The sequence below is a fragment of the Sphingomonas jatrophae genome (assembly GCF_900113315.1).
Classification (GTDB): domain Bacteria; phylum Pseudomonadota; class Alphaproteobacteria; order Sphingomonadales; family Sphingomonadaceae; genus Sphingomonas_P; species Sphingomonas_P jatrophae.
On record NZ_FOZG01000001.1, the window covers coordinates 1,638,588 to 1,696,258 of the forward strand.

Annotated in this window: 49 protein-coding genes and 1 tRNA gene (2 of these 50 cut by a window edge); 33 read left to right on the plus strand and 17 right to left on the minus strand. The window is 68.2% G+C overall.

Annotated features, from left to right (window positions below):
* Both BM360_RS07695 and BM360_RS07700 read left to right on the plus strand, forming a co-directional pair.
* Positions 1-263 carry the end of a thiolase family protein gene (locus tag BM360_RS07695; protein ID WP_242653356.1) on the plus strand. 886 nt of this gene lie to the left of the window's left edge, so 263 of the gene's 1,149 nt are visible here — the last part of the coding sequence; its start codon lies beyond the left edge, outside the window; it ends in the stop codon at positions 261-263.
* A gap of 2 nt (positions 264-265) precedes the next feature.
* Positions 266-679: a Zn-ribbon domain-containing OB-fold protein gene (locus BM360_RS07700; RefSeq protein WP_093313029.1), complete on the plus strand. Its 414-nt coding sequence runs from the start codon at positions 266-268 to the stop codon at positions 677-679.
* 41 nt (positions 680-720) lie between these two features.
* On the opposite strand, the gene BM360_RS07705 is transcribed toward BM360_RS07700, so the two are convergent.
* From BM360_RS07705 to BM360_RS07715, 3 genes are read right to left on the minus strand one after another with little or no spacing between them, the layout of a single operon-like run.
* Positions 721-1,350 (minus strand): nuclear transport factor 2 family protein, encoded by a 630-nt coding sequence (locus tag BM360_RS07705; protein WP_093313884.1) that lies wholly within the window; start codon positions 1,348-1,350, stop codon positions 721-723.
* Between the two features lie 10 nt (positions 1,351-1,360).
* Positions 1,361-2,377 carry an LLM class flavin-dependent oxidoreductase gene (locus tag BM360_RS07710; RefSeq protein WP_093313031.1) on the minus strand — a complete coding sequence of 339 codons (1,017 nt, stop codon included), beginning with the start codon at positions 2,375-2,377 and terminating at the stop codon, positions 1,361-1,363.
* Positions 2,378-2,400: 23 nt separating this feature from the next.
* Positions 2,401-4,779, minus strand: a complete 2,379-nt coding sequence (locus tag BM360_RS07715; RefSeq protein WP_093313033.1) for a CaiB/BaiF CoA transferase family protein — start codon at positions 4,777-4,779, stop codon at positions 2,401-2,403.
* A 239-nt stretch (positions 4,780-5,018) separates the two neighbouring features.
* On the opposite strand from BM360_RS07715, the gene cofH reads away from it, so the two are divergent.
* The 16 genes from cofH (at position 5,019) to BM360_RS07795 (ending at position 22,553) form a co-directional block, all read left to right on the plus strand.
* Positions 5,019-7,340 carry a 5-amino-6-(D-ribitylamino)uracil--L-tyrosine 4-hydroxyphenyl transferase CofH gene (cofH, locus tag BM360_RS07720; protein ID WP_093313886.1) on the plus strand — a complete coding sequence of 774 codons (2,322 nt, stop codon included), beginning with the start codon at positions 5,019-5,021 and terminating at the stop codon, positions 7,338-7,340.
* The gene (npdG, locus tag BM360_RS07725) at positions 7,315-7,989 is read left to right on the plus strand and encodes an NADPH-dependent F420 reductase (protein WP_093313035.1); all 675 of its coding nucleotides are present in this window, start codon (positions 7,315-7,317) and stop codon (positions 7,987-7,989) included. Before cofH ends, npdG begins: the two co-directional genes overlap by 26 nt.
* A 112-nt stretch (positions 7,990-8,101) precedes the next feature.
* Entirely contained in the window at positions 8,102-9,307 is a 1,206-nt protein-coding gene (locus BM360_RS07730; protein ID WP_093313037.1) for a cytochrome P450, read from the plus strand.
* Positions 9,308-9,317: 10 nt separating this feature from the next.
* Positions 9,318-9,527, plus strand: a complete 210-nt coding sequence (locus tag BM360_RS07735; RefSeq protein WP_093313039.1) for a ferredoxin — start codon at positions 9,318-9,320, stop codon at positions 9,525-9,527.
* Between the two features lie 164 nt (positions 9,528-9,691).
* The gene (locus BM360_RS07740; RefSeq protein ID WP_093313041.1) at positions 9,692-10,885 is read left to right on the plus strand and encodes an acyl-CoA dehydrogenase family protein; all 1,194 of its coding nucleotides are present in this window, start codon (positions 9,692-9,694) and stop codon (positions 10,883-10,885) included.
* 1 nt (position 10,886) lies between these two features.
* Entirely contained in the window at positions 10,887-11,987 is a 1,101-nt protein-coding gene (locus tag BM360_RS07745) for an acyl-CoA dehydrogenase family protein (protein WP_093313043.1), read from the plus strand.
* Between the two features lie 10 nt (positions 11,988-11,997).
* On the plus strand, positions 11,998-12,996 hold the full coding sequence (locus BM360_RS07750) for an NADP-dependent oxidoreductase (protein WP_093313045.1): 999 nt from the start codon (positions 11,998-12,000) through the stop codon (positions 12,994-12,996).
* Positions 12,996-14,204, plus strand: coding sequence for a CoA transferase (locus tag BM360_RS07755; protein WP_093313047.1), 1,209 nt, complete (start codon positions 12,996-12,998; stop codon positions 14,202-14,204). Before BM360_RS07750 ends, BM360_RS07755 begins: the two co-directional genes overlap by 1 nt.
* Positions 14,201-15,013 (plus strand): HTD2 family dehydratase, encoded by an 813-nt coding sequence (locus tag BM360_RS07760; RefSeq protein ID WP_093313049.1) that lies wholly within the window; start codon positions 14,201-14,203, stop codon positions 15,011-15,013. The genes BM360_RS07755 and BM360_RS07760 overlap by 4 nt, the downstream gene beginning before the upstream one ends.
* Before the next feature lie 80 nt (positions 15,014-15,093).
* Positions 15,094-16,242 (plus strand): acyl-CoA dehydrogenase family protein, encoded by a 1,149-nt coding sequence (locus BM360_RS07765; protein WP_093313051.1) that lies wholly within the window; start codon positions 15,094-15,096, stop codon positions 16,240-16,242.
* Positions 16,243-16,245: 3 nt separating this feature from the next.
* The gene (locus BM360_RS07770; protein WP_093313053.1) at positions 16,246-17,460 is read left to right on the plus strand and encodes an acetyl-CoA C-acetyltransferase; all 1,215 of its coding nucleotides are present in this window, start codon (positions 16,246-16,248) and stop codon (positions 17,458-17,460) included.
* Between the two features lie 70 nt (positions 17,461-17,530).
* On the plus strand, positions 17,531-17,899 hold the full coding sequence (locus BM360_RS07775; protein ID WP_093313055.1) for a c-type cytochrome: 369 nt from the start codon (positions 17,531-17,533) through the stop codon (positions 17,897-17,899).
* A gap of 15 nt (positions 17,900-17,914) precedes the next feature.
* Complete coding sequence (locus BM360_RS07780; protein ID WP_093313057.1) at positions 17,915-19,180, plus strand: CaiB/BaiF CoA transferase family protein; 1,266 nt, start codon at positions 17,915-17,917, stop codon at positions 19,178-19,180.
* Entirely contained in the window at positions 19,177-19,959 is a 783-nt protein-coding gene (locus BM360_RS07785; protein ID WP_093313059.1) for an SDR family NAD(P)-dependent oxidoreductase, read from the plus strand. Before BM360_RS07780 ends, BM360_RS07785 begins: the two co-directional genes overlap by 4 nt.
* 57 nt (positions 19,960-20,016) lie before the next feature.
* Positions 20,017-20,880 carry an enoyl-CoA hydratase gene (locus BM360_RS07790; protein WP_093313888.1) on the plus strand — a complete coding sequence of 288 codons (864 nt, stop codon included), beginning with the start codon at positions 20,017-20,019 and terminating at the stop codon, positions 20,878-20,880.
* Positions 20,880-22,553 (plus strand): acyl-CoA dehydrogenase family protein, encoded by a 1,674-nt coding sequence (locus tag BM360_RS07795; RefSeq protein ID WP_093313061.1) that lies wholly within the window; start codon positions 20,880-20,882, stop codon positions 22,551-22,553. Before BM360_RS07790 ends, BM360_RS07795 begins: the two co-directional genes overlap by 1 nt.
* A 58-nt stretch (positions 22,554-22,611) precedes the next feature.
* Here BM360_RS07795 and BM360_RS07800 read toward each other — a convergent pair whose 3' ends face one another.
* Entirely contained in the window at positions 22,612-23,784 is a 1,173-nt protein-coding gene (locus tag BM360_RS07800) for an acetyl-CoA C-acetyltransferase (protein ID WP_093313063.1), read from the minus strand.
* 158 nt (positions 23,785-23,942) lie between these two features.
* On the opposite strand from BM360_RS07800, the gene BM360_RS07805 reads away from it, so the two are divergent.
* From BM360_RS07805 to BM360_RS07840, 8 genes are all read left to right on the plus strand, one after another.
* The gene (locus tag BM360_RS07805) at positions 23,943-24,959 is read left to right on the plus strand and encodes a phosphotransferase family protein (RefSeq protein WP_242653357.1); all 1,017 of its coding nucleotides are present in this window, start codon (positions 23,943-23,945) and stop codon (positions 24,957-24,959) included.
* Entirely contained in the window at positions 24,947-25,690 is a 744-nt protein-coding gene (locus BM360_RS07810; RefSeq protein WP_207544542.1) for an SDR family NAD(P)-dependent oxidoreductase, read from the plus strand. Before BM360_RS07805 ends, BM360_RS07810 begins: the two co-directional genes overlap by 13 nt.
* Before the next feature lie 15 nt (positions 25,691-25,705).
* Positions 25,706-26,935, plus strand: coding sequence for an acyl-CoA dehydrogenase family protein (locus BM360_RS07815; protein ID WP_093313065.1), 1,230 nt, complete (start codon positions 25,706-25,708; stop codon positions 26,933-26,935).
* Positions 26,932-28,251, plus strand: a complete 1,320-nt coding sequence (locus tag BM360_RS07820; protein ID WP_242653358.1) for an MFS transporter — start codon at positions 26,932-26,934, stop codon at positions 28,249-28,251. Before BM360_RS07815 ends, BM360_RS07820 begins: the two co-directional genes overlap by 4 nt.
* 12 nt (positions 28,252-28,263) lie before the next feature.
* Positions 28,264-29,799: an AMP-binding protein gene (locus BM360_RS07825; protein ID WP_093313069.1), complete on the plus strand. Its 1,536-nt coding sequence runs from the start codon at positions 28,264-28,266 to the stop codon at positions 29,797-29,799.
* Between the two features lie 66 nt (positions 29,800-29,865).
* The gene (locus tag BM360_RS07830) at positions 29,866-30,534 is read left to right on the plus strand and encodes a TetR/AcrR family transcriptional regulator (RefSeq protein ID WP_093313071.1); all 669 of its coding nucleotides are present in this window, start codon (positions 29,866-29,868) and stop codon (positions 30,532-30,534) included.
* A 77-nt stretch (positions 30,535-30,611) separates the two neighbouring features.
* Entirely contained in the window at positions 30,612-31,415 is an 804-nt protein-coding gene (locus BM360_RS07835) for an enoyl-CoA hydratase/isomerase family protein (RefSeq protein WP_093313073.1), read from the plus strand.
* Between the two features lie 3 nt (positions 31,416-31,418).
* Positions 31,419-32,051 carry a flavin reductase family protein gene (locus BM360_RS07840; protein WP_093313075.1) on the plus strand — a complete coding sequence of 211 codons (633 nt, stop codon included), beginning with the start codon at positions 31,419-31,421 and terminating at the stop codon, positions 32,049-32,051.
* 24 nt (positions 32,052-32,075) lie between these two features.
* Here the strand turns inward: BM360_RS07840 and BM360_RS07845 are convergent, their stop codons facing one another.
* From BM360_RS07845 to BM360_RS07860, 4 genes are all read right to left on the minus strand, one after another.
* Positions 32,076-33,548, minus strand: coding sequence for an aldehyde dehydrogenase family protein (locus tag BM360_RS07845; RefSeq protein WP_093313078.1), 1,473 nt, complete (start codon positions 33,546-33,548; stop codon positions 32,076-32,078).
* Positions 33,549-34,404: 856 nt separating this feature from the next.
* Positions 34,405-35,802 (minus strand): NAD(P)(+) transhydrogenase (Re/Si-specific) subunit beta, encoded by a 1,398-nt coding sequence (locus tag BM360_RS07850; protein WP_093313080.1) that lies wholly within the window; start codon positions 35,800-35,802, stop codon positions 34,405-34,407.
* A gap of 4 nt (positions 35,803-35,806) precedes the next feature.
* Positions 35,807-36,097 carry an NAD(P) transhydrogenase subunit alpha part 2 gene (locus BM360_RS07855; protein ID WP_093313082.1) on the minus strand — a complete coding sequence of 97 codons (291 nt, stop codon included), beginning with the start codon at positions 36,095-36,097 and terminating at the stop codon, positions 35,807-35,809.
* 10 nt (positions 36,098-36,107) lie between these two features.
* Positions 36,108-37,250 carry an NAD(P) transhydrogenase subunit alpha gene (locus BM360_RS07860; RefSeq protein WP_093313084.1) on the minus strand — a complete coding sequence of 381 codons (1,143 nt, stop codon included), beginning with the start codon at positions 37,248-37,250 and terminating at the stop codon, positions 36,108-36,110.
* Positions 37,251-37,438: 188 nt separating this feature from the next.
* Between BM360_RS07860 and BM360_RS07865 the strand changes: the two genes are divergently transcribed.
* Complete coding sequence (locus BM360_RS07865; RefSeq protein WP_093313086.1) at positions 37,439-38,152, plus strand: FCD domain-containing protein; 714 nt, start codon at positions 37,439-37,441, stop codon at positions 38,150-38,152.
* A 168-nt stretch (positions 38,153-38,320) separates the two neighbouring features.
* Here the strand turns inward: BM360_RS07865 and BM360_RS07870 are convergent, their stop codons facing one another.
* Positions 38,321-39,115 (minus strand): hypothetical protein, encoded by a 795-nt coding sequence (locus tag BM360_RS07870; protein ID WP_093313088.1) that lies wholly within the window; start codon positions 39,113-39,115, stop codon positions 38,321-38,323.
* Positions 39,115-41,742, minus strand: a complete 2,628-nt coding sequence (locus BM360_RS07875) for a TonB-dependent receptor (RefSeq protein ID WP_093313090.1) — start codon at positions 41,740-41,742, stop codon at positions 39,115-39,117. Before BM360_RS07875 ends, BM360_RS07870 begins: the two co-directional genes overlap by 1 nt.
* Before the next feature lie 123 nt (positions 41,743-41,865).
* Between BM360_RS07875 and BM360_RS07880 the strand changes: the two genes are divergently transcribed.
* Positions 41,866-43,413 (plus strand): alkaline phosphatase D family protein, encoded by a 1,548-nt coding sequence (locus BM360_RS07880; RefSeq protein WP_093313092.1) that lies wholly within the window; start codon positions 41,866-41,868, stop codon positions 43,411-43,413.
* Between the two features lie 36 nt (positions 43,414-43,449).
* On the opposite strand, the gene rtcR is transcribed toward BM360_RS07880, so the two are convergent.
* Positions 43,450-45,039, minus strand: a complete 1,590-nt coding sequence (rtcR, locus tag BM360_RS07885; RefSeq protein ID WP_093313094.1) for an RNA repair transcriptional activator RtcR — start codon at positions 45,037-45,039, stop codon at positions 43,450-43,452.
* A gap of 251 nt (positions 45,040-45,290) precedes the next feature.
* Here rtcR and BM360_RS07890 point away from each other — a divergent pair.
* From BM360_RS07890 to BM360_RS07905, 4 genes are all read left to right on the plus strand, one after another.
* A tRNA-Pro gene (locus tag BM360_RS07890) sits at positions 45,291-45,367 on the plus strand.
* Positions 45,368-45,387: 20 nt separating this feature from the next.
* Entirely contained in the window at positions 45,388-46,614 is a 1,227-nt protein-coding gene (locus BM360_RS07895) for an RtcB family protein (RefSeq protein WP_093313894.1), read from the plus strand.
* Between the two features lie 27 nt (positions 46,615-46,641).
* Positions 46,642-47,673: an RNA 3'-terminal phosphate cyclase gene (rtcA, locus tag BM360_RS07900; protein WP_093313096.1), complete on the plus strand. Its 1,032-nt coding sequence runs from the start codon at positions 46,642-46,644 to the stop codon at positions 47,671-47,673.
* A gap of 259 nt (positions 47,674-47,932) precedes the next feature.
* Positions 47,933-49,864: an ATP-binding protein gene (locus BM360_RS07905; protein ID WP_242653359.1), complete on the plus strand. Its 1,932-nt coding sequence runs from the start codon at positions 47,933-47,935 to the stop codon at positions 49,862-49,864.
* Here the strand turns inward: BM360_RS07905 and BM360_RS07910 are convergent.
* The 5 genes from BM360_RS07910 to BM360_RS07930 all read right to left on the minus strand — a co-directional run bounded on the left by BM360_RS07910 (position 49,771) and on the right by BM360_RS07930 (position 54,573).
* A complete protein-coding gene (locus BM360_RS07910) occupies positions 49,771-51,243 on the minus strand; it encodes a B12-binding domain-containing radical SAM protein (RefSeq protein ID WP_093313896.1) in 1,473 nt (490 codons plus the stop codon). The genes BM360_RS07905 and BM360_RS07910 overlap by 94 nt on opposite strands.
* On the minus strand, positions 51,240-51,752 hold the full coding sequence (locus BM360_RS07915) for a diacylglycerol kinase family protein (RefSeq protein WP_093313100.1): 513 nt from the start codon (positions 51,750-51,752) through the stop codon (positions 51,240-51,242). Before BM360_RS07915 ends, BM360_RS07910 begins: the two co-directional genes overlap by 4 nt.
* Before the next feature lie 10 nt (positions 51,753-51,762).
* Positions 51,763-53,526 carry a linalool dehydratase/isomerase domain-containing protein gene (locus tag BM360_RS07920; RefSeq protein WP_131819214.1) on the minus strand — a complete coding sequence of 588 codons (1,764 nt, stop codon included), beginning with the start codon at positions 53,524-53,526 and terminating at the stop codon, positions 51,763-51,765.
* 86 nt (positions 53,527-53,612) lie between these two features.
* Positions 53,613-53,975, minus strand: coding sequence for a transcriptional regulator (locus BM360_RS07925; protein ID WP_093313104.1), 363 nt, complete (start codon positions 53,973-53,975; stop codon positions 53,613-53,615).
* Complete coding sequence (locus BM360_RS07930; protein ID WP_093313106.1) at positions 53,962-54,573, minus strand: hypothetical protein; 612 nt, start codon at positions 54,571-54,573, stop codon at positions 53,962-53,964. The genes BM360_RS07925 and BM360_RS07930 overlap by 14 nt, the downstream gene beginning before the upstream one ends.
* A 143-nt stretch (positions 54,574-54,716) precedes the next feature.
* On the opposite strand from BM360_RS07930, the gene BM360_RS07935 reads away from it, so the two are divergent.
* Positions 54,717-56,642: an AI-2E family transporter gene (locus BM360_RS07935; protein WP_093313108.1), complete on the plus strand. Its 1,926-nt coding sequence runs from the start codon at positions 54,717-54,719 to the stop codon at positions 56,640-56,642.
* A 31-nt stretch (positions 56,643-56,673) separates the two neighbouring features.
* On the opposite strand, the gene BM360_RS07940 is transcribed toward BM360_RS07935, so the two are convergent.
* Positions 56,674-57,671 carry the 3' portion of a benzoate/H(+) symporter BenE family transporter gene (locus tag BM360_RS07940; RefSeq protein WP_093313111.1) on the minus strand. Its footprint extends 175 nt past the window's final position, so only the last 998 of its 1,173 coding nucleotides appear in the window; its start codon lies off the right edge, out of view; its stop codon occupies positions 56,674-56,676.

Consider the following 57,671-nt stretch of genomic DNA (forward strand, 5'->3'; position numbering starts at 1 on the left):
CCGAGCAGCTCGGCCTGTGCGACGAAGGCCAGGGCGGGCGCTTCTATGCCGAAGGCCATGCCATGCCTGGCGGGCGGATGCCGGTGAACACCAGCGGCGGCCACATGTCGGGCGGCTATCTGCCCGGCATCACCCTCCTGATCGAGGGCGTGCGTCAGCTGCGTGGCCAGCGCGGAGAGGCGCAGGTGCCGGACGCGAAGCTTTGTGCGGTGACCGGCCTCGGCGGCAATTCGCACGCCACAACCATCCTGGCGAGGAGCTGAGAATGGGCATTCCGATCCAGCCCCCGCGTTTCGACACCGACCTGCTGAAGCCCTTCTACGAAGGTCTGGCCAAGGGCGAACTCTGGCTGACCGCCGATGCGGAGACCGGCGCCTGGATCTGGTATCCGCCCGAGATCGTGCCCGGCCGGCCCCATGCGACGCTCGCGTGGCGGCGCGCCAGCGAGACGGGCGTGGTCTACACCTTCACGCGGGTCGAGCGCAGCCTGCTGCCGGGCGACCACAAGGCGGAGGTGCCGTTCACGGTCGTGCTGGTCGAGCCGGACGACGCGCCCGGCTGCCGCGTGCCGGGCCTGTTCGTCGCGGCGGACGAGGCGAGCGTCGCGTGCGGGCTGAAGGTACGCCTGCATCCGGTGCAGGCGGGCGATCACGTCGTGGCAGGCTTCGCGCCGGCGTGACGACGTGCCTCTCGCCGGCGGGCTCCGGCGAGAGGCAGTCTTCAGCGCGCCTGGAAGGCGCGGCGCATCGCGTAATAGTCGTCGTCGGGCATGCGTTCGCTATGCTGGCCGGCAGGCCATGCCGCATAAGGCGTCGTTGCCGGCACGACGGTGGAGTAATCTGCCAGACCGCGGCGCTGGATGATCTTCCACACGCCGCCCCGCCGCTCGAACCGGTCGAGATAGCGGCCTTCGAAGAAGGCATCCTCCTCGCCGCCGGCCTTGGCGTCGCGCCGGTGGTGCGCGAAATAGTAACATTCGCTCAATGCCTGATCGCCCTTCACCTCGATCGCGACGTTGGAGATGTGGTGCGCGGTATATTTCGTGCCGCGCAGGACCTTGAGCGCGAACCCGGCAAACTCGACCGAGCGGCCCTTGAACCCGCCATGGTGATGCTGCGATTCCGGCCAGAAGCAGCTCAGCAGCAGCGCCTCGTCGATCCGGTCGTTGGCCCGGGCATAGTCGAACAGCACCGACTGGCAGGCGTCCTTCGCCTCCAGCCGGTCGAGCCGGGCCGCGGCATCATCGCGCGGCGCCGCCTTCGCAGCGGACGCCGCGGCAGCGAACCCGACGGGCAGCGCAACAAGGCTCCAGAGCGAGCGGCGGCGCAGGTTGGGGCTTTCCTCGGTCATCCCGTTCTCCTCAGGCCGCCAGCGCGGCGGGTTGGCCGTCGGCCAGGCCAAGGTCGACCAGCCGTGGCAGCACCGCCTTCTCGAACAGGCGCAGGCTGGCCCAGGACAGGTCCGGGTCGATGCCGCCGAGCAGTGCGTGGAAGGTCAGCTGCCCGCCATTTCCCAGCGCCTTGGCGATCTCGACGCACTCGTCGGGCGTCACGACCTTGATGTTGGGCATCTTCTTCAGCTCCTCCACCGTCTCGGCCGCGGAGTAGCGGGTGCTGCCCTCGCCACGCTCCTTGGCCCATTCGGCATAGGTGTTGAACGCATAGGCGATGTGCGGCGCCAGCAACGGCCAGTCCCGCTCGGGATCGTCGCTGACGTAGAGGAAGCTCGGGCCGGGGGTCACCAGCTCCTCGGGCGGCGGGAAGCCATGCTTCTCGCGTTCCTCCTTGTAGATGCGGAACAGATCGGGCGTGCCGGGGAAATATTGATAGCCCTTGCGCGCCGCGCGGAGCGCAGACTTCTCCGTCGATCCGCCCATGTAGATCTTGGGGCCGCCGGGCGTGTAGGGCTTCGGCGTGACGCGCACAGTGCGGCCGTGATATTCGAACGGCTCGCCCGTCCACGCCTTGGCGCAGGTGTCGAGCGCCTCCGTCTGGATGGCGAGGCGCTTGGACATGTCCTTGCCGAACATCTCGAATTCATGCGGTCGGTATCCCATGCCGGCGGTGAAGACGAGCCGCCCCTTCGACAGCAGGTCCAGCACCGCCAGATCCTCCGCCAGCCGCAGCGGATCGTGCATCGTGACGACCAGCGCCGAGAGGTGGGCGAGGATCGTCTGCGTGCAGCCGAGGATCGATGCCGCCTGGATCATCGATGAAGGGCAGTAGCCGCCCTCCGCCCCGTGATGTTCGGCGAGATAGACCTGCTTGAAGCCGAGCTTGTCCGCCCACACCGACTGTTCGATGGCGGTCCGGTACAGCGCCTCATGCGGCGCGCCGAACTCGGCGCGGTTCATGTCGTAACGAAGATTGAGTTCCATGAATTGGCTCCGGGAGGAGGATGTCACGCCGCGGCGCTGGCGGGCGCGACGTGTTCGATGGCGATGCGGCGGCTGACGAGATCGTCGATCTGCTCGGGCGTGAACCCGGCCTCGCCAAGGATCTCGCGGGTATGCTCGCCCAGTCGCGGGGCCGAGCCCTTGCGGATGCCGGGGGTGCGATCCAGCCGGTTGAACAGGCCGAACTCCCGAATGTGGCCGTAGATCGAGGCCTTGTCCTCGAACACGCGGTCGGTCTGCTCGGCCCAGGGCTCGTGCAGCACTTCCTTCACCCACGAGGTTTCGCGCACGATCTCGGCCGGCGCACCCGCTGCGTCCAGCGCCGCGAATGCCTCCGCGGCAGACTTGCCTTGGAAGAAGGGTGCGACGATCGCCTGCAGCGCCGCATCGTTGGCGGTGCGGTCGCGCGGGGTGGCGAAGCGCGGGTCGGCAGGCAGGTCCGGCTGGCCGATCCCGCGGGCAAGGGCGGCGAAGCCTGCATCGTCGCGCGCGCAGATGCACACCCAGCCGTCGTCGGCCCGGTACATGCGGTCGAGCGCGCTGAAGCCGGTCTGCCCCTTGTCCAGCCGCATTCCGTAGACGACGCGGTTTTCGCCATCGAGGAAATGCTCGGACGTGGTCCACAGGCTGGAGTGGAGCTGCGGGCATTCGACATAGTCGCCCCGGCCCGTCCTGGCGCGGTTCTCGAGCGCCATCAGCACGGCGGCGGCGCCGAGGAAGCCGTTATTGTAATCCTCGTTGCCGAAGACGGAGCGGGTGGGCGGGTTACCTTCGCCGCCGCCCTCGTAGAGCAGGCCGGTCCAACCGCTGACCAGCGGCGCGAAGCTCTTCAGGAGCGCCTTGGGGCCGCGTGAGCCGTAGCCGGGCAGGTAGGTGAAGATCAGCCGCGGGTTGAGCGCGGACAGCGTCTGGTAGCCGATCCCCAGCTTGTCCGCCTTGCCGGGGCGGAGATTGTGCATCACCACGTCCGCGCTCTCGACCAGCTTGTGCGCGGCGGCGAGCCCTTCCGGCGACTTGAGGTTGAGCACGATGCCCCGCTTGCCGCGCTGAGCCGCATCGAACACGTCCGGCAACGGGCGCATCTGGTCGCCCTCCGGCGTCTCGACCTTGATGACGTCGGCGCCCAGGTCGGACATGAGCCGGCCGGCAAAGCCGCAGGCGAAGAAGGACGAGAAATCGAGGACGCGCAGCCCCTCGAGCGGGTGGCGCACCGTGCGGCCGGTCGCCTCCACCCTGGCCGGCGCGCGGGCGAGCAGCGTCTGGAGCGCGCCATTGTCGGCACCGATGGCGGGGGCAGGCCCGGGCAGGTCCGGCTGCGCATCGTTGAAGCGCACCGCGGGTGCGGCCTGACGGATGGTGCCGAAATCCGGATCGGCGATGTCGATGCGCTGGCCGACGAACTCGACCTGATCGTCCAGCAGCACCTCGGCCGGTTCGAGCACCGGCAGCGCGGCGACGTCGGCAGCCTGGAACAGGCGGATCCATTCGTCGCGCGGCTTCGTCTTGGTCCGCTCGAAGATCTCGACGCGGGCGATCCGATACTCCTCGTCGTTCAGCGGCGTGGCCATTTCCGGCCCCTTCACCTGCTGGATCCGATCGCCGAAGCCCAACACCTCCATGGCAGAGCGGAAGCCGCCGGGGCCGCCGGTGTGGATCTGCATGAACAGCCCGTCGGCGCACTCGAACATGCCCGTGACCAGGCGGGTATGGCCGAACCGATCCATCGCGCCGGAATCGGCCGTGCGGATGTAGGAGAGCCCCGCTTCCTGCCACCAGTTGTTCATCGGCGACTGTGCCATCATCGCATCCATCAGCGATGCGCGGACGGTCTGCCCCTCGCCGGTCTCACGCCGGGCGCGGATCGCGGCAAGGATGCCGATGGCCGCCAGGAAGGCCTGCCCGTAATGCAGCGCCGGGTGGCCCGGATACATGGGGCCGGGCCGGAACGAGCTCGCCTTGTCGACCATCTGCCCGAGCCGCGCTGCGGCCAGCGACTCGCCATAGGGCCGGTCGGCGAACGGCGTGTCGTCGCCATAGGCTTCGAGCACGGTGACGATCAGGCCCGGCTGCTCGCGCGCGAGCGTCTCGCGATCGAGGCCGAGCGCCTGCGCCTCCGCGGTCGGCAGCGAGTGGATGAAGATATCCGCCGTGGCGACCAGCGCCTTCAGCGTCTCGCGCTCGGCAGCATCCTCATAGGCCAGCTCGACGCTCCGCTTGCCGCGGTCCCACGCCTTGCGGGTCAGATCGTGCGCGAAGAAGGCGCCGCCATGCGGCTCGACCTTGATCACCTCGGCGCCGTGATCGGCCAGCAACATGCCGACGATCGCGCCCGTCATCACCCGCGACGCGTCGATGACCACCAGAGACTGCAACGGTCCGGCCATGTCGATCCTCTCACCCCGTCGGCCTGGCGCGCATCGGTAGACCGAGGCTTCGCCAGGCATATCCTTGGCCGCATCTATCACCGAAGAGGGCGGGGAAGTGCAAGGCAATTTGGCACACCTGTGCAAATTGACATCCCTCTCCCACGCGGCGATGCTTGAACCGCCATGCGGCATGGCCCCCCACAGATTGGTCGAGGTCTCGGGTGAGGAGAGGAAGCGTGCGAGACGAACTGACCGCCATGCCCGACGAGGAGGCCGCCCACCTGCTGGCGCTGCCGGCGGAGGCCATGCTGGCCGAGGCGGAGGCGTCGACGCTGGCGGTGCACGGCGCTGTCGTCACCTATTCGCGCAAGGTGTTCGTGCCGCTGACGCGTCTGTGCCGCGATGTCTGCCACTATTGCACCTTCGCCACCACACCGAAGCAACTTGGCGCGCCCTTCCTCCCGCGCGAGCAGGTGCTGGAGATCGCGCGCGCGGGTGTCGCATCGGGGTGTCGCGAGGCGCTGTTCACGCTCGGCGATCGTCCGGAAGACCGCTATCCCGCCGCACGCGCAGCGCTGGACGCCGGCGGCCATGCCTCGACGCTTCACCTCCTGCGCGACATGGCGGCGCTCGTCCTGGAAGAGACCGGGCTGCTGCCGCACCTCAATCCGGGCCTGATGGACGAGGCCGCGCTGAGGATGCTACGGCCGGTCTCCGCCTCCATGGGGCTGATGCTGGAGACGGTGTCGGAGCGGCTGTCTACGCGCGGTGGTCCGCACTTCGGGTCGCCGGACAAGGCGCCCGCGGCGCGCCTCGCGGTGATCGACGCCGCCGGCCGGGCAGGCGTGCCGTTCACCACCGGATTGCTGATCGGCATCGGCGAGACGCGGGCCGAACGGCTCGATGCGCTGCACGCCATCCGCACGCTGCACGAGCGGCACGGCCACATCCAGGAAGTCATCATCCAGAACTTCCGCGCCAAGCCCGGCACGCGGATGGCCTCGCATCCGGAGCCGTCGCTGGCCGACCATGCCTGGACGGTCGCCGCGGCCCGGCTGGTTCTCGGGCCGGCCATGTCCATCCAGGCGCCGCCCAACCTGCACGCCGCCGAGGCGCTGGCGACGCTGTTGCGCGCGGGCGTGAACGACTGGGGCGGTGTCTCCCCTGTTACGCCCGATCATGTGAACCCGGAGGCGCCCTGGCCGCACCTCGCCATGCTGGATGCGGCGACGCGCGGGGCGAAGCGGACGCTGCGCGAGCGGCTGGCCATCGCCCCTGCCTTCGCCAAGGCGCCCACGGCTCGGCTGGAGCCGGCCATCGCGGTGCGGGTGCGCCGTGCCGTCGACGGGCGCGGCCTGCCTGTGGTGGATGGCTGGCGCCCGGGAACGGACGTGGCGATGCCGTCGCTCGCAGCGGTGGGCAGCAGCGCGGACGCGCGCCGGGTGGACGCCATCCTCTCCCGTGGCGAAGCGGGATCGCGTCTCAGCGAAAGCGAGATCGTCCGCCTGTTCGCCGCAGACGGGCCGGAGGTGCCGCGCATCTTCGCCGCAGCCGACCGGCTGCGCGCGCAAGTGGTGGGCGATACCGTCACCTTCGTCGTCAACCGCAACATCAACTATACCAACATCTGCCTCTACAAATGCGGGTTCTGCGCCTTCTCCAAGGGCAGCACCAAGGCGATGCGCGGGCCGGCCTATCGGCTCGATCTCGACGAGGTCGGACGGCGCGCGGCCGAGGCGTGGGACCGCGGCGCGACCGAGGTGTGCCTGCAGGGCGGCATCCACCCCGATTATGACGGCAACACCTACCTGTCCGTGCTGGCGGCGGTGCGCGCTGCCGCGCCCGACATCCACATCCACGCTTTCTCGCCGCTGGAGGTGACGCACGGCGCGACGACGCTCGGCCTCCAGCTCGCCGACTATCTGGCGCGGCTGAAGGCGGCGGGGCTGTCGACCCTTCCGGGCACTGCGGCGGAGATCCTCGACGACGAAATCCGTGCGATCATCTGCCCCGACAAGCTCGACACCGCGGCGTGGATCGAGGTGATGCGCACCGCACACCGTGTCGGCCTGCGCTCCACCGCGACGATCATGTTCGGCCATGCCGACGATTATCGCCACTGGGCGCGACACCTGCTGCGCGTCCGCGACCTTCAGGCAGAGACCGGCGGCTTCACCGAATTCGTTCCTTTGCCCTTCGTCCACATGGAGGCGCCGATGTGGCGCAAGGGCCAGGTCCGCTCCGGCCCGTCCGCGCGTGAGGCGCTGCTGATACAGGCGATCGCCCGGATCGTGCTCTACCCGCTCATCCCCAATATTCAGGCGAGCTGGGTCAAGCTGGGCGAGGCGGGCGCGCGCGCTGCGCTGGACGCCGGCACCAACGACCTTGGCGGCGTGCTGATGGACGAATCGATCACGCGCGCAGCAGGCGGCGTGAACGGCCAGATGTTCGATGCCGCGCGCATGGCCGCCGTCGCCGAAGCTGCCGGGCGACCGCTCCGGCAGCGCACCACCCTCTATGCGCCTGTGCGCCGAACCTACTCGGGAGACTTGAATGACGACTGCCGCTGCATCGCCTGACGCGACCATCGCGATCATCGGCGGAACGGGAAAGCTGGGGGCCGCGATCGGACGGCGGCTCGCCAAGGCGGGGCGGCGCGTGATCCTCGGCTCGCGCTCGGCGGAGAGTGCGCAGGCGAAGGCCGCGGAGCTGGGCTTCGGCCTGACCGGCCTCGGCAATGCCGAGGCGGCGCAGGCGGGCGACGTGCTGATCGTCACCGTTCCATTCTCGGCACAGGACGCGACCCTGGCGGAGATCGCCCCGCATGCGGTGGGCAAGATCGTCTGCGACACGACGGTGCCGCTGGTGCCGCCCAAGGTGATGCGCGTGCAGATGCCGGGCGAGGGCAGCGCGGCGCAGCGGGCGGAAGGATTGCTGGGCGAAGGCGTCACCGTCGTCTCGGCGTTCCACAATGTCGCCGCGCACAAGCTGGCCACCGACGACGATATCGGCTGCGACGTGCTGGTGTTCGGCGACGACAAGGCAGCGCGGAGCGTCATCGTCACCCTGGCCGACCAGGCCGGCCTGCGCGGCCTTCACGGCGGTGCGCTCGCCAACTCCGCGGCGGCGGAAGCGCTGACCTCCGTGCTGATCTTCCTGAACAAGACCTACAAGGTCGACGGTGCAGGCGTCCGCATCACCGGTGAACTGGTCCCGCCGGCGGACTGATCCAAGGTCAACGGTGCAGCGAACGCCGTTGCGTGCGAAGGCGATTGACAGGGGGGCGGGAGCCGGTCATTTCTAACCAACAATGCAGATTTATCTGCACGAAAGGAGAGAGATGTCGGCCATTCCCGTGCATGTCCCGCCTGAGCTGGTCCGCGACTTCAGCTATTTCACCGGCCCCGGCATGTGCCCGATGCGCGGTGGCGACCCGCAAGGCGCGCTCGCCGGCCTGCATGACGGTCCGCCGGTCTTCTACGCACCGAACAACACCTATGATGGCTATGGCACATGGGTGTTCGTGCGTGCGGAGGATCAGCGCCGCGTGCTGCAGGACGCTGAGACCTTCTCCAGCCATCGCCGCATCTTCGAGAAGGCGCTCGGCTATGACCTGCCGACCATCCCGCTCGAGATCGATCCGCCGGAACATGGCGCCTATCGCTCGCTGTTGAACCCGCTGCTCAGCCCGCGCCGCGTGATGGCGATGGAGGCGGCGAACCGTGCGCGGGCGATCGAGCTGATCGAGGGCCTGCGCGACAAGGGCCATTGCGAGGTGATGGAGGATTTCGCCTTCCCCTTCGCAGTCGGCGTCTTCCTCGAATTTCTCGGCCTGCCGCAATCGCGCCGCCAGGAGTTTCTCGGCTGGGCGGACAAGCAGTTCCACGGCACGCCAGAGGAGCGCGGCGAGGCGATCCGCACCGTCATCGCCTTCATGGGCGAACTGGTGGAGCTTCGCCGCCGCGAACCGGCGGACGACTTCATGACCTTCGTCGTCCAGGCGCAGGTGAACGGGCGGCCGATGACCGACAAGGAGGCGATCGGCATGGGCGCGCTCCTGTTCGTCGCCGGGCTGGACACGGTGGCGGCGGCGATCGGCTTCGACTTCCGCTATCTGGCGGAGCATTCGGAGGCGCAGGCGCGGCTGCGCGCCGACCCTTCCGGGGTGACGCTGGCGGTGGAAGAGCTGCTTCGCGCCTTTCCGACCGTGCTGATGACGCGGATCGCGGCGCGCGACACCGAATATGACGGCATCGTCATCAAGGCGGGCGACCGTGTCTCCTGCCCGTCGATGGTGGCAAATCGCGATCCGGCCGAGTTCACCGATCCCAACCGCATCGATCTGTCGCGCGAGGATAATCGCCACGTCGCCTTCGCCTACGGCCCGCATCGCTGCCTGGGATCGCATCTTGCCCGGCGTGAGCTGGTGATCGCGATGGAGGAGTGGCTGCGGCTGATCCCGACCTTCCGGATCCGCGAGGGGACGGAGCCGCTGACCTATGGCGGCCACGTCTTCGGGATCGAGGATCTCCAACTCGAATGGTGAGGGCGGCGTGATGCGCATCGAGGTGCTGCGGGAGAAATGTCAGGGCCATGCGCGCTGCTGGGCGCAATCGCCCGACATCTACGGCTTGGATGACGAGGGCTATATTCTGCCTGGAGACATCGATGTGCCCGACGAACGGAAGCGGGCGGCATGGCTGGGGGCGAAATCCTGTCCCGAGCGGGCGCTGGTCATCCACGACGAAGGTGAAACGTCTCGCTGAGTCGGGGTGGGGCGGCCTCGATCCTGAGGCGTGCAGCCGACGTGCGGGCGGCGAAGCGTCGGAACTCCTGGCGGAAATGACGGGCCGGGCAGCGCCAACAAAGCAGTTGCGCCTCTTTCAATTCTATACCACAATGCAACTTTAGGACATGCGGAGGGGAGAAGATGACAGGTGCGTCGCTTGACGCCCTCCGTGCCGAGGCACGCGAGTGGCTCGCAGCCAACTTCCCGCCGTCGCTCGCCTTCAAGAACCCCGTTCCCTACCAGAATCACGCGCCTTATGCGGAGGGCGATGCCGACTGGCGGCTGTGGCGCGATCGCATGGCCGAGAAGCGCTGGGGCGCGCCGGGCTGGCCGGAAATCTATGGCGGTGCGGCGCTGGATCGTGCCGGCATCAAGGTGCTGGCCGAGGAGATGCGGCGCATCGGCGCGTTCAATCCGATGAAGATGACCGGCTATACGATGCTCGGTCCGACGCTGCTGGAATATGGCACGGAGGCGCAGAAGGCGCAGCATCTGCCGGGGATCGCCAGCGGCCGCGTTCGCTGGTGTCAGGGCTTTTCGGAGCCGGGCGCAGGCTCGGACCTCGCTTCGCTGCAGACGCGCTGCACCGACATGGGCGACCATTGGCTGGTCGAGGGGCAGAAGGTCTGGACCTCGGGGGCGAACCATGCCGACTGGTGCTTCGCGCTCGTGCGCACGGATACGAGCGTGAAGCAGCGCGGCATCAGCTTCCTGTTGATCGACATGCGCTCCGAAGGTGTCGAAACGCGGCCGATCACGCTGATCAGCGGGTCTACCCATTTCTGCGAGATGTTCCTGAACGCGGTGAAGGTGCCGAAGGAGAATCTCGTCGGGCGGGTCAACGAAGGCTGGGGCGTCGCCAAGCGCCTGCTCCAATTCGAGCGGGACAGCCTGTCCGAAGGCCGCGGCGAGGGCCGCAGCCTGCTGCCGATCGCGCGCGACCGGATCGGGGTGAATGCGGCGGGCGAGCTGGCCGATGCGGATCTCAGGACGCGGCTGGTGGGCCATGCCATGCGCGCCCACGCTTACAATCTCACGCAGGACCGGATCGGCGCGGAGGCCAAGGCAGGCCTGCCGACCGCGCAGCTGGTGCCAATGCTGAAGAATCTCGGGTCCGACGTGGCGCAGATGCGCGCGGAGCTGGTGATGGAGCTGCTGGGGACGCGGGGGCTCGGCTGGTCCGGCCCCGGCTTCACCGACGAGGAGATGGAGGCGGCCCGGCAATGGCTGCATGCGCGCGCCTTCTCGATCTACGGCGGCAGCTACGAGATCCAGAACAACATCGCCGCGAAGCGCACGCTCGGTCTGCCCGATCCCAAACCGATAGGGTGCTGACATGGCCGTGTTGACCGAGGAACAGGCCATGTTGCGCGACATGGCTTCCGAATGGGTGCGCGATCGCGCACCGGTGACCGCCGCTCGGGCGGCGGCGCGGAGCGAGCAGCGCTACGATCCCGCCTTGTGGGCCGAAATGGCCGGCATGGGCTGGTGCGGCGTGCTGGTGCCGGAGGCGCATGGCGGCGCGGATTTCGGCTGTGTCGGCTTCGGCATCGTGCAGGAAGAACTCGGCCGCACGCTCGTCGCCTCGCCCTTGCTGTCGACCGCACTGATCGGCGCCAGCGCCATCCGGCTCGGCGGAAGCGCGGAGCAGCAGGCGAACTGGCTTCCCCGCATCGCGGCGGGCGAGGTGGTGGTGGCGCTGGCCGTGGAGGAGGAAACGCCCGACGCAGGCACCGCCGCCATGCTCACTGCGGGCTCGGAGGGCTGGCGGCTCGATGGACGCAAGACGCCCGTGCTGGATGCGCTGGCCGCCGACCTGCTGATCGTGTCGGCCCGCGACGAGGATGGATCGCTGCGGCTGGTGACGGTGGATGCCGCGGCCGAAGGCGTCGGGATCTCCCCGCTCGACCGCCTCGACGGCCGCGATGCCGCGACGATCGACTTCGCCGGCGTCCCGGTGGACCGTGCCGCCGCGCTGGACGGCGGGGCCGAGCTGCTGGAGCATCTGCTCGACCGTGGCCGCGCCGCACTCGCCGCCGAGATGATGGGCACCGCGGCACAGGCATTCGAGACCACGCTCGATTACCTGAAGACGCGGGTGCAGTTCGGCCAGCTGATCGGCTCGTTCCAGGCATTGCAGCACCGCGCCGTCGCCATGCAGGCGGAATTGATCATGACCCGGTCCGCCGTCGAGGCGGCGCTGGCGGCGATCGATGCGGGAGCCGAGGACGCGTCGATGCTCGTCTCGCTTGCCAAGGCGCTGGCCGGGGACACGCTGCGCCTGATCGCGCGCGAGATGGTGCAGATGCACGGCGGCATCGGCATGACCGAGGAGCATGACGCCGGGCTCTACTTCAAGCGCGCCGCCGTCACCGATGCGACGTGGGGCCATGCCGGCTTCCACCGCAATCGCTACGCCCGGCTGGCCGGTTACTGAGGGGATAGGCATGCGTTCGCGCGAAGTGCGGCTGGAGCGGCGCCCCAATGGAGCGCCGGTGGCCGAGGATTTCTCCTTCGCAGAGGTGCAGCTGCCGCCGCCGGGGCCCGGCGAGGTGCAGGTCCGCAACCTGTGGATGACCATGGATCCGGCGATGCGCGGCCGGATGAGCGAGGCCCGCAGCTACGTGCCGCCGTTCGAGCTGGGCAAGGCGATGGAGGGACCCGCAGTCGGCGAGATCGTCGCCTCGGGCGATCCGGCGTTCGCGCCGGGCGATCTCGTCTGGTCGCGCCTCGGCTGGCGGGAGGGCTTCATCGCGCCGGTGACGAAGGTGGAAAAGCGGGAGCGCGACCTGCCGCCGCAGGCCTATCTCGGGTTCGCCGGGATGACGGGCCTGACGGCGTGGGTGGGCCTGCTCCATGCCGCGGCCCTGAAGCCGGGCGACGTTGTGTTCGTCTCGGCCGCGTCCGGCGGCGTCGGCTCGGTCGTCTGCCAGATCGCCAAGCTGATGGGGCACAAGGTGATCGGCGCGGCGGGCGGCCCGCGCAAGCAGGCGTTCCTCACCGACGTGCTCAAGCTGGACGGCGCGATCGACTACAAGGCGGAGCCGAGCCTTACCAAGGCGCTGGCACGGGCGGCGCCGGACGGCATCGACGTCTATTTCGACAATGTCGGCGGAGAGCATCTGCAAGCCGCGCTGGCGATCGCCAACAAGGGGGCACGCTTCGCGCTGTGCGGCATGATCTCGCAATATAACAGCACCGAGCCGTCGGCCGCACCCCGCAACCTGACGCAGGCGGTCACCAAGGAGCTGCGCCTGCAAGGCTTCATCGCGCTCAACCATCTCGACAAGATGGACGCCTTCCTGGCGGACGTCCGCAGCTGGCATGCCGCTGGCCAGCTGGAGCAGGTCGAGACGGTCTATGAGGGGCTGGATCGTTCGCTCGACGCCTTCAACGGTCTGTTCAACGGCGAGGGCCTCGGCAAGATGCTGGTGAAGCTCGGCTGATGTACGATCTGCTGAACGGCATGCGCGTGGTCGAGGCAGCGGCGTTCATCGCGGGGCCGAGTGCCGGCATGCAGCTGGCGCAGATGGGTGCCGAGGTGATCCGCATCGACCAGATCGGTGGCGGGCCCGACCATAAGCGCTGGCCGCTCGCGCCGTCCGGCGACAGCCTCTACTGGGAGAATCTCAACAAGGGAAAGAAGTCGATCGCCATCGACCTGACCCAGCCGGAGGGACGGGAGCTCGCGGCCGCGCTCGCAACCGCGCCGGGCGATCGGGGCGGGCTTTTCCTCACCAACTTCCCGGTCAGGGGCTTCCTGTCCTACGAGGCGCTGTCGGCACGCCGCGCGGATCTGGTCTGCGTCCGCGTGATGGGCTGGGCCGACGGGGCGCCCGCGCTCGATTACACGATCAACGCGGCGGTCGGCGTGCCGTACATGACCGGGCCCAAAGGGGGCGACGTGCCGGTCAACCATGTCTTTCCGGCATGGGATTTCATCTGCGGCGCGCAGGCGGCCTTCGCGATGGTGGCGGCGGAGAGCGCGCGCCGGCGGACGGGGCAGGGGGCGGACGTTCGGCTGGCGCTGTCCGACGTAGCCGCCGCCTGCCTGTCGCAGACCGGCCAGCTCGCCGAGACGCTGCTCAGCGGCGAGGATCGGCCGCGCATGGGCAACGACCTGTTCGGCGCGTTCGGGCGCGACTTCGTGACGGCGGACGGGCACCGGCTGATGCTGGTGGCGATCACGCCCAAACAATGGGGCGGGCTCGTCTCGGGGCTCGGCATCGGCGATGCCGTGGCGGCGGTGGAGGTCGAGACGGGTGCGGCCTTCGCGCGGGACGAGGGTGCGCGGTTTATTCACCGCGAGCGGCTGTTCCCGTTGTTCGAGGCGGCGATCGGCGCCCGGCCGGTGGAGGCGATCGCCGCAGCCCTGAACGCCGCCGGCGTCACCTGGTCGGAATATCAGCCGCTGTCGCAGGCGGCGGGCGATCCGCGCCTGTTCGCCGGCAACCCGATGTTCCAGACGATCACGCATCCAAGCGGCCTATCCTATCCAGCCGCCGGCCCTGCCGTGATGCTCGCAGGCATTGATCGCGGCCCGATCGCGCCCGCGCCGCGGCTGGGCGCACACAGCGATGAGGTGCTGACCGGGCTGCTCGGCCTGTCCTCGGGCGCGATCGGCGCGCTGCACGACAAGGGTGTGGTGGCATGACGATCGACGCGGGAACGATCGCGCACTGGCAGACGTGGGTCGGCCGGCAGGAACAGCGCGAGGAGATGGTCGATCCGGAAGCGCTCCGCCGCTTCGCCGCCGCGCTTGGCGAAGAGCTGGACGTGGAGCGGCACTGGCCGTCGCTCGGCCACTGGGCGTTGTTCCTGCCGGTGGTCGGTGCCGATCAGGTGGGCGACGATGGCCACCCGAAGCGCGGCGGCTTCCTGCCGCCGATCACGCTGCCGCGGCGCATGTTCGCCTCTGCGGAGATCCGCTTCACGGGGAGGCTGGCGCTCGGCGCGCCGGCCACCCGCACCTCGACCATCCGGGACGTGCGGCACCGAGCAGGCGGCAGCGGCACGCTGGTGCTGGTGGATGTCGAGCATGTCATCGCCCAGCGCGGCACCAACCATGTCGTCGAGCGGCAGACCCTGGTCTATCGCGAGGCGGGCGGGCAGACGCCGCCTGTGACCGCGGGCGAGCCGGGATCGGGCGAGATCTGGACACCCGGCGAGGCGGACCTGTTCCGCTTCTCCGCGGCCACGTTCAACGGCCACCGCATCCATTATGACCTGCCCTATGCACAGGGGGAGGAAGGCTATCCGGCGCTCGTCGTCCACGGCCCGTTCACCGCTGCGCGGCTGTTCGGCCTTGCGCGCCGGACGGAGGGCGAACCCGCTGCCTTCGCCTTTCGCGCGCAGGCGCCGATCTTCCTCGGGCAGCCGGTGCGGCTGGCGGCAGGCGAGCGGACCTACACCGCACGGCGGGCCGATGGCCTGGACGCAATGGTCGCAAAAACTGTCCTGTAGTGCAGTTTCATTGACAAACCCACCGGCCTGAACGATGCCGGACGGCGGCCGCCCGGCCGCTGAGAGGATGCGAGTCACCCATGGACATCGAGACGTTCGAGCTGCTGCGCAGCACGGTGCGCCGCTTCGTCGAGGAGCGGCTGATCCCCGCTGAAGACCAGGTGGATCACGACGATGCCGTGCCGCCCGGCATCGTGCAGGAAATGCGCGACCTGGGCCTGTTCGGCCTGTCGGTGCCGGAGGAATTTGGCGGCCTCGGCCTGACGATGAGCGAGGAAGCCGCGATCATCCGCGAGATCACGCGCGCCTCCGTCGCCTTCCGCTCCGTCATCGGCACCACGGTGGGCATCGGCAGCCAGGGCATCGTGATCGACGGCACGGAGCAGCAGAAGCAGGAATGGCTGCCGAAGCTCGCCACCGGCGAAGCGGTCGCCAGCTTCGCGCTGACCGAGCCGGAGGCGGGGTCCGACGCGGGATCGCTGCGCACCACCGCGGTGCTGGAGGGCGATCATTACCGGGTGAACGGCACCAAGCGCTACATCACCAATGCGCCCTATGCGAAGATGTTCACGCTGATGGCGCGCACCGATCCGGGGGTGAAGGGCGCGGGCGGGATCAGCGCGTTCATCGTGCCCGCGGATCTGCCGGGCATCTCGCTCGGCGTGCCCGATCGCAAGATGGGGCAGCGCGGCGCCAAGACATGCGACGTGATCTTCGACGATGTCATGGTGCCTGCCGCCAACATCATCGGTGGGGTACCCGGCCAGGGCTTCAAGACGGCGATGAAGGTGCTGGATCGCGGCCGCATCCACATCGCCGCCGTCTCGCTGGGGCAGATCGACCGGCTGATCGAGATGACCCTGGCCTATGCGCTCGACCGCCGGCAGTTCGGCCAGGAGATCGCCTCCTTCCAGCTGGTGCAGGCGATGCTGGCGGACAGCAAGGTCGACCAGATCGCGGTCGAATCCATGATGAACGCCATCGCCGCCAAGTTCGACGCCGGCGAGAAGGTGGCGCTGGAATGCGCGGCGCTGAAGTATTTCAGCACGGAAGCGGTCGGGCGGGTGGCCGATCGTGCCGTCCAGATCTTCGGCGGGGCCGGCTACATGACCGAATACAAGGTGGAGCGCTTTTACCGCGATGTGCGCCTGCTGCGCATCTACGAAGGCACCAGCCAGATCCAGCAGACGATCATCGCCAAGGCGATGATCCGCAACGCCAAGGCCTGATCCATGACCCTGCGCCGTGCCGCGATCGTCTCGCCCATCCGCACCGCCGTCGGTCGCTTCGGCGGCAGCCTCGCCACGATTCCCGCGGGGGAGCTGGGCGCGATCATCCTCAAGGCGTTGATCGAGCGCACGAGGATCGATCCCGAGCGGATCGACGACGTCATCTATGCGCAGGGCTATGGCAATGGCGAGGCGCCGGCGATCGGCCGCTGGTCCGCGCTCGCCGCCGGGCTGCCCATCTCGGTTCCGGGCTATCAGCTGGACCGGCGCTGCGGCTCGGGCCTGCAGGCGGTGATCGATGCCGCGATGATGGTGCAGACCGGCGCTGCCGACGTGGTCGTTGCGGGCGGCGTGGAGAGCATGTCCAACGTCGAATATTATTCGATGGATCACCGCCGCGGCGCGCGGTCCGGCTCCACCACCTTCCATGACCGGCTGACGCGCGGCCGTGTCATGTCCCAGCCGATCGAGCGGTTCGGCGTGATTTCCGGCATGATCGAGACGGCGAACAATCTGGCGGGCGATTACGCCATCAGCCGCGAGGCGTGCGACGCCTTCGCCCTGCGCAGCCACCGCCTCGCCGCGCAGGCGTGGGCGGACGGCAAGTTCGATGACGAGCTGGTGCCCGTTCCGGTGCCGCAGAAACGCGGCGAGCCGCTGCTCTTCAAGGCCGACGAGGGCATCCGCGCGGATGCGACGATGGAGTCGCTGGGCGCGCTGAAGCCGATCGAGAAGGGCGGCGTGGTGACGGCGGGCAATGCCAGCCAGCAGAATGATGCCGCCGCCGCCTGCCTCGTTGTCGCCGAGGACAAGCTGGGCGAGCTGGGGCTGGAGCCGATCGGCTGGTTCCACAGCTGGGCCGCGGCCGGATGCGAGCCGTCGCGCATGGGGATCGGCCCGGTGCCCGCGGTCGAGCGGCTGTTCCGCCGCACCGGGCTCGGCTGGGGCGACATCGGCCTGGTGGAGCTGAACGAGGCCTTTGCGCCGCAGGTGCTTGCGGTGCTGAAGGGCTGGGGTTGGGGCGGCGAGGAGGATTGGGGCGATCGCCTCAACGTCAACGGCTCGGGCATCTCGCTCGGTCATCCGATCGGCGCCACCGGCGGCCGCATCCTCGCCAATCTGCTGCGCGAGATGCAGCGGCGCGAGGTTCGCTACGGACTGGAGACGATGTGCATCGGTGGCGGCCAGGGCCTGGTCGCGGTGTTCGAGCGGGCGTGATCCTCCGCACTCAGCCGTCATTCAGCGGCTGTCTGCGAAGTCAGGCCCGGCAAGCGAACGGGAGAGTTGAATGAAGGTGTTCGGATTGGCGCTCGGCCTGGCGGCAGTGGCTTTGCCGACGATGGCGTCCGCGCAGGGCGATCCCGCGCGAGGCAAGACGGTCTTTGCGCGCTGCATGGCGTGCCATCAGACCGTCGCGGGCCGCAACGGGCTTGGTCCGACGATGGCGGGCGTGGTCGGCCGCAAGGCCGGCACGGTGCCGGGCTACAATTATTCCGCGGCACTGAAGAAGAGCGGCCTCGTCTGGTCGCCCGCGGCGCTGGACAGCTACCTTCTCAAGCCCGCGGCCAAGGTGCCGGGGACAAAGATGATCTTCCCCGGACTGCCCAAGCCCGAGGATCGCGCGAACATCATCGCCTATCTGACGACGCTGAAGTAAAAAGGGACGGCAAGGATGGCGGGCGCGCTCGACGGCATCAAGGTACTGGATCTGTCGCGCGTCCTCGCTGGCCCGTGGTGCACACAGATCCTCGCCGATTTCGGCGCCGACGTGCTGAAGATCGAGGCCCCCGGTGCGGGAGACGACACGCGCAGCTGGGGCCCGCCCTACCTGACCGGCGATGACGACATGCCGGGCGAGAAGGGCGAGAGCGCCTATTATCTCTCCTGCAACCGCAACAAGCGCTCGGTGGCGGTCAATCTGGCCGACCAGCGGGGCGCGGACTTGATCCGGCGGCTGGCGGCGGAAGCGGATATTCTGGTCGAGAATTTCAAGCTGGGCGGCTTGGCCAAATACGGCCTCGACTATGCCGGCCTGAAGGCGATCAATCCGCGGCTGGTCTACACCTCCATCACCGGCTTCGGGCAGACCGGCCCCTATGCCTCGCGCGCCGGCTATGATTTCGTCGCACAGGCGATGGGCGGGCTGATGAGCATCACCGGCGAGGCGGACGGATCGCCGATGAAGGTGGGCGTCGCGATCACCGACCTTTCGACCGGCATGTATGCCGCCACCAGCACGCTGATGGCGCTGCGCCATGCCGAGCGGACGGGCGAGGGCCAGCATGTCGACGTGTCGCTGCTCGACACGCAGATCTCGATGCTGGCCAATCAGGCGCTCACCTACCTTGTCGGCGGCCAATCGCCGGGCCGCCTCGGCAACGCACATCCGACGGTGGTGCCCTACCGCCTGTTCAGGACGGCGAATGGCGAGATCGTCATTGCGGTCGGCAATAACGGCCAATTTCGCCAGCTGGTGAAGGTGCTGGGCGTCCCCGAGCTGGCCGACGATCCGCGCTACGCCACCAATGGCGACCGCGTCCACAATCGTGCCGGGCTGGAGGCGCAGATCGAGGACCTGACCAGCGCCTGGGCGTCGGGCGAGCTGACCGCGACCTTGCTCGCCGCCGGCGTGCCCGCAGGGCCGGTGAACGAGGTGGGGCAGATTCTGACCGACGAGTTCGCCGAGGCGCGCGGCACCGTCCACCACTTCACGCGCGCGGATGGCGCAAGCGTGCCGAGCGTTGCTTATCCCGGCAAGCTTTCGGCCACGCCTGCCACCTTCCGCCGCATCCCGCCGCGGGTGGGGGAGCATAGCCGCGCCGCGCTCGCCGAATGGCTGGGCCTCGCCGACGAGGAATTGGACGCGCTCGCCGCGGCCGGCGTGATCGCGGATCGTGCCGACCTGCTGGCCGCGCAGAAACAGGGAGAAACGGCATGAAGCTGGATGCAAAAGTTGCGGCGGTGGTGACGGGCGGCGCCTCGGGCCTCGGGGCGGCGACGGCGCGCGCGCTGGCAGCCAGGGGCGTGAAGGTGGCGCTGTTCGATCTCAATGCCGAGCTGGGCAAGGCGCTGGCGGCGGAGCTTGGCGGTACCTTCTGCCATGTCAACGTGACCGACGAAGCGTCCGTCGTGGCCGGGTTCGAGAAGGCGCGTGCGGCGCACGGGCAGGAGCGCATCCTCGTCAACTGCGCCGGCACCGGCAGTGCGCAGAAGACCGCCAGCCGCGACAAGGCGACGGGTGCCACCAAGCATCACGACATGGCGCTGTTCGCGCGCGTGGTGGAGATCAACCTGATCGGCACCTTCCGCTGCATCGCCAAGTCCGCGCAGGGCATGCTCGATCTCGAGCCGCTGGCGCACAATGCCCGCGGCGTCATCATCAACACGGCCAGCGCCGCGGCGGAGGATGGGCAGGTCGGGCAGGTCGCCTATGCGGCCTCGAAGGGCGGGGTGGTGGCGATGACGCTGCCGATCGCGCGCGACCTGATGGGGGACGGCATCCGCGTCAATACCATCCTGCCCGGCATCTTCGACACGCCGCTGATGGGCCGCGCCAGCCAGCAGGTGCGCGACTCGCTCGCCGCGAGCGTTCCTTTCCCCAAGCGGTTCGGCGAGCCGGCGGAATATGCCCAGCTGGCGCTCAGCATGATCGAGAATGATTATTTCAACGGCGAGGACGTGCGGCTGGACGGCGCGATCCGGATGGCGCCACGCTGACGGTTGAATATTGCACCATAGTGCAGTATCCTGCCCCGATTGGGGAAGGATGGCATGATGGCGGAAGGTGACGGCGAGCCGCGGTTCGTGAGCTATGAAGTGCGGGACGGCACCGCCTGGGTGATGCTCGACCGCCCGCAATATGGAAACGCCCAGAATTACCGCCTGCTCAACCAGCTGGACGGCTGCTTCAAGCAGGCGGTGGAGGATGATAGCGTCAAGGTCATCGTGCTGGGCGGCAACGGCAAGCACTTCTCCGCGGGCCACGATCTCGGCACCCCCGACAAGGATACGACGTTCGAGCGCGAGCGGATCGGCCTGTGGTGGAACCACACCGACAAGGACGGTGCCGAGCGGCAATATGTCCTCGAGCAGGACGTCTATCTCGGCCTGTGCCGGCGGTGGGCCGCCATTCCGAAGCCGATGGTGGCGATGGTGCAGGGGGCGTGCATCGCAGGCGGGCTGATGCTCGCCTGGGTGTGCGACATGATCGTGGCATCGGACGACGCCTTCTTCCAGGATCCGGTGCTGCGGATGGCGCAGCCGGGCGTCGAATATTTCGCCCACGCATTCGAGCTGCCGCCGCGCATCGCGCGCGAATTCCTGTTCCTCGGCCAGCGCATGTCGGCCGAGCGGGCCTATCAATATGGCATGGTCAACCGCGTCGTGACGCGCGACCGGCTGCGCGACGAGGTGGCGGCGATCGCGGCCGAGATTGGCGAGCGGCCGCGCATCGGCCTCGCTTTGACGAAGCAGGCGGTGAACCTCGTCGAGGACCTGCGCGGCAAGCGCACGGCGATGGACGGCGTCTTCCACATGCATCACTTCGCCCACGCGCAGAACCAGCTCGTCTCCGGCAATCTGGTCGGCGGCGTCAGCCTGAAAACGATGGCGGATGCCAACAAGGCGGAGGCGAAGTGATGGCGGTGGTCCTGAACCCGGCGCCCGTCGCCGATGACCTCACCTCGCAGCTCAAGGCCGCCGCTGCCGCCGCCAAGGCGTTCGTCGCGGCCGTGCAACCTGCGCTGCGGACGCGCCTGCACGGCGCTGACGGCCGCATCGACCGGCGCAAGGCGGATGCCGAGCAGCATGTCATCCACGGCTTCGGCTGGTACGCCTCCTACGCCGAGTTGATGACCGAAGTCGCGGATTGGGCGGTGCGGCTGGACGAGGCGGGCACGTTCGGCGAGGCCGAGCGGTTGCTGGCATCCTTGCTGTTCGCCGAATATGGCGCGCAGCTGCGCGGCGGCATCGCGATGAACCAAAGCGAGGTGATCCGCCCGCGCGATCTGACCGACGATCCAGCGACGCTGGCCCTGCTGAACGATCCCGCGCTCGATCGGCTGATCGCCGAGGGGGGCACGCAGGCGGTGAAGACCCGCATCGCGGCGCTGCTCGTCGATGCGCGCGGGCGCGCGACGCTGGAGGATTGCGGCCTCGACGAGACGACCGCGATGATCCGCGATCAGTTCCACGCCTTCTCGGCCGAGAAGGTGGCGCCCTTCGCGCATGAGTGGCACCTCAAGGACGAACTGATCCCCCTGCCGCTGGTCCACGAACTCGGCGAGATGGGCGTGTTCGGCATGACCCTGCCGGAGCGCTATGGCGGCCTTGGCCTCGGCAAGACGGCGATGTGCGTCGTCTCCGAGGAATTGTCGCGCGGCTGGATCGGCGTCGGCAGCCTTGCCACGCGCTCCGAAATTGCGGGCGAGCTGATACTGGCGGGCGGCACCGAGGCGCAGCGCCTGCACTGGCTGCCGCGCATCGCCTCGGCCGAGACGCTGCCGACTGCCGTCTTCACCGAGCCCAATACGGGCTCCGATCTCGGTGCGCTGCGCACGCGCGCGACGCAGCAGGGCGAGGACTGGTCGATCAGCGGCAACAAGACGTGGATCACGCACGCCGCCCGAGCCGACGTGATGATGCTGCTGGCGCGCAGCGATGCGGAGACCAAGGATCATCGCGGCCTCAGCATGTTCATCGCGCCCAAGCCGCGCGGCGTCGACGGCGACGATTTCCCGGCCGAGGGGATGACCGGCGGCGAGATCGAGGTGATCGGCTATCGCGGCATGAAGGAATATGAGCTGGGCTTCGACGGCTTCGTCGTGCCCGGCGGCAATCTGCTCGGCGACGTGCCGGGGCAGGGCTTCCGCCAGTTGATGGCGACGTTCGAGAGCGCACGCATCCAGACCGCGGCACGCGCGATCGGCGTCGGCCAGGCCGCGCTCGACGTCGGGCTGCAATATGCCATGGATCGCCAGCAGTTCGGCCGCGCCATCCTCGATTTCCCGCGCATCGCCAACAAGCTGGCGATCATGGCGGCGGAGCTGATGGGCGTGCGCCAGCTCACTTACTTCGCGGCCCGCCGCAAGGATGAGGGCAAGCGCTGCGATCTGGAAGCGGGAATGGCCAAGCTGCTCGCCGCCCGCGTTGCCTGGGCGGCGGCGGACAATGCGTTGCAGATCCACGGCGGCAACGGCTTCGCGATGGAATATCCGGTCAGCCGGCTGCTGGCCGATGCGCGCATTCTCAACATCTTCGAGGGCGCGGGTGAGATCCAGGCGCAGGTGATCGCGCGGCGCCTGCTGGATTGATCAAGCCACCGGGCGGGCGGGGGCGCCGAACCCCCGCGCGCTTCCATCCAGTGCGACGTTACAGCCGCTCGACGATGGTGACGTTGGCCATGCCACCGGCCTCGCACATCGTCTGCAGGCCGTAGCGGCCTCCCCTCTGGCCGAGCGCAGAGACGAGCGTGGCCATCAGCTTCGCGCCGCTGGCGCCGAGCGGATGGCCGAGCGCGATGGCGCCGCCATGGACGTTCAGCCTGGCGGGATCGGCGCCGGTTTCCTGCAGCCAGGCGAGCGGCACGGAGGCAAAGGCCTCGTTCACCTCGAACAGGTCGATGTCGTCGATCGCCATGCCGGCTTTCGCCAGCGCGCGCCTGGTCGCGGCGATAGGCGTGTCGAGCATGATCATCGGATCGCCGCCCAGCACCGACATGTGGTGGATGCGGGCGAGGGGCGTGGCGCCCGTCGCCTTCAAGCCGGCCTCGCTGCACACCAGCAGTGCCGCCGCGCCGTCGCAGATCTGGCTGGCATTGGCCGCGGTGATGACGCCGCCTTCGGTCAGCGTCTTCACCGCGCCGATCTTCTCCAGCGTGCTGTCCGCGCGGATGCCCTCGTCCCGGTCGTGCGTCACGGTGGCGCCGTCCTCCAGCGTGACGTTTAGCGGCACGATCTCGTCGGCGAACCTGCCCGCATCCGCCGCCGCGGCCGCCTTGCGGTGGCTCTCCAGCGCGAAACGGTCGAGCGTGTCGCGGTCGAAGCCGTACTTGGCCGCGAGCTTCTCCGCGCCGCTGAACTGGCTGAACGGCTCCGTGCCGTAGCGCGCATCCAGGCCGGGGCTGCGATAGGTGCCGAAACCGTGCTTCGCCGGCAGCGTCCACGGGAGCCCCATCGGCACGCGCGTCATCGATTCGACGCCAGCGGCCACCACCACGTCCTGAAGGCCGGACATCACGCTCGCGGCGGCGAAGTGCAGCGCCTGCTGCGAGGAGCCGCACTGGCGATCCACCGTCGTGCCGGGCACGGTTTCGGGCAAACCGGCCGAGAGCGCGGCATAGCGGCCGATATTGGCGCCCTGCTCACCGCCGGTGCAGGCGCAGCCCATGATCACGTCGTCAACCAGCGCCGGATCGAACTCGCTTCGCGCCAGCAGGCCCCGGATCACCGCGCCAGCAAGGTCGGTGGGGTGCCATCCGGCCATGCGGCCGCCCCGCCGCCCACCCGCGCTCCGCGCCACCGCGGCGATATAGGCTTCGGCCATCTGCCTCTCCAAATATGCACTGTCGTGTAGAAATATGGCGCTGACTACCATGGGTGGAGGAGTGGCGCAATTCTGCTCTGCTGGTCAGAAAGTGATTGCCTTGCGGCCTCCGGGGCGGCAAGGTCGGGCATAACGAGACGAGGGGGAGAGGGGCGGCGGTGATCGATGTCGCGATGCTCGAGCAGTGGTTGGACGCTTCGGAGATCGGCACCGGGCCGGTCGGCGATGTTCGTCCGCTGGCCGGCGGATCGCAGAACATCATCCTGCGCTTCCGCCGTGGTGACGAGGACTTTGTTCTCCGCCGCCCACCGGCGCACCCGCGGCCGGAGTCGAACGAGACGATGCGGCGCGAGGCGCGTGTGCTGGCCGCCCTGCGCGGGACGGACGTGCCCCATCCCGAGCTGATCGCCGCCTGCGGTGACGAGACGGTGCTCGGCGCCGCCTTCTACCTGATGCGGCCGGTCGATGGCTTCAATCCGGCAAGCGGGCTTGCGCCGCTCCATGCCGGATCGGCGGAGGTCCGCCACCGGCTCGGGCTTGCGCTGGTGGAGGGGGTTGCCGCGCTGCACGCGCTGGATCCCGTCACCATCGGCCTCAGCGACTTCGGCAAGGCCGAGGGCTATCTCGACCGGCAGGTGGCGCGCTGGCAGCGCCAGTTCGCCGGCTATGCCGACACGCCCGGCTGGACCGGCGCCGCCGACCTGCCCGCGCTGGAGCGTCTTTCGGAATGGCTGGTCGCGCACCAGCCGCCGGCCTGCGCGCCCGGCATCCTCCATGGCGATTATCATCTCGCCAACGTTATGGTGCGCCCCGACGCGCCCGAACTCGCAGCCATCGTGGACTGGGAATTGGCGACGATCGGCGATCCGCTGATCGATCTCGGCTGGCTGCTGGCAACATGGCCGGCGCCGGACGGAACGGGCGGCACGCTGTCGATCCAGCCGTGGCAGGGCTTTCCAACAAGCGAGGAGCTGGTCGCGCATTACGCCGCGCGTTCGGCGCGCGACCTTGCGAACATCGGCTGGTATCGCGTGTTCGCCGCCTGGAAGCTCGCGATCCTGCTGGAAGGCACCTATGCGCGCGCCTGCGCCGGCAAGGCCGATGCTCAGGTTGGAGCGCGGCTGCATCGGCGCGCGATGGATTTGATGAGCCGGGCGGAGGGATGGATCGCATGAACCCGCTGGATTTCTCCGGCAAGCGCGTCCTCGTCGTCGGCGGCTCGAGCGGGATCGGCAACGGCATTGCCCAGTCGTTCCGCCAGGCCGGTGCCGACGTCCATGTCTGGGGCACGCGCCCGGATGCGGCCAATTATGCGGGGGAGGAGGGCTCCGACCTTGCCGGGCTCGGCTACACGCAGGTCGACGTCTCCTCCACCGAGGCATTGCTGGCAGCGCCCGCACCGTTCGAGACGCTGGACGTGCTCGTGCTGTCGCAGGGCACCGTCCTCTACAAGCGGCAGGAGTTCGCGCCCGAGGGGTGGGACAAGGTGATGGCGATCAACGTCGACAGCGTGATGCACATCGCCCAGCGCTTTCACGGCCACCTCAAGGCGAATGGCGGCAGCGTGATCGTGGTTAGCTCGGTCGCGGCCTACCGGGCGACGATGGGCAATCCGGCTTATGCCGCGTCCAAGGCGGCAGCGGTAGCGCTGGTGCGGACGCTGGGTCAGGCGTGGGCGCCGGACGGCATCCGCGTCAACGGTTTCGCGCCGAGCCTCGTCGAGACCAAGCTGACGCGCGTCACGACGGATCATCCGGAGCGGCGCGAGAAGGCGCTCGCCAAGATCCCGCTCGGCCGCTTCGGCACGATCGACGAGATGGCGGGTGTCGCGCTGTTCCTGGCGTCTCCGCTCGCCGGATATGTCTGCGGCCAGACGATCGTCGTCGACGGCGGCCTTACCCTCTAGCGATCGGTCAAGCGCATGGATTTCGACTATTCGGACAAGGTGAAGGCGCTCCGGGCCAAGCTCGAGGCGTTCATGGATGCGCACGTCTATCCGATCGAGCGCGAGAAATATCATTGGGAGCATGATCCCGCCCACCAGTGGGTGCCGTGGCCGGGCGTGGAGGACATCAAGGCCAAGGCGCGCGAGGCGGGGCTGTGGAACCTGTTCCTGCCGCACGAATATGGCGCGTGGAGCCCCGGGCTCACCAATCTCGAATATGCGCCGCTGGCTGAGATGATGGGCCGCGTGTTCGGCGCGTCGGAGCTGTTCAACTGCTCGGCGCCCGATACCGGCAACATGGAGGTGCTCGCCCGCTACGGCTCGCCGGAGCAGCAGGAGCGGTGGCTGAAGCCGCTGCTGGCCGGCGAGATCCGCAGCGCCTATGCGATGACGGAGCCGGATGTCGCCTCGTCCGATGCCACCAACGTCTCCACCACGATCGAGCGGGATGGCGACGAATACGTCATCAACGGCAGCAAATGGTGGATTTCGGGGATGATGGATCCCCGGCTGAAGGTGCTGATCGTCCTCGGCAAGACCGCCTCTGCCGATCGCCCCCGGCACCAGCAGCATACCCAGATCCTCGTGCCCCGCGATGCGCCCGGCGTCGAGGTGGTGCGTCCGCTGACGGTGATCGGTTCGCTCCATTCGCCCGGTGGACATGTCGAGATGCGGCTGACCGATGTGCGCGTGCCTGCCGAGAACGTGATCCTGGGCGAGGGGCGGGGGTTCGAGATCGCGCAGGGGCGGCTCGGCCCCGGTCGCATCCACCATTGCATGCGGCTGATCGGCCAGGCGCAGCGTGCGCTGGAATATATGTCGGCGCGGGTGAACGAGCGCGTGGCCTTCGGTCGCAAGCTCGCGGATCAGGGCAGCATCCGCCAGGATGTCGCGCGATCCTTCTGCGAGATCGAGCAGGCTCGGCTGCTGACGCTCAAGGCGGCGGACGCGATGGACCGGCATGGCAACAAGGTGGCCAAGGACCTGATCGCCGCGATCAAGGTGGTGGCGCCGCAGATGGCGCAGACCGTCGCCGATCGTGCGATGCAGGCGTTCGGCGGCATGGGCGTGAGCGATGACACGCCCATCGCCGGCATCTTCGCGACGGCGCGCTACATCCGCCTCGCCGACGGGCCGGACGAGGTCCACATGGCGCAGCTCGGCAAGATGAAGATCGCCGAATATGCCGGAGCGCCGAAGCGGTGAGCGTTGCGGCGGAGGATGCTTCGCCAAGGGGCGGCGCCGGTGCCTGGTGGATGGTCGCGGTGCTGTTCGCGATGTACGTCTTCTCGTGGCTCGACCGGCTGATCGTGTCGATGCTGGTGACGCCGCTGAAGGCCGACCTCGGCTTGAGCGACGTGCAGATCAGCATGATCACCTCCACGTCCTTCGCCTTCTTCTACGCGCTGTTCGGCCTGCCGCTCGGCTGGGCGGCGGATCGCCTGTCGCGCCGCTGGCTGATCTTCGGCGGGGTTCTCACCTGGGCGGCGGCGACCATCGCCTGCGGCTATGCGCGCAGCTTCGAGGCGCTGCTGATCGCGCGCATCTTCGTGGGGGCAGGTGAGGCGGCGCTGCTGCCGGCGGCCTATTCGCTGATCGCCGACGCCTTCCCGCGCGATCGGCTGGCGCTGCCCACGTCGGTCTTCCAGATGGCGGGCAAGGTGGGTTCGGCGACGGCCTTCGGCTTCGGCGGCCTCGCCATCGCCTTCGCCACGGCGCGGAGCGGCATTTCCCTGCCGCTGCATGGGCCGGCCCAGCCGTGGCAACTCGTCATGATGATGGTGGGCCTGCCGGGTTTCCTGCTCGCCTTTCTCGTCTTCACCTTCCGCGAGCCGGCCCGTCGCGGCGTGGCGCCGGTGCAGGCCGGATCAGGTGCCTTCGCCGGCTTCCTGCGGGAGAATAAGCGCCTGATCCTGTTGATGCTGGTCGGCACCTCCGCCCTGTCGATCTGCGGCTATTCGATGACCAACTGGGTGCCCGCGCTGATCGAGCGGCGCTACGGCCTGACGCCGGCTTCCTACGGGCTGTTGCTGTCGGTGACCAACCTCGTCGCCGCGGGATCGCTGGTGGTGAGCGGGAGCGTCGTCGACCGGCTCTACCGGGGCGGCATGGATGATGCGCATCTGCGCTTCTACAGCTGGCTGATCGCAGGCGTCTTCCCGATCATCCTGCTGACCTTCTTCGCGCCCAGCGTGTGGCTGTTCCTCGTCGGATACGGGATCATCCAGTTCATCACCGTGCCTTTCATGGTCTATGTCTCGGCCATCGTCGGCCTGCTCGCACCCAGTGACATCCGGGCGCGGCTGCTGGCGATGTTCCTGTTCGTCTTCACCCTGCTTGGCTTGGGCGCCGGGCCCGCCATCGTCGCCCTGCTGACCGACAAGGTGTTCGCCAACGAGGCGCAGCTGGATCGCTCGCTGGCGATCGTCGTGACCGCGGGCGCCATGACCGCCTTCGTCGCTTTCCGTCTCGCTCTCCGTCACCTCGCGCCCGCCGTCGCGCGGATGCGCGCCATCCGATAAGGATCGCTTCCGATGTCGCTTACCGTCACCGGCATTCCCCTCGACCAGCGAGGCAGCCTCGCGCTGGCCGACGACCGGATGCGCTATTCTTGGGCGGCGCTCGATTCGGTGCTGAACCGGGCGATCAACGCGATGGCTGCGCTCGACTTCCCGCAGGCGAGGCGGGTGGCGGTGTTCGCGCCCAATGCGGCGGAGACGGTGATCGCCTATCTGGCCGGGCTGGAGGCGGGCGTTTCCACCGCGCCGGTGAGCTATCACCTGAATGCGGACGAGCTTGGCTATATCCTCGGCATCGCTCAGGCAGGCGCGCTGTTCGTCGGACCGGAAACGGTGGAAACGGGGCTCGCCGCGGCACGCAGGGCCGGCATCGCAGTGGTGATCGGGTGGCGATGCCCGCCAACGGAAGGGATTACCCCTTGGGAGGATTGGCTGGCGGCTGCGGCGGATACCGCACCGGCGGCGGATGCAAGGCCGCTGCCGCATCTGCACTTCACCTCCGGCACGACGGGCAAGCCCAAGGCGACCGAGACGCCGCCCGGCTATTTCCCGCCGGCCGAGAACATGGAGTCGTTCGTCGCCATCCTGCGCACCCGCGCAACGCCGTCGCCCGGCCTGGTCGTGGGGCCGCTCTACCATACCGGCCCCTTGACGATGGTGCGCAGCATGGCGGGCGGCAGCGCGCTGGTGGTGATGGAGCATTTCGATCCGGAAGAGGCGCTCCGGATCGTCGAGCAGGAACGGATCGCAGGCTCGGTCATGGTGCCGACGCACTTCCAGCGGCTGCTGGCTCTGCCGGAGGAGGTGCGGGCGCGCTACGACGTGTCGAGCATGCGCCGCCTTGCGCACACCGGTGCCGCCTGCCCACCACAGGTGAAACGGGCGATGATCGATTGGTTCGGGCCGGTGCTGGTCGAGGCCTATGGCGGCACCGAGGCGGGCACCACGCACTCGATCACCTCGGACCAATGGCTGCGCAAGCCCGGCTCGGTCGGCCGGGCGGTCGCGCCGCTGGAGACGGTGGTGATCGGCGCGGACGGACAGCCGCTCGGGCCCAACGAGGTAGGCCAGCTCTACGTCCGCGATCCGAGCGGCCGCGGCATCGTCTATCACGGCGATCCGGAGAAGACGGCCGGGGCGCACATCGCGCCCGGCGTCTTCACTCTCGGCGAGATGGGCTATGTGGACGAGGACGGCTACGTCTTCATCACCGATCGTGTCTCGGACATGATCGTCTCGGGCGGCGTCAACATCTATCCAGCCGAGGCGGAGCACATCCTGCTGCAGCATCCAGGCGTGGCGGACGTGGCCGTGATCGGCGTGCCGAACGCCGACATGGGCGAGGAGGCGAAAGCGCTGGTGGTGCCGCGCGATCCCGCCGCGCCGCCATCTGCCGACGACCTGCGGCGCTTCTGCCGCGATCATCTCGCCGGCTTCAAATGTCCGCGCAGTTTCGACATGGTCGCAGATCTCGGCCGCAATGTGATGGGCAAGGTCAACAAGCGTGAACTGCGCCGGCCTTATTGGCCGTCCGACCGCACGATCGGCTGAGCGCTGCTTGACGCGGTCAGGGCGACGTGCAGAGTCGCCCTCGCGTTGTAATGCGGGTGGTCGAGTTTGAACGAACTGATCGAGAAGTCCCTGACCTATGCCAGCCCGGCGATCCTCGCACGCCGCCGGCGCATCCTCGAGGAAACGCGCGCGCTGATCGAGGAACAGGGGATCAGCAACTTCAGCATGAACGAGTTGTGCAAGCGGGCGGACGTCGCCAAGCGCACGCTCTACAACGCCTTCCAGACGCGCGAACGGCTGATCGCGGCCGCCATTCAGGAATACTTCCTCGAATATCTCGGCCGCATCACCTACAAGAGCCAGCCGGGCACCCTGCAGCGGAACATCGAGCGGATCGTTGCCGTCGGCCGCCGCAACCGCAAGATCCGGAACTACATTCGCGCGATCATGGCGGTCTATTTCAGCCCGGATGTGAATTCCGACATCTGGAACGCGATGCATTCGGTCGCGGTGGAATCCAACCTCGAATGGATCCGCAATCTGGCGCGTCGCCGCCAGTTGCAGCCGTGGGTGGATGTGGATGGGCTGGCGAACGACATCGTGCGCTACGAATATGCCACCATCCACGATTGGGCCCGCGGCCTGCTGCAGGACGATCAGCTCGTGCCGCGTCTGGTGAACAGCTATCTCACCTTCATGGCAGGCGCGACGCGCGGCGCGGCGCGGGACGAGATCGTCGCCGAATTGCGCGAGAGGGAGGGTGGGGCCGCCTAAATCTGCACCGATGTGCAGTTTATGTTGAGCGGCGCGCTCGCCTGATCTAGCATCCGCCCAGCCAGGAGGAGGATGACATGGTTGAGGGCGCACCGGCATTGCTGGTCGAGCGGGACGCGAACGACATCGTCGTCGTGACGCTCAACCGCCGTCAGGCGGTCAATTCCGTATCGTTCGAAATGTGGGAGCTGTTCGGCGAGGCGCTGGACCGGCTGGAGCGCGACACGCCCGCACGCGGGCTGATCGTGACGGGCGCCGGCGGCTTCTTCTGCATCGGCGGCGACGTCAAGCTGCCGCCGGCCCGCGGGGAGGGGGCGCTTGCTCCTGCGACCCGGCTGGAGATGGGGCAGCGCATCGTGGCGCGGCTGCGCCGCCTGCCGATGCCGGTGATCGCGGCGGTGGAAGGCGGTGCGTTCGGCATCGGCTGGTCGCTGGCGCTCGCCTGCGATCTCGTCATCGCAGCCGACGATGCGAAGTTCGGCGCGCCCTTCATCGATTATGGCACCGTGCCGGACGGCGGCGCGGCCTGGCTGCTGGAGCGGCAGATCGGCCGCTACCGGGCAGCCGAGCTGATCCTGTCGGGACGGACGATCGATGCCGACGAAGCCGCGCGGCTGGGTCTCGTCAGCCGGATCGTGGCCAGGGGCAGCGCGGTGGCCGAGGCCACGACCTTCCTCGCCGGCGTGGGGCAGGGCAACCGCCATGCCACGGAACTGGCAAAGCGGCTGCTCAACGGTGCGCAGGAAAGCTCGCTGGAGGCGAGCCACGCGCTCGAACTCGCTTATTGCGCCATCTGCCAGACGGGCGAGGAGGTGGTGCGCGCGCGCGAGCTGTTCGTGACGAAAGCGGCGGCCGCACGCGCGACCAAGGCGAAGGGCTGACCCATGCGGTTCGACATGCGCGAGCTGCCGTTCGGCAGCTGCTACAAGATCATGAACTCCACGATCACGCCGCGGCCGATCGCCTGGACGGTGACGCTGGACGATGCCGGCACCCCCAATGCGGCGCCGCACAGCTTCTTCAACGCGCTGGGCAGCGCGCCGCCGATGGTAGTGCTGGGGCTGATGAAGGTTGGCGGCGTCGACAAGGACAGTGCCGCCTATATCCGCGCGCGCCGCGACTTCGTCGTGGCGCTGGTGGGCGAGCATGATGCCGAGCGGATGAACCTGACGGCGACCGACAGCCCCCGCGGGGTGGACGAGCTGGCCCTGGCAGAGATCGAGACCGCGCCGGCCTCCGTCGTCGCGCCGCCGCTGATCGTCAGCGCGCCGGTCTGCTTCGAGTGCCGCACCGTCGACCTTCTCGATTATGCCGGCCAGACGGTGGTGATCGCCGAGGTGCTCGTGACGCACATCCGCGACGAGTTCGTCCTCGACGAGAAGCGCATGCATCTCGACACACCCGCAATGAAGCTGATCGCGCGCACGCACGGCGCGGGCTGGTATCAGCGCGGCAGCGACCAGTTCCAGATGCATCGGTCGAGCTGGGCCGACCTGCAGGGCGGCGCAGCGGGCTGAGCGCCGTCCGCCGCCCCGCGTGGCTCAATCCATGCGGATCCAGACGCTCTTGGTGTTCAGATAGCTTTCGACATGCTCGAAGCCGCCCTCGCGGCCGAAACCGCTCATCTTGTAGCCGCCGAACGGCACCGACGGATCCATCGCGAAATAATGGTTCACCCAGATGGTGCCCGCCTTGATGCGGTTGGCGGTGCCGATCGCGCGGGTGATGTCGCGCGTCCACACGCCGCCAGCCAGGCCGAAGCGGCTGGCATTGGCGCGGGCGATCACCTCCTCCTCGGTGTTGAACGGCATGACGGAGGCGACCGGGCCGAAGATCTCGTCGCGCGCGAGCGCCATGTCGTCCTGGACGTCGGCATAGACGGTGGGCGCGACGAAGTGGCCGGTCGCCAGCGCGCCGTCCACCATCCGGGCGCCGCCGGTGACGAGGCGGGCGCCCTCGTCCGGTGCGCGATCGAGGAAGGATTGCACCCGCGCATATTGCCGCGCGGAGACGAGCGGGCCGACCTGCGTCTCTGCATCGAGGCTGGCGCCCACACGCAATTGCTGCGCAAACTTCGCCACGCCCTCCACGACCTCGTCATAGACGGCACGCTGGACGAACAGCCGCGTGCCGGCCGCGCAGACCTGGCCTGAATTGTTGAACACGCCGATGGCGGCGGCAGGGATGGCGCGGGCGAGATCGGCATCCGCGAAGATGATGTTCGGCGATTTGCCGCCAAGCTCCATCGTCACCCGCTTCACCGTGCCGGCGGAGGCCGCGATGATCCGCTGCCCCGTCTCGCCCGATCCGGTGAACGTGATCTTGTCCACGCCCGGATGCTCGCTGAGCGCGGCGCCGGTCGCGCCCATGCCCGTGACGACGTTGACCACGCCCTTGGGCACACCCGCCTCGAGGCACAATTGCCCGAACCGCAAGGGACTGAGCGATGCATCCTCGGCCGGTTTCAGCACCACGGTGCAGCCGGCGGCGAGCGCAGGCGCGATCTTCCATGCCGCGCTGAACAGCGGGCCGTTCCAGGGGATGATTGCGCCGACGACGCCGATCGGCTCGCGCACGGTGTAGGACAGGAGTGATACCGCGGCCGAGTTGGACAGGGTCTGGCCGTGGATCGCGGTGGCCAGGCCGGCGAAGTGGCGGATCGCGCGCACGACGATGTCGCGCATCGCGCGCGCGGCGGTGATCGGCCGCCCCATCTCCAGCGTGTCGAGCAGCGCCAGCTCCTCGAAGTTCTGCTCGACGAGGTCGGCGAGGCGGAGCAGCGCCGCCTGGCGCTCGGCCGGCTTGAAGCGGGACCATTCGCCTTCGAGCGCCGCACGCGCGGCGGCCACGGCACGGTCGACGTCGGCGGCATCGCCCAGTGCGATCTGCGCCAGCACCCCGCCCGTATTCGGATTCAGCGTGGCGAAGGTCTTGCCCGAGGCCGCCTCCACGAACGCGCCGTCGATCAGCAGCCGCTTGGGCGTGCCGGCAATCAGGGCGGAATGATCGATCATCGCATCCTTCTTTCCGTTATCCGTGAGGTCGCTGGTGCGGCTCAGTGGCCGAGCCCCGATCCGCCGCCCGCCACCCCCTTGGCGACGGTGCCGACCATGTCCTTGGCGTCCTCTACCCCGCATTCCGGGCAGCCGACCGGGCCCCGGCCGTCCCAAACCCCGGACGAACCTGCCAGTTGGCGCGGTCCGGCTCCGTCGGATCTGCGGTAAAGGGATCGTGTTAAAGCTGCAAGGGTGGTCAGCTTTGAGGTGTCGCACCTGGTCCTGCGCGACAGGGCTGGCGGACGTAGGCAGGCGAATGGCGCAGCCGCTGGGCGGTTGGGGTCAAGCCTGACTCGATCAGCGATGTGATGCATGGCGGCATCTAGGTAGCCTCAGCTATGCCTCTTAGTGCGATAATATGTCTTATGTTAAGTGGGAACTTCGATCGAAGTCTCGGCCGAGGCTTGCTGCACGACGTCAAAGGTCACCAACACCGATGTCATAGCTTGCCGCGCACTTTCTAAGACGCTCAGCGATGTGGGCCGACTGCATCTGCGTGCCATGGCGCCACCTTGTCCGACTTGACGGTCAGCCTTCCGCTCGGGCGTCTGGATAGTTCGTTGCGGCGGCTGCGGGACAGCACCGCAGCCCTACGATCTGCTTGCTGCTGCCCGACGCACCCAAGGACATAGTCGCATAACCACTGCTCAGGATCGGCATGCAACCCGTCGTTGCACCTTGCCATCCTCTAGCCTCGCTGGGACGACCGGTTCTGGTGAGATCTGTCGAATGCGATCTCGCCCGCCAGACGTTCGTGCATCCGCTCAACGGCTTGCAACGGGCAGATCAGCCATAGGCGTCGGAGCAGAAGACCCTAGTGCCCCAGCCCCGAACCGCCGCCGGCCAGTTCCTTCGCGATGGAACCGACCATCTCCTTGGCATCGCCGAACAGCATCTGGGTGTTGCTGTTGAAGTAGATCGGGTTGTCCACACCGGCGAAGCCCGACGCCATCGAACGCTTGATGACGAACACCGACTTTGCCCGATCGGCCTCGATGATCGGCATGCCGGCAATGCCGCATTTCGGATCATCGCGCGCCGCGGGGTTGATCGTGTCGTTCGCGCCGATGATCAGCGCGACGTCGGTCTGCGGCATGTCGGGATTGACGTCGTCCAGCTCGACGAGCTGCTCATAGGGCACGTTCGCCTCGGCCAGCAGCACGTTCATGTGCCCGGGCATGCGACCCGCGACCGGGTGGATCGCGAATTTCACGTCGACGCCCTTCTTGGTCAGCGCCTGGTAGAGCTCGCTCACCTTGTGCTGCGCCTGGCTGACCGCCATGCCGTAGCCGGGGATGATGACGACGGAGGAGGCATTCTCCATCTGCATCGCGGCTTCCTCGGCCGAGGCGGAGCGGACGACGCGGTCGTCCTTGCCGCCTGCCGCGCCCGCCGCCACCGCGCCGAAGCCACCGAACATGACGTTGGCGAAGCTGCGGTTCATCGCCTTGCACATGATGACCGCGAGGATGAAGCCCGACGCGCCGTCCAGCGCGCCCGCCACGATCAGCAGCTTGTTGCCGAGCGCAAAGCCCATCGCCGAGGCGGCGAGGCCGGCATAGCTGTTGAGCAGCGCGATCACGGTCGGCATGTCCGCGCCGCCGATCGGGATGACCAGCAGCACGCCGAAGGCGAGCGCCAGCGCCACGAACAGCGGGAAGAGCGCGGTGCGCGTCGGATCCAGCGCGATCAGCACCGCGACGACCAGCGCGGCCAGCGCCACGCCGCCATTGACGATTCGCTGCCCCGGAAAGACCAGCGCCTTGCCCGGCAGTAATTCCTGCAGCTTGCCGAACGCCACCACCGATGCGGTGCAGGTGAGGAAGCCGAGCAGCATCTCGAACATCAGCGTCCACAGCACGAAGCCGCCTGCAAATTCAGGCCGCGCATGCTTGTAATATTCGGCGGCACCGATCAGGCCGACCGCGAGCGCGCCGAAGGCGTGGCTGATCGCGGTGCGTTGCGGGATGGCGGTCATCGGCATGAGCAGCGCCATCGGCACGCCCACCGCAGTGCCCGCCACCATCGCGATCAGGATCAGATCGTAGCTGACCACCTCATGATGCACGAGCGCGCCGAGGATGGCGACGAGCATGCCCACTTCACCCGCGCGCACGCCGCGGCGCGCGGTCGTCGGGTGGCTCATCCAGTAAAGCGAGAGAATGAACAGGCCGGATGCGATGATCGCGGACCAGGGAACGAAGGCGTCCATCGGATCAGCTCCCCTTTCGCTTGAACATCTTGAGCATGCGATCGGTGATCATGAAGCCCGAAACCAGGTTCACCGTGGCGCAGAACACCGCGATGAAGCCGAGCGTGCGCGCGAGCGGCGTTGCGCCTGCCTCGCCCGTCACCGCGATCGCACCGACGATAACCACCGCGGCGATCGCGTTGGTCAGCGACATGAGCGGCGAATGGAGGAGCGGCGACACCTTCTTGATCAGCTGGAAGCCGAGAAAGCCTGCCAGCAGGAAGACGAACACATAATCGGGATTGAGCGCGTCCATGTGCTTCCCCTCAGGCTGCGGCTGGCGCGAAGCGCTGATGCACGATGTGGCCGCCCGTGGTGAGCAAGGTCGCCGCGATCAGCGCATCGTCGGCGGGCATGGCCAGCGCCTTGTCCGCCTTGTTCCAATAGGCTTCGATGAAATTGTAGCAGTTGCGCGCGAACAGGTTGGACGCGTCCACCGCCAGCCGCGACGCGCCGTCGACGAGGCCGACGATCTTGACGCCGTGGCGCTCCACCGTCTCGCCCGCCACGCTGCCCTCGACATTGCCGCCGCTTTCCGCGGCGAGATCGACGATGACGCTGCCCGGCTTCATGCTGGCGAGCTGCGCGTCGCTGACGAGCCTGGGCGCGGGCCGGCCGGGGATCAGCGCGGTGGTGATCACGATGTCCTGCGCGGCGATGTGACCGCTCACCAGCGCGGCCTGGCGCTGGCGATAGCCCTCGCTCATCTCGCCGGCATAGCCGCCCGCCGCCTTGGTCACCTCGTCGCCCTCGCGGATCTCCTCGAAGACGGGCTTGGCGCCGAGCGACTGGATCTGCTCGCGCACTTCCGGGCGCACGTCGGTCGCGGAGACGATCGCGCCCAGCCGCCGCGCAGTGGCGATCGCCTGGAGGCCGGCGACCCCCACGCCCATGACGAAGGCCTTGGCCGCGGGGATCGAGCCCGCGGCGGTGGTCATCATCGGCAGGCAGCGGTCGAGCTCGGTCGCGGCGCGCACCGCCGCGTGATAGCCGGCGAGGTTCGCCTGGCTGGAGAGAATGTCCATCGCCTGCGCGCGCGTGGTACGCGGTAACAGCTCAAGCGCGTAGGCGTCGATCCCGAGCCCGGCATAGCCGCCAAGCCGCGCGGCATCGGCATAGGGCGCAAGGCCGCCGATCAGCTTGGTACCCTGCTTCACGCCGGCAAGGTCCGCCGGCTGCGGCGGACGGACCGCCAGCACCACGTCGGCCGAGGCGAGCGCCTCCTCGCGCGGCACGATCGTCGCGCCACCTGCGGCATAGGCCGCGTCGGCGAAGCCCGCGCGCGCGCCGGCACCAGCCTCGATCAGAACGGCGAATCCAAGCTTCGCAAACCGCGCGAGCGCTGCAGGCGTCATGGCGACGCGATGCTCCCCCATGGCGCGTTCGCCGAGCACAGCGATCGTCGGCATCCTTCCCCCCTTCCAGGCGACTGCCCGCAGTCGCCATGGCACACGTGCCGCATGAGTTATGCGCACACCATTGCCTGACTGCTGCTTGCTAATACATGCGGCTAATCAGGTCCACTAGCAAAATGTGCATGTTTTTCCCGCGAGCGCTAAGTGGTGCAGTTTGCTGAGGAAGCGGCTAAACGGCGGGCATGAGCGCACGGGACAGCGGAAACGGCCGAAAGCAGGGCACGCGCGAGGGCGTGGTCACCGCGGCGGTTACGCGGTTGCGCGACATGATCGTCGCACAGCCGCCCGAAACCCAGATCGGCTCGTTGCCCAACCTGGCCAAGGAACTGGGCGTCGGCATCGTCACGGTTCAGCAGGCCGCGCGCGTGCTGGAGCATGAGGGCTTCCTCCGGGTCCGTCGCGGCCCCGGCGGCGGCTATTATGGCACGCGGCCCGATGCCGAGGGGCTCAGCCGCGCAATCTCGGGCTTTCTGGCGATGCGCCACTCGGCGCATCCGGAGGCGATCGACATCATCACCTTGCTCGATTGCGAGCTGATGGCGGCCGCCGCATCGGCGACGGACCGGGCGCTCAAGCAACAGCTCGGCGCGCTTGCCGAGACGATCGACCAGCGCAACACCGCACGGGAGCGGGGCGCATTCGATCAGGGCATGCTCGACATCCTCTATCTGATGGTCGATCGCCCGCTGATGGAATTGCTGTCGCGCGTCGCCGTGCACCATTACGCGGACTACCCTCGCGGCCCCGTTTATGGCGGGGCAGAAGGCCGTCAGCGCTGGAAGCGCGAGCGGCGCGCGATCATCTCCGCGATCATCGACGGCGATGTCGAACGAGCACGCTTCGAGGCGCAGCGCCGCCGCAGCGAGATCATGCGCAGGCTCGACGTAAAGGCGTAGCGCCGCCTGTGCGCGCTGCTCGCGGCGGAGCTCCTGCGTCGATTTGGGTGCGGCGCCGCACGGGTCACCGCCTTGCGCGGCAGCCAAGACTTCGGCGCGCGGGACCAGCGCCCCGACGAGCGGCCGCGCGAAAAGAGGTTATGCCGTGCCGACCTTGAATCCGCTCGATTATCGTTTGCGAGCGACGGGCACCCGCATCTCGATCATCTCGCCGCCCCTCCTCGCAATTCCATAAAGCGTGCCCGGCGCGCGCTCGTCCCAATCGATCGCTTGTCCTTCGGCGGCGACGGCATAGGTGGCGACGTGATCGAGCGTTGCACCGCCCTTCGGCAAAGTGACCGCGTAGAGTTCGGGCTTGTCGTGTCCCGTTAGGTAGAGCCGCCCGTCCGGGCCCCAGCCGCCGCCTGAGATACTCATCGGCGCGATCCGCTCGAGGATCGAGCCGGGCAGCGCCCAACTCTCCGTCCGCCGCCACGCGTCGTCGAAGCGGACCAGCAGGGTATAGCGGTGATCGCGCATCGGCTCGCCGCCTTTCGCATCATAGTTGGCGAACATCGCCCACCACGCACCGTCATGCCGGTCGACCCACGTCAGTGATCCGATTTCCTGCCCGAGCGAGACCGAGCGGCGATGGGCCAACGTGCGCGGATCGAAATACTCGATCGAACTGGCCTGGGGCACTGCCGGGTAATTGGATGCGGCGCAGACGAGATCCTGTTTGATGACGGCGCAGCTGTTGATGTGCGGAAACCGCTTGGGATCGCCCTCCCACGAGGCAAGCTTCGCCCCGGTGCGCTTGTCGTACCGCGCAATCCTGTAATTGGCGATCGCGTACAGATCGCGGCGGCCGGCCGCGACGCCCTGCCGTGCCTCCGCCGCAGGGAGGCGGCGGAGCGTCTGCGCGACACCGTCGAAGGCGGGCGCTGCGGCGGCCTGCAACGCGATCACAAGGGCGAGCATCATCAGAAGCTTGCCGTCACGCCGACGAAGAAGGTGCGCCCATATTCGGCCGACTCCTGGAGATAGGCCTTGTTCGGTCCGACCAGCTCGCGCCGGCCGGCGTCGGACAGGTTCTGTCCCTCGGCGTACAGCGTCAGTTGCGGCGTGATGCGGAAGCTGATGTTGGCATCGAACGTGGTCCGCCCCTTCCAATATTGGTCGGCGTTCGGGATGGTATCGTTGACCGTTTCGAGGAATCCGCCGATGTAATTGTAGGAGACGCGCGCTTCGAACTTGCCCTTCTGATAGTAGACCGAGGCGTTGCCGGTCACGTCGGGCTGGAGGATCAAGCCGGTGCGCCGCGGCCCGACCGCGGTGAGAAAGGTGAACTTGGAATCGATCAGCGTGACGTTGCCGCTGACGCCGAAGCCGCTCAGCGGATCGGGCAGGAAGGTGAGCGCCTGTTGTGCTGCAATCTCGACACCGCGGATGCGGGCAGTCTCGGCATTCTGCGGCGTGGTGACGATGACCTGCTCGGGCCCGCGACCGACATCCAGCGTCTCGACGCCGGTCAGGGTAAAGATTTCGTCATGGATCGACTTGCTGAACGCTGCGATCGAGACAAGGCCGTCGCGAGGATACGCCTCGAAGCTCAGGTCGAAGCCGCGGCTGCGGCGTGGCTTCAGCCCGGGATTGCCGATGGAGAGCCGCGGCTGGCTGCCATCGAAAGCAAGCGTCGATGTCGCGGTGATCGAGCCATAGTCAGGGCGGCCGATCGTGTTGGTATAGGCGGCGCGCACCACCATCGACGGGTTCAGATCCCAGCGCAGATGCACGCCGGGCAACCAATTGTCGTAGCTGCCGCTCTCCCTGATCGGCGTGGCGGTGTTGCCCTGAACGCGGATACCGGCCGTGTCGACCTCGGTGCGCTCATAGCGGAGACCCGCCAGCAGGGTCAGGTTGCCGAGCTTGACGCTGCCTTGCAGATATCCGGCATAGACGTCCTCATCGACGCGGTAGTCACCAGTATTCGCCCGTACCGCTTCGCGGAACCTTGAGCGGTTGGCCTCGAAAAAGTCCTGATATTCGCGCACGCCGATGCGTGGCGTGAGCAGATACTCGCCGCGGATCAGCTTGTCGGGCCCCGGCACATCCACCTGATCGAGCGTGTAGTTGAAGTCGGTGCCGGCCGTATAATCGGTCTGGCGGTTGGCGAAATCACGCCGCGTGGTGCGATAGACACCACCCGTCTTGAGCTTGATCTTTTCGCCATCGTCCCACGCCGCATTCAGGCGGAACTGGCCGCTCTTCTCCAGCGTCCGCGTTTCGGCGATGCGCTGCTGCTGGAGGTAGAAATTTGCCGGGTTGCGGTTCGCGGTCGAGTTCAGCGGGGTGAAGACCGGATAGAAGTCGGACGTGTCGTAAGTGAAGGCGTAATTGCCGGCCTCCGTATCGCGCGTGCGGAACTCGATCGATTCGTTCGGCACGCGCAGGCGCCCTTGCGAATAGATGGCATCGCCATCGATCGTCACCTGATCAGTGGGCTTCCACTCCGCCTCGGTCCGGCCGATGATGATGCGGCGCTTGGTGATCGGCTGGTTGAGCTGGATGATGTTGCGCCCGCCAGTGAAGCGCCCGCTGGTCGGCGTCTGGTCGCGCACGGTGCCGAGCGCGCCGGAGGTGAGCGGCTCGGTGCGGAACTCTATCCGCTCCTCGTCATCCTCGGTGCGCGCGAAGATGCCGCTCACGCCCCATTTGAACGTCTCGCCACGATATTCGATCTTGGCGTTCGCGCCCGCCCGCTGCTTGGTGTTGTTGTAATAGAACAGGCGCAGTTGCGTCGGCACCTGGATGCCGTTGCCGCGCGGATCGCCTGAATTCACCGGCGCGCCCGCGGCCGTATATTCGCGCACCGACGGGCTTGCGACCTCGATCTGCGGAATGTCGTAGTCAAGCTGTTCGAAGCTGCCGCCAATGACGACGCCCCACTGCTCGTCCGCGCCGAAGCGACCGCCGGTCGCGAAGGCGAGGCGCATCGACGGCTTGTCGTTGCGCACGTCGCCATGCTGCTCGTAGACGCCGTAGGATGCGATGCCGTTGAAGAAGAAATCACGCCGCGCGTCGAAGGCGGAGCGCGTCTCGATATTGATGATGCCGCCGATCGCATTGGCGTCATTCTCCGGCGTCACCGTCTTGATCACCTCGATGCGGCCGGCCATCACCGAGGGCACGATGTCGAGCGGCACGGTGCGCCCGCTCTCGTCCACGCCCGAGACGATCGCGCCGTCCACCGTGGTGCGGTTGTAGGTGGAGGACAGTCCGCGCAGGACGGGGAAGCGCGGCTCGCCCTGATCCTCCTGCACCGACACGCCGGGGATACGGCGGAGCGCTGCGGCGGTATTGTGATCGGGCAGCTTGCCGATATCGTCGGACGAGATCACGTCGGAAATGGCGAACGCCTCGCGCTTCACGGCGCGGGCCGCGCGCTGCGCCTCGCGCTGGCCGGTGACGATCACCTCGTCATCCGCGGGCAGATCCTTGCCCTCGCCGGGCGCAGCATCCTGCGACAGCGGTTCCTGCGCGAGCAGCGGCGTCTGGCAGACGCCCGCCAGCATCAGCGCCACCGCGCTGCGGACGATTACGGATTTCATGTTGGCCCCTTTGCTTCTGGCGCCCCGCTAGGAGCGGGGTGTGACGGGGCGGGGTCGTCCATGTTGCAGTGCGGTGAAGCCGCGCGTCACGCTGCTGCAACGCCGTCGCCCTAGCCTGCCGTGATGCTGATCGATCGACGCACCGCTCTCGCCGGGTTCGCCGCGGCGCCTGCGCTGCTTGCCTATGGCCGTGCCTCGGCACTCGGCACTGAGCGGCTGTTCACCTTCGGCGTCGCCTCGGGCGAGCCGGTGGCGGACGGCATGGTGCTGTGGACACGGCTCGCGCCGAAACCGCTCCAGCCCGATGGCGGCATGCCGCGGCGGCGCGTGCCCGTCCGCTGGGAGATGTTCGCCGATGAAGCCGCGCGCCGCCCGGTCCGCTCCGGTGAGGCATGGGCGGAGCCGGATCTGGGACATTCGGTGCATGTCGAGGTGTCCGGCCTCACGCCGGATCGGCCTTATTGGTATCGCTTCGTCGCGGAAGGAGAGGCAAGCGCGCTCGGACGGACGCGAACCGCACCGGCGCCAGGGCAGATGCCCGAGCGGCTTCGCTTCTGCTTCGGCTCCTGCCAGAAATACGAAAATGGCTATTACGGCGCATGGGCCAACGCCGTCGCCGACGATCCCGATCTGATCTTTTTCCTTGGCGACTACATCTACGAAGCAAAGCCGTCCGTCGGCACGATCCGCGTGCACCTCAATCCCGAGTGCATGGACGTGACCGGTTATCGCGTGCGCTATGCCACCTACCGGCTCGACCCGCAATTGCAGGCAGCGCACGCCGCCGCCCCCTGGCTCGTGACGTGGGACGATCACGAGGTCGCCAATGATTATGCCGGGCTGCTCGATCAGCAGAATAGCGATCCGGCGATATTCGCGCGCCGCCGCGCCGCCGCCTATCAGGTCTATTACGAATATATGCCGCTGCGGCGGCGCGCACGGCCCCAACATGCGTCGATGCGGCTATACCGCGCACTCGATTGGGGGCAGCTCGCCCGCTTCCAGATCCTTGACGATCGGCAATATCGCTCGCCGCGCGCCTGCCATCCGCGGCAGCTCATGACCGAGCATCGCGAGGGGCCGAGCCTCGTCCCGCCCTGCCCCGAACTCGCCGATCCGACGCGTTCGCTGCTCGGCACCGCGCAGGAACGCTGGCTGGACCGATCGCTCGCCACCTCGCGCGCGCGCTGGAACGTGCTGGCCCAGCAAACCCAGATGACGCCTTATCCGCGGCGTGATCCCGATATGCCGAGCGGATCCAGGCGATTGCAGACGGTCGACACCTGGGACGGCTATGCCGCGACGCGCGACCGCGTGCTGGCCGCCTGGCAGCGCCACCGCACCAACAATCCGCTGGTCATCGGCGGCGACATCCACGCCTTCGTGGCGAGCGAGCTGCGCACCGCCGAGCGCACGATCGCGCCCTGCTTTGTCGGCGGTTCGATCACCACCTTTGCGGGTGACACATTGCTGCGGGCGAACACATCCGAGAGCGATGCCTATCGCTTCGCAAACAACGAGGTGCGTGGTTACGGACGCGTCGATCTGACCGCGACCGGCGCAGACATCACCTTCCGTGCCATCGCCGATCCGAACCAGGCTGCGACGCGGGCCTATGATCTCGCGCGCTTCAGGGTTGCTACGGGCAGTCCGGAGATCCTCAACGACTGATGCGTTGGCCTATAACTGTATGAGCCTGGCCGGATGCTAATTCTTACCGATCTGTTCCCAGGTCAGGTCGAAGCGATGCAGATACTTCCTCAAGCGATCGGCATCGTTCACCGAAGTCCGCTTGGTGCGAGACGCGGCGAAGAGCGTCCGCCCCGCTTCCGACAGCGAACGGCTTCGCTGGCAGACCTGGATGACATGGGCCAGCTGCACGCTGTCGAACGGATCCAGCGCGTCCAGCTGTTCAGGCGCAAGATAACCCTCAAGACCATTTTGGCCTTCCGTCTGCCCGCCCCAGAGCTGTCTCAGCCGCGCCGTTTCGGCCCCGACGCATCCGACATCGATCCGCCCCTTGTCGCTCAGTGTCGCCATGCGGGTGATGCTGGCGGCGAGATCGCGGAAGTTACCCGACCAGCGCGCGTCCGGCGCGGTGGCGAAGGCGAGATATCGCTCGCGCGCTTCCTTGTTGAAGGTGATGCGGCTGCCCTCGCGCTCGGCGAAGCGCTCCAGCTCATAATCGAGATTGGGGGCTATGTCCTCGCGACGATCGGCGAGGCCGGGGAGCGAGAAGGTCCAGAGATTGAGGCGCGCGAACAGGTCCTCGCGGAACGTGCCCTCGGCCACGCAGCGGGCCAGATCGCGATTGGTGCCGGCGATCAGCTGGAAGTCGCTTGCCGCTTCCTTGTCGGCGCCGACCGGCAGGAAACGCTTGTCCTCGATCGCGCGCAGGATCATCGCCTGCTCGTCCACCCCAAGCTCACCGATCTCGTCGAGAAACAGCATGCCTGCATCGGCCGAGCGGAGCAGGCCGGGGCGATCGGCCGCGGCACCAGTGAAGGCGCCCTTCTTGTGTCCGAACAGCGCCGACATCGCGCCATCACCCTTCAGCGTCGCGCAATTGACCTCGACGAAGGCGCCCTTCAGCTGATGCTTCAGGCGCTTCAGTTCGTAGATGCGCCGGGCAAGCTGGCTCTTTCCTGCACCGGTCGGCCCCATCAGCAGCATCGGCGCACGTGAGCGCGCGGCGACGCGCTCGATCTCGTCGATCATGCGGTTGAAGGCGGGGTTGCGCGTATCGATGCCCGATTTCAGGAAGGACGTGCTCTCCGCACTGGCGATGGCGAAACGGGTCGCGATGCTGTCATAGCGGGACAGGTCCAGGTCGATCGCAGTCCATGTGCCGACGCCGTCGTTCGCCCCGCGCCGCGGCTGTGTCTGAAGCAGGCGGCCGGGCAGGTAATGCGCCTCGGTGAGCAGGAAGAGGCAGATCTGCGCGACGTGGGTGCCGGTGGTGATGTGGACGAGATAGTCCTCGGCATCCGGGTCGAAGGGGTGGCTCCGCGCAAAATCGAGCAGCTTGCCATAGACCTCCTCGAAGTCCCACGGATCCTTGAAGTCGAGCAGGTGCGGCTCGACACGCGTCTCCGGCGACACCGAGGCGATGTCCTCGGTGACGTAATCCGCAAGCCGCTTGTGTGCGGTGCCATGCAGCAGCACCAGCCGATCGACCCTGAGATCCTCGTGCATCGTCAAGCCGACCGTCGGCCGCCACTTGTTCCAGCGGGTCGGGCCGAACTTGCTGGCGTCGAGGGTCGAGCCGAGAAAGCCAATGACGACGAGCGGTTTCATCTCCTATCCTGTAGGATAAACCATGATCCATGTCGATCGATGAAGGTCAGGAGAGGCGACCTTGTGGCCATCCCCGCCCATTGTCTTATCTTCAACGGGATCAGCGACTTAGCCAAAGTCGATCGCGCAGCGGAGGCTTTTGGCACGCCTCATGCTGTGTTTCCGGTGTCAGGCAAGGTGAGATTTCGACCTTCCTGGCAGCGGAGCCGGCGGGGGCGATCGGATGGGCCGGTCGCCCCCAAGAGGTTCGACAGGGTGTAGCTCAGTTGCGCAGAGTGCCCGCCTTGGAAGCGGGAGGCCGCTGGTTCGAGTCCAGCCACCCTGACCAGATTGCGACGGGAAATGACGATGTCGACGACGACCTATGATTACGCTCACGACAAGGGCGGCGTGCCGATCAAGATGTGGACCCGCGGCGTGCCCGTCGAGGACGAGGCGCGGGCGCAGCTCGCCAAGGCCGCACATATGCCCTTCATCTTCCGCCACATGGCGGTGATGCCCGACGTGCATGTCGGCATCGGCGCGACTGTCGGCTCCGTGATCCCGACCAAGGGCGCGGTGATCCCCGCGGCCGTGGGGGTCGATATCGGCTGCGGCATGATGGCGGCGCGCACCTCGCTGATGGCAAGCGACCTGCCCGACACTCTCGAGGGCATCCGCTCGGCAACCGAGCAGGCGGTGCCGCATGGGCGAGAGGTCGGCCGCGGCAAGCGCGACACCGGCTCATGGGGCTCGCCCCCGGCCGAGATCGTCGAAGCCTGGGCGACGCTCGCTGCGCGCTTCCAGCGGATCACCGACAAATATCCGCGGCTGAAGAACACCAACAATCTGGTGCACCTCGGCACGCTGGGCACGGGCAACCACTTCATCGAACTCTGTCTCGATGAGGCGCAGCGCGTGTGGATCATGCTCCACTCGGGCTCGCGCGGGGTCGGCAACGCGATCGGCAGCTTCTTCATCGAGCTGGCGAAGCAGGACATGCGCAAGTGGCACATCAACCTGCCCGATCAGGACCTCGCTTACTTCCCGGAGGGGACGGACCATTTCGACGATTATGTCGAGGCGGTCGGCTGGGCGCAGGACTTCGCAGCGCTGAACCGGCGCATGATGATGACCAACGTCATTCGTGCCCTGCGGGGGCAGATCGCCAAGCCGTTCGACGCGGAGCTGGAGGCGGTGAACTGTCACCACAACTACGTGCAGCGCGAGAACCACTTCGGTGAGAATGTGCTCGTCACCCGCAAGGGGGCGGTGCGTGCGGCGAAGGGGACGCTCGGCATCATCCCGGGATCGATGGGTGCCAAGTCGTTCATCGTCCGCGGCCTCGGCAACCCGGAGTCGTTCGACAGCTGCTCGCACGGCGCCGGCCGGGTCATGAGCCGCACCGCGGCGAAGAAGCTGGTGACGCTGGAGGAGCATGTCGCCGACACTGCGGGCGTCGAGTGCCGCAAGGACGCGGGTGTGCTCGACGAGACGCCCAAGGCCTATAAGCCTATCGAGGCCGTGATGGCCGCACAGGCCGATCTGGTGGAGATCGTCCACACGCTCAAGCAGGTGGTGTGCGTGAAAGGCTAGCTTTTCACGCCACCCGAAGAGGACGTCATGATCGTAATCGATGGATCCGAAGGCGAAGGGGGCGGCCAGATCGTGCGCAATGCGTGCGCGCTGTCGCTGGTGACGGGCGAGCCGTTCAGGATTGTCAACGTTCGCGCCAATCGCGCCAAGCCCGGCCTCATGCGCCAGCATGTTACGGCAATCGAGGCCGCCTGCACCATCGGCGGCTCGGACTGCGAGGGGCTGACGGTCGGCTCGTCCGAGGTGATGTTCCGCCCGGGCACCGTCGTGCCCGGAGAGTATCGCTTTGCCGTCGGCACCGCCGGCAGCACCGGGCTGGTCCTCCAGACCGTGCTGATGCCGCTCGTTCTCGCGAACAAGCCGTCGAGGCTGGTGCTGGAAGGCGGCACGCACAACATGCTGGCCCCGCCGTTCGACTTCATCACGAAGGCGTTTCTGCCGATCGTCAACCGCATGGGGCCGCGGGTCGAAGCTAGGCTGGTCCGCCACGGCTTCTACCCGCGGGGTGGCGGGCGCATCGAGGTGGATATTACGCCGGCACAGCTCTCCCCGCTCGACTGCACGGAGCGCGGCGCGCTGCTCGATCGCAGTGCCTGTGCGTTGTTTGCAGGGCTTCCCATCGAGATTGCCGAGCGGGAGATCGGCGTCGCGCGGGAGTCGCTCGGCTGGAGCGAGCGGGAATGCTATGTCCGCGAGCTGCCGGCCGATCAGGGACCGGGAAACCTCCTGATGCTGACGGCGGCCTTCGAGAATGTGACCGAGATCGTGAGCGGGTTCGGACAGCTCGGCGTGCCGGCAGAGCGGGTCGCGAAGACCGCAGTCGGCCGCATGCGCGGTTATCTTGGCAGCAGTGCGTTCGCCGGGCCTTACCTGGCGGATCAGCTGCTGCTGCCGTTCGCGCTTGCGGGCGGCGGCAGCTTCACGACGGTGAAGCCCAGCCAGCATTGCCTGACCGCCGCGGCGATCATCGAGCGGTTCACCGGCCGTGCGACCCGCTTCGTGCAACAGGATGGTGGATCGCACCTGGTATCGCTCGAGAAGATCAGGTTGCACGCGTAACTAATTCGGAGTAACGGACCCGCCTTCGCCGGCACCGGCGAGTCAATCGGAGACAGAAATTGCTGGACTTCACCGCATATCGCGGTGCTTGCGCCAGCGGTCTTCGCCCTTTCGCCTAGGCGTCCCACGACGCTGCGGATGGGCAAGGCTGCCGCAGCACCTCGATCGATCAGAACAGAACAATTCCGCTGGCGTGGATTGCACGCAGCGCGACGAGACTTGTGGGACAATCATGGACGAACATGGGATCGTCCGGAGCATGCTGCTCCGGATCGGGCGCGGCGTGGCCGCGTCCGCGCCGCTCGCCAAGGCGGTGCGCGCATGGCTGCAGCCACATGCGCCTTGGGTGATCGGCCGCGCCTCGACCAAATTGCGCTGGGCGGAGCTGCTCGCCGCAGTCGATGCCGCGCAGCCAGGCGCCGACCGCAGGCCGCAGGCTCTGCTGCTTGCCGACGAACTCGCGCGGCTGCTGGCGCTCGCGCCATTCGATGCCGCGCTGCTGTCGCTGATGGTGGCCAGCGATCGCTTGCCGCGCGTCGCGGCACTGACGCGTCTGGCGGTGGAGCATGGGCATGACCTGCCGATGCTGCTCGGCGAGATTGCCGGCGCCGCGCCGAACGATGCCGAGGCCGCCGTACGACGCAGCCCCGTCCTCCGGCTTCGTCTGGTGCGCTTCGTCGCGAACCGGCAGGGCCGGATCGAGACGGAGGTCGACTGGATGCTGACGCGCCTGCTCGACCGGGCTTCCACCGATCCAGAGGATGTCCTCGACACGCTCGCCGGGTACCGGCAGCCGCCGACGCTCGGCCTCGACGACTTCGCGCACGTCGCCGACGCGGAGTTCCTCGTCCGCCTGCTGCGCGGGGCCGCCACCGAGGGCGCGGAGGGGATCAACATCCTCATTCACGGCCCGCCCGGCACCGGCAAGACCGAGCTCGCCCGCGCGCTGGCCGCCGCTACCGGCCTGGCGCTGCACGCAGTCGGCGAGGCGGACGAGGACGGCGACGAGCCCAACCGCTTCGAGCGCCTCACTGCACTCCGCGTCGCGCAGCGGCTGCTGGCGGGGCGCGGCAACGCGGCATTGCTGTTCGACGAGATGGAGGATCTGATCGGGGATGCCCGGCCCAGCGCCGGTGACTGGTTCGCGCATCGCGAGGGCAGCAAGGTCTTCGTCAATCGCCTGCTCGAGGCCAATCCGGTGCCGGTGATCTGGACCACCAACGCCATCGGCAACATCGACAACGCCATCGTCCGGCGGATGAGCTTCGTGCTGAAGCTCGATCTGCCGTCCCGCCGCACCGGGCTGCGGATGCTGGAGCGGGTGGCGGCGGACGAGCGGGTCACGCCGGGCGCCCGCTTCGACGGGCTGCTCGATGTGGCGCCCGAGGCGGCCACGGTGCTGCGCGTCTCCGCCCGCGCGGCGCGGCTGGCGGGCGAGGCGGATGGCGGTGTGCGCTCGGCCGAGGCGCTGGTCCGCGCCTTGCGGGGGCGCGAGCTGCCGATCGGCCTGGCGGACTCGATCGATCTCGACCTGTTCGAGAGCGATGTGCCGCTTGCCCCCCTGTTCGCGCGGATGGCGGCGCTGGACGAACCGGACTTCACGCTGCTCCTCACCGGTCCGCCGGGCACGGGCAAGACGGCGGCGGCGCACCATCTCGCCCGCGCGCTCGATCGCCCGCTGCTCATCAAGCGTGCGTCGGATCTCCTGTCCAAGTGGGTCGGTGAGACGGAAGCGCAGATCGCCGGGGCTTTCGCCGAAGCGCGCCAGCAGGGCAGCGTCCTGTTGTTCGACGAAGCGGATTCGCTGCTCTTCGATCGCACGACCGCCCGCGCCAGCTGGGAGGTCGGCCAAGTGAACGAGATGCTCACCTGGCTCGATCGCCACCCGCTGCCGGTGATCGCCGCCACCAATCATCCGGGCTCGCTCGATCCGGCGACACTGCGGCGCTTCGTGTTCAAGCTGCGCCTGCGGCCGCTCGGCCGTGCAGCGGCGGCGCGTGCCTTCGAGCGGTTCTTCGCGGTGGGCGCGCCAGCCAGCCTTGGTGACCTGCGAAATCTCACGCCCGGCGATTTCGCGGTCGTCTCGCGCCAGCTCCGCTACGCGCCGGTGAGCGACGCCGAGGAGCTGGTCGAGCGGCTGGCGCTGGAGGCCGCGGCCAAGCCGGAGACGGGGGTGCCGATCGGCTTTTGACCGGACGGGCCGTGCTGCCGCGTCACGCGCGACAGCACGGCCTCCAGCATCGGCGTCATCACGCCCAGCCGGCGTGCCTTGATGACGAGATCCCACAAAGGCTCGAACTTCTTCCAGCCCGCGGCATAGAAGAAGTGCTTGGCCTGGTGTTTGGCGCTGTCATGCGACAGCGCGCCGCGGGCGATGTTGGCCCAGCCGTAAAAGTCTCGATAGGCGCGGTCATAGCCGGCCTTGAGGGTCTCCGGGCTGAGCTTCGCGGGTCGATAGACGACGTGGCGCGTGTCGTAGCGGTTCCAGTCGTGGCTGATGATCCGCGCCTGCGCGCTCATCTGCTGGTAGAGCCGCGTGCCCGGATAGGGCGTCTGGATGTGGAAGGTGGCGGTGGTGATGCCGTGGCGCACAGCCCAGTCGACGGTGCGATCGAACACGTCCTCGCCGTCATCGTCCATGCCGAACACGAACGAGCCGTTGATCATGATGCCGAGGTCGCTCAGCCGCCGCGCGACCGCGGCATAGTCGCGCGCCAGGTTCTGCTTCTTGTTGCTGGCGGCGAGATTGGCCGGGCTGAACGTCTCGAACCCGACGAACAGGCTGCGCAGCCCCGCTTCCGCGGCGCGCTCGATCAGGTCGCCGCGCAGCACGCTGTCCACGGTCGCCGCGCCCTGGAACAGCCGCCCCATGCCGCGCATGCCGTCGAACAGCCCCTCGGCAAAGCGCCGATCGCCAAGCAGGTGATCGTCGAGAAAGTAGAGGTGCCGGCCGGGCAGCCGCTCGATCTCCGCCAGCGCCTCGTCGACCCGTTGCGCGTAGAAGGACCGGCCGCCCGCGAAGAAGGCGTCCTTGTAGCAGAAGTCGCAATGCTGCGGGCAGCCGCGCGTCACCACGATCGAGTTCGGCACGAGGTAGCGGTTGCGCTTGATCAGGTCCCGGCGGATCGGCGGCAGGCCGTGGATCGTGCGCCCGGCGGTGGAGGTGTAACGCGGCTCGGCCCGGCCCGCGCGCAGATCGGCCAGGAATTGCGGAAAGGTCTGCTCGCCCGGGCCGATGAAGATCGTGTCGGCATGCACCGCCGCCTCGTCGGGGAGCGAGGTGACGTGCAGCCCGCCGAGCGCGACATGGCAGCCCTTCGCACGGTAATGATCCGCGAGGCGGTAAGCGCGATAAGCGTTGGTGATATAGACCTGGATGACGACGAGGTCAGGGCGGTCGTCGGTCCGCACCGTCTCGACATGGTCGTCCACCAGATCGATGTCGTCGTCGGGCGAGAGGAAGGACGCCAGCGTCGCCAGGCCGAGCGGCGGGAACAGCGAATATTTGATCGGGCGCCAGAACGGGCTCTTCGCCTCGGTCAGCGCCGGCAGGATCATCTTGACCTTCATCGCGTCGCGCTCCCGCACATCGGCATGGTGGTGTGGAGATAGGGCAGCAGCGTCACCGCCCCGATCAGCGCGGCGGCGGTGGCGCAGACCAGCACCGCGCCCGCCGCGACATCCTTGACCGTGCCGATGGCGGGGTGACGCTTTGGGTGAAGGTGGTCGCACAGCCGCTCGATGGCGCTGTTCAGGCCCTCCGCTGCGAACACCAGCGCGGTGGCGAGGATCAGCCAGCGCCAGTCGGCAAGCGAAACGTGCAGCACGGCACCCGCGGCCAAGACCAGCCCGGCCGCGATCAGGTGCAGCCGGGCGTTGGGCTCGTTGCGGACCAGCCAGCGCAGCCCTGCCCAGGCAAAGCGAAAGCTCGCCAGCCGGGCCGAGGCGGAGAAGCGGGGATCCGGTGCAGGCGCGGCAGCATGAGGCCGCCACGCCAGCGGCGACGGCCGCAGCCGCCACCGCCGGAGCGGCCAGCCGAGCAGGCCCAGCAGCCCTGCGAGAAGCGCGCAGCACACCATGTCCGTCTCCTCAGATCACTGGCTTGATCAGCAGCACGGTTCGTCCCTGGCCCTGGATGACCAGATCCGCTTCGCCCCTGCCGTCCGCCTTGACGAAGCCGGTTGCGTCCCCCTCGATCCGGTAGTGCCGCTCGGGCCGCAGGCGGGCGAGGCGCATCGTGTGCGGCCGCCCGCCGGCAAGATGGAGCACGAGGCGCAGCGCGCCCACCTCCGCCACTGCGCCAGCGACCAGCACGTCAGGATAGTCCGCATGCGCAAGACATGGTCCGTCGCGACCGGTCACGCCTGCCCCCGCCAGGGCCGCCAGCCCGCCCGGTCGATTGCACCGGGCGGCCAGCTCCAGCGCGTGCGCCCAGAGCGAGGCGCGCGGGCGGTGTCGCACGCCGTCGATCGTCCGCGCAGGGCAACGAGCGTCGAGCATGGCCAGCATCGCCGCGGCCGCCGCGCCATCGCCCAGCTCGACCGCGGCGGCGGCACTCGCGGCAAGGCTGGACGCGCGCGAGAAGCCGTAATTGCCGACATCGACCGGCCAGAACAGCCGCGGCCACGGCTTGCTGTCGAGCGCGGCGCGCACGCGGCCCCAATGAAGCTGGGCGAGATCGGGATAGAGCGCACTCAGGAACAGGCAGGGGAAGGCCTGCATCACGATCCCGCCTGCGGGCGGCAGGCCGAGCCCGGTCAGCGTCGAGCGGAACGGCACCAGCCGGCCGTCGCGGGTGGTGAACGCGTCCAGCCCCCGACGCATCCGCGGCGCGACGGCCGCCCAACGGTCGGCATCGGCGGTGCGGAGCCCGACGCCGGTGAGCAGGTTGCACAGCGGGTAGATCCAGCCCGGCTCGCAGGCGAGCAGCCCCCACGGCGCGCGGTCATATTGATCGGCGAGGATGCGAGCGAGATCGGCCTTGTCATAGCGTGTGCGCCCATTTGGCAGCGCGAGGTCGAGATGGCCGTCTGCTCCTGCCAGCGAACGACCTGCCACCGCTTCGGCCAAGGCGATCTGCGCAAGGACGAAGCCCGAATACATGATGTTGTCGCGCGGCACCGGATCGTGCGCCGGGCGCAGATGACCCCAGGCACTTTCCAGCCGCCAATAGCGCCACATTCGCGGGTCGCTCTGCTTGGCGAGCAGACGGTGCTGCGCCTCGACCATATAGCCGGAAAATGCCGGCAGCTGGTGTGCCTGGACCAGCGACAGCGCATAGCTGATGAAGTTGACCTGATAGCGGACCGCGGCGGTCTGAAACTGGTCGCGCCATTCAAACCCCTCGAACGCCGCGATCGGCTGCAGGGCGCGATCCAGCAGCAGTCGCTGGAGCGCGAGCGTGTCAGGCAGCAACTCTTCCGGCACCTGCGGGCGGGGACGAGCAGGGCATGAGACAGGCGGCAGACCGGCAGATTGCGGTCTTGCTGGCAGCCGCGCCAGACTGAGCGCCGGCACGGCAAGCCACGCCAGCACGAGGACAGCCGAATTGTAGGCATCGACCGGCGGAGCATCGACGGTCACCGCGGCAAGGAGCGCCGCTCCGAGCCAGCCGAGCGGCGGAGCGAGGACGTTGCCGGTCCCGAACCACAGGATCAGCGCCAGGCCGAACACAGCGAGGCTGAGGCCCGAGGCCAGCCATGCGCCGAGCGGCATCGGCGCATCGGCAAGCAAAGGTGCGAGAAAGCCTGCACCGGGCGCGATCAGCCCCAGACCGAACACGCGCAATCCCGTCACCGGTGCCGCACAGGCCAGCGCAGCGCCGGTCAGCGCCACCATCGCCAAGGCCAGCACGAACCGTCGCCGGCGCTTCGCCGCGTCCTGCAACGGCAAGCAGCTTTGCGATGCAGAGTAGATGGGCAAATGAAAGGCAGCCGCCATCACGCCTGTCTCGCTTTCCGGAGCAATGCGCCGCGCTTGGCCGTTTCCCGCGCCCGCCGCAGCACCTGCTCCAGAACCTGGAGATAGGCGGCGAAGCCCTCCCGCCCCGCTTCGGTCAGGAAGCAGCGCGTGTGCGGGCGCTTCCCGGCATAGCCTTTGTCGAGGCCCACCAGTCCCGCCTCCTCGAGCACCTGAAGGTGACGGCTGAGATTGCCGTCGGTCAGCCCGCACAGCACCTTCAGGTCGGAGAAGCTCAGGCCTTCGGCGTGCCCCGCCAGCGACGTGACGATGCCGAGCCGGGCCCGCTCGTGGAACAGGCGGTCGAGACCTTCATAGGCGAAGGGCGCCTTATCGCCGGCCATCCCGCCCTCCCGCGCGGTGGAGAATGACGGCGACCAGGATCTGCCCGATCCCGAACGGCACGCCCATCATCCAGGGCGTGGCCGACAGGCTCCGCGCGGCGATCAGCAGGGTCGCGGTGCCGCACAGGAAATACCAGCCGGCAGGCCACATGATCGCCTTCGGCAGCGTGCCCGCCGCCGAAAATCCGATCAGCGCGATCAACAGCTGCCACAGGCCGGGCAGGATCCAGATCACCTGCGGCGCGCTTTGCACGATGACGAGGGTAGCCACCGCGCCGACAGCGCCGAACGGCAGCAGCAGACGCAGCGTGCCCGCCAGCATCGTATCCGGCATGCCGGCATGCAGCCGTCGCGCCCGGTCAAGCGCCTCGACGCCGATCAGCCCCGCCGCCGCCACTGCGGTGACCGTCCAGCTGAGGACGAAGCCGATAGCATCGTGTCCGCCGGCAAACCCCAGCGACTGCGCCGCGGCGACCGCGGCCGCGAGCACGCCCGTTCCCGCGACGGCGACCGGCGCCAGCCCGCGAAAGCGGGTGCTGGCCGCCATCCGGTCCTGAATGAAGGCGAGTTGCGACAGCGCATGATCTATCTCGCTCATGCCGACCCCTTTGCAATGCAAAGTGCCATCCTGCCGCTCGCCGGTCAACAGCGACGATCGAACTGTGCATTTGAATGGTCCCATGCCGGCCCCGGCACGATTGCCAGCTTGCCTCGTTGCGTGTCCGACAGGGAGGCGAGACGATGAAGCTGGACGTGACGAGGCGCTCGCCTGCCGAGCAGGGCGAGGGTGCGAGCGCGACGGTGATCGCCGCGCAGGTGCCCGGCATCACGGGGTTGCTTGGCCTTGCGGTCGCTGTGGTGGTGATTGCGGGGCTGTTCTTCGCGCGCGACGTGCTGATCCCGATCACGCTGGCCGTGCTGTTGTCCTTCGTCCTGTCGCCCATCGTGGCGCTTCTGCGGCGGCTGCGCCTGCCGCGGGGTCCGGCCATCCTGCTGGCCGTGCTGGGAGCGCTCACCACGCTGGGCGGCATCGGCACGCTCGTCGGCATGCAGGCCGCCTCGCTTGCCGATGACGCGCCACGCTATGCGGCGACCATCCAGACGAAAATCGATCGCGCGCAGGCGTTCGTCGTGGATCGCCTCTCGGTGCTCGCCCCGGCCGGCCCCCGCCCTGCCGCCGCCCCGATCAACCCGGACATCGTCCGCGGCACCCGTGCCAACCCCCTTCAGGTCCGCGTCGTCGAGTCCGAGCCGTCGGTCCTGACGCAGGTCGGCGGCTATCTCGAGCCCGTCGTGGGGCCGTTCGAGACGTTCGTGATCGTCCTGGTGGTCGCCATCTTCATCCTCATGCAGAAGGAGGATCTGCGCGATCGCCTAATCCGGCTGTTCGGCTCCTCCGACCTGCACCGCACCACCGCCGCCATGGACGATGCCGGCAGCAGGCTGAGCCGCTATTTCCTGTCGCAACTGGCGGTGAATACCAGCTTCGGGATCGTGGTCGCCATCGGCCTGTGGCTCATCGGATTGCCCGTGCCGGCCCTGTGGGGGATCCTCGCCGGGGTGTTGCGCTTCGTGCCGTATATCGGCGCGCTGCTTGGCGCTGCGCTTCCGCTCGCCATCGCGGCCGGCGTCGATCCCGGCTGGTCGATGATGCTGATGGTGGCGGCCTTGTTCATCGTGCTGGAGCCGGTGATCGGCTACGTGGTCGAGCCTTTGCTCTACGGCCATTCGACGGGCCTCTCGCCTTTGTCGGTCGTGCTCGCCGCCGTGTTCTGGACATGGATCTGGGGCCCAGTCGGCCTCGTCCTGTCGATGCCGCTGACATTGTGCCTCGTCGTCCTCGGCCGCCACATACCCAGTCTGGAATTCCTCGACGTGCTGCTCGGCGACCGTCCGGCGCTGACGCCCGTGGAAAGCTTCTACCAGCGCATGCTCGCCGACGATCCGGAAGAGGCGCTCGATCAGGCCGAGACGCAGCTCAAGGAACGCTCGTTGACGGCCTATTATGATGAGGTGGCGCTGGCCGCGCTGAAGTTGGCGGCGGCGGACGTGGCGCGCGGCGCCATCGACCGGACCCGCGCGACGGGTGTGGTCGAGTCCATGCTCGTGCTGATCGACGAGCTCGCTGACGCGGACGACACGGCGCAGGCGACCACCGCGACGGACAAGCCGCTGAGCCCGACGCCGGGGAATGTCGTCGGGTTCGTCGAGACCACGCCCGAGAGCCTGCCCGAGGCACCCGCCGAGTGGCGGAATGAGGGCGCCGTCCTCTGCGTTGCGGGACGGGGCGTGCTCGACGATGCGGTCACGGCAATGCTCGCGCAGTTGCTGGCCAAGCGGGGCTTCGGGGTGCGCCGGGTCGGGCACGAGGCAGGGTCGCGCGCCGGCATCGCCTCGCTCGACGCCACGGGCGTCAAGATCGTGTGCCTGTCCTACCTGGAGATTGGCGGCTCGCCCTCGCACCTGCGCTATCTCGTCCGCCGGATACGGTCGCGGCTCGGCAATGTGCCGGTGCTGGTCGGCTTGTGGCCCGAAGGCGAAGCCGCCTTGAGCGACCAGCAGATCCAGAAGGCCCTGGGGGCCGATCTCTATGTCGGGTCGCTCCGCGCGGCGGTGGAGGCGTGCCTCGATCAGTCGCACGACAACAGTGCGAAGGTCGCGGCCTGAACATGGGCTCGCGCTGGCCGACCGTAGCCAGCTAGGCCGATGCCCGCCCCCGCAGCAGGTGCGTGATCCCCATCGCGCCCAGGCCCGCCGCCACGCCCCAGAAGGCCGATCCGATACCCAGCACGGTGACGCCGGAGGCGGTGACGAGCAGGGTCAGGATCGTCGCATCGCGATGCTCCTTCCCGGCCAGCGACGCCTCCAGCGCGCCGAGCAGAGCGGGGATGATCGCCAGCCCGGTCAGCACCGCGATCGCGATCGGCGGCAGCGCCACGAAGCCGCGGACGAGCAGCGGCGAGAAGATCGCCAGCAGCAGATAGAGCGCGGCATAGATCAGGCCCGTCCGCCACCGCCGCGCCTTGTCGGGATCCGCCTCCGCGCTGGTGCAGATCGCGGCGGTGATCGCGGCGAGGTTGACCGCATGCGCGCCGAACGGGGCTGCCACCACGCTTGCCAGGCCGGTGCCGACCAGCAACGGCCGGGGCGGCGGCGTATAGCCGGCGACCCGCAGCACGGCGATCCCCGGCAGGTTCTGCGACACCAGGGTCACGACGAACAGCGGCATCGCGATGCTGACCAGCGCGCCCGCGTCGAACGCGACCGGCACCGGGATGAGCGTGCCGAACGTGGCCCCCGGCGGCAGCGCGCCGACCCTCCCCTGCCCGAGGATCAGCGCAACGCCGACCGCAAGCACCATCAGCAGCGCGTAGAGCGGGAAGCGCGCGCGCCCCACGACGAAGGTCGCCGCCAGCACCAGCACGAACAGCGGATCGGCCCCCGCCTCCTTGAAGGCGCGCAGGCCGAAGGGCAGCAGCACGCCCGCCAGCATGGCCGAGGCGATGGCCGGCGGGATCGCGCCCGCCAGCCGCCCCAGCAGCGGCACCGCGCCCACCAGCACGCCGATCAGGCCCGCCGCCGCAAAGGCGCCGCACGCGACCGGCCACGGCACGGCCGGCGAGGTGACGAGCAGCGCGGCGCCGGGCGTCGACCAGGCCAGCACCACCGGCACGCGCAGCCGGAGCGACAGGAGCG

Coding starts and splice junctions, on each gene's coding strand:
- BM360_RS07700 (WP_093313029.1), top strand. CDS start 266: ATGGGCATTCCGATCCAGCCCCCGCGTTTCGACACCGACCTGCTGAAG.
- BM360_RS07705 (WP_093313884.1), bottom strand. CDS start 1,350: ATGACCGAGGAAAGCCCCAACCTGCGCCGCCGCTCGCTCTGGAGCCTT.
- BM360_RS07710 (WP_093313031.1), bottom strand. CDS start 2,377: ATGGAACTCAATCTTCGTTACGACATGAACCGCGCCGAGTTCGGCGCG.
- BM360_RS07715 (WP_093313033.1), bottom strand. CDS start 4,779: ATGGCCGGACCGTTGCAGTCTCTGGTGGTCATCGACGCGTCGCGGGTG.
- cofH (WP_093313886.1), top strand. CDS start 5,019: ATGCCCGACGAGGAGGCCGCCCACCTGCTGGCGCTGCCGGCGGAGGCC.
- npdG (WP_093313035.1), top strand. CDS start 7,315: ATGACGACTGCCGCTGCATCGCCTGACGCGACCATCGCGATCATCGGC.
- BM360_RS07730 (WP_093313037.1), top strand. CDS start 8,102: ATGTCGGCCATTCCCGTGCATGTCCCGCCTGAGCTGGTCCGCGACTTC.
- BM360_RS07735 (WP_093313039.1), top strand. CDS start 9,318: ATGCGCATCGAGGTGCTGCGGGAGAAATGTCAGGGCCATGCGCGCTGC.
- BM360_RS07740 (WP_093313041.1), top strand. CDS start 9,692: ATGACAGGTGCGTCGCTTGACGCCCTCCGTGCCGAGGCACGCGAGTGG.
- BM360_RS07745 (WP_093313043.1), top strand. CDS start 10,887: ATGGCCGTGTTGACCGAGGAACAGGCCATGTTGCGCGACATGGCTTCC.
- BM360_RS07750 (WP_093313045.1), top strand. CDS start 11,998: ATGCGTTCGCGCGAAGTGCGGCTGGAGCGGCGCCCCAATGGAGCGCCG.
- BM360_RS07755 (WP_093313047.1), top strand. CDS start 12,996: ATGTACGATCTGCTGAACGGCATGCGCGTGGTCGAGGCAGCGGCGTTC.
- BM360_RS07760 (WP_093313049.1), top strand. CDS start 14,201: ATGACGATCGACGCGGGAACGATCGCGCACTGGCAGACGTGGGTCGGC.
- BM360_RS07765 (WP_093313051.1), top strand. CDS start 15,094: ATGGACATCGAGACGTTCGAGCTGCTGCGCAGCACGGTGCGCCGCTTC.
- BM360_RS07770 (WP_093313053.1), top strand. CDS start 16,246: ATGACCCTGCGCCGTGCCGCGATCGTCTCGCCCATCCGCACCGCCGTC.
- BM360_RS07775 (WP_093313055.1), top strand. CDS start 17,531: ATGAAGGTGTTCGGATTGGCGCTCGGCCTGGCGGCAGTGGCTTTGCCG.
- BM360_RS07780 (WP_093313057.1), top strand. CDS start 17,915: ATGGCGGGCGCGCTCGACGGCATCAAGGTACTGGATCTGTCGCGCGTC.
- BM360_RS07785 (WP_093313059.1), top strand. CDS start 19,177: ATGAAGCTGGATGCAAAAGTTGCGGCGGTGGTGACGGGCGGCGCCTCG.
- BM360_RS07790 (WP_093313888.1), top strand. CDS start 20,017: ATGGCGGAAGGTGACGGCGAGCCGCGGTTCGTGAGCTATGAAGTGCGG.
- BM360_RS07795 (WP_093313061.1), top strand. CDS start 20,880: ATGGCGGTGGTCCTGAACCCGGCGCCCGTCGCCGATGACCTCACCTCG.
- BM360_RS07800 (WP_093313063.1), bottom strand. CDS start 23,784: ATGGCCGAAGCCTATATCGCCGCGGTGGCGCGGAGCGCGGGTGGGCGG.
- BM360_RS07810 (WP_207544542.1), top strand. CDS start 24,947: ATGGATCGCATGAACCCGCTGGATTTCTCCGGCAAGCGCGTCCTCGTC.
- BM360_RS07815 (WP_093313065.1), top strand. CDS start 25,706: ATGGATTTCGACTATTCGGACAAGGTGAAGGCGCTCCGGGCCAAGCTC.
- BM360_RS07825 (WP_093313069.1), top strand. CDS start 28,264: ATGTCGCTTACCGTCACCGGCATTCCCCTCGACCAGCGAGGCAGCCTC.
- BM360_RS07835 (WP_093313073.1), top strand. CDS start 30,612: ATGGTTGAGGGCGCACCGGCATTGCTGGTCGAGCGGGACGCGAACGAC.
- BM360_RS07840 (WP_093313075.1), top strand. CDS start 31,419: ATGCGGTTCGACATGCGCGAGCTGCCGTTCGGCAGCTGCTACAAGATC.
- BM360_RS07845 (WP_093313078.1), bottom strand. CDS start 33,548: ATGATCGATCATTCCGCCCTGATTGCCGGCACGCCCAAGCGGCTGCTG.
- BM360_RS07850 (WP_093313080.1), bottom strand. CDS start 35,802: ATGGACGCCTTCGTTCCCTGGTCCGCGATCATCGCATCCGGCCTGTTC.
- BM360_RS07855 (WP_093313082.1), bottom strand. CDS start 36,097: ATGGACGCGCTCAATCCCGATTATGTGTTCGTCTTCCTGCTGGCAGGC.
- BM360_RS07860 (WP_093313084.1), bottom strand. CDS start 37,250: ATGCCGACGATCGCTGTGCTCGGCGAACGCGCCATGGGGGAGCATCGC.
- BM360_RS07865 (WP_093313086.1), top strand. CDS start 37,439: ATGAGCGCACGGGACAGCGGAAACGGCCGAAAGCAGGGCACGCGCGAG.
- BM360_RS07870 (WP_093313088.1), bottom strand. CDS start 39,115: ATGATGCTCGCCCTTGTGATCGCGTTGCAGGCCGCCGCAGCGCCCGCC.
- BM360_RS07875 (WP_093313090.1), bottom strand. CDS start 41,742: ATGAAATCCGTAATCGTCCGCAGCGCGGTGGCGCTGATGCTGGCGGGC.
- BM360_RS07880 (WP_093313092.1), top strand. CDS start 41,866: ATGCTGATCGATCGACGCACCGCTCTCGCCGGGTTCGCCGCGGCGCCT.
- rtcR (WP_093313094.1), bottom strand. CDS start 45,039: ATGAAACCGCTCGTCGTCATTGGCTTTCTCGGCTCGACCCTCGACGCC.
- BM360_RS07895 (WP_093313894.1), top strand. CDS start 45,388: ATGTCGACGACGACCTATGATTACGCTCACGACAAGGGCGGCGTGCCG.
- rtcA (WP_093313096.1), top strand. CDS start 46,642: ATGATCGTAATCGATGGATCCGAAGGCGAAGGGGGCGGCCAGATCGTG.
- BM360_RS07905 (WP_242653359.1), top strand. CDS start 47,933: ATGCTGCTCCGGATCGGGCGCGGCGTGGCCGCGTCCGCGCCGCTCGCC.
- BM360_RS07910 (WP_093313896.1), bottom strand. CDS start 51,243: ATGAAGGTCAAGATGATCCTGCCGGCGCTGACCGAGGCGAAGAGCCCG.
- BM360_RS07915 (WP_093313100.1), bottom strand. CDS start 51,752: ATGGTGTGCTGCGCGCTTCTCGCAGGGCTGCTGGGCCTGCTCGGCTGG.
- BM360_RS07925 (WP_093313104.1), bottom strand. CDS start 53,975: ATGGCCGGCGATAAGGCGCCCTTCGCCTATGAAGGTCTCGACCGCCTG.
- BM360_RS07930 (WP_093313106.1), bottom strand. CDS start 54,573: ATGAGCGAGATAGATCATGCGCTGTCGCAACTCGCCTTCATTCAGGAC.
- BM360_RS07935 (WP_093313108.1), top strand. CDS start 54,717: ATGAAGCTGGACGTGACGAGGCGCTCGCCTGCCGAGCAGGGCGAGGGT.